Below are 57,671 nucleotides of genomic sequence, written 5' to 3'. Positions count from 1 at the left end.
CACCTCAGTCAACACATCCGGTACGCCAGCCTCCGTCTGAAGGAGACGACATGAACAGCATGAAGGACACCGGGATCGTCGCCGGCCCGACATCGGGCCCACCCCGCTACACCCACCGATTCCGTGGGCTCGCCGGCACCGGCGTGATCGCCACGCTCGCGGCGATGGTGATCACCACCCTCGCCGCCGCGCTGGCCCGGGCCGCCGGCGTCGACTTCGAGATCCCAGACGGTGGCGAGACGATTCCGTTGTCCGGGATCGCCGTGGTGACCGGCTTCTTCTCGGTGGTGGGTGTGGTCATCGCCGTGGCGCTGCTGCGGTGGAGTGCTCGACCCGCCGACCGGTTCGTGTGGACGGCGGTGGCCCTGACCGTGATCTCGCTGGTCCCGCCCCTCATCTCCGGGGCGAACGCGGCCACCGTCACCGCCCTTGCCGGGCTGCACGTCGTCGCTGCGGCGGTGATGATCCCGGTCCTGACCCGGAGCCTTCGCTCCCGGACCGACTGAACGTTGCTGCCTCCGATGAGCGGAGAGCTGGCCCGGTAGGCCGGCTCTCCGTTCATCGGGCCGGTCGCCGGCCGCGCCGATCGCCTTTGTCAGCCTAGAATCCACCCCCGGTTCTGAAAGACGAAAGGCACCCCGTGAAGATCGTCGCAGCAGACATCATCGTGACCAGCCCCGACCGGAACTTCGTCACCCTCAAGATCACCACCGATGAGGGCATCACCGGCCTGGGCGACGCCACGCTCAACGGCCGCGAGCTCTCCGTCGCCTCGTACCTGCGCGACCACGTCGCTCCTCTGCTGATGGGGCGGGACCCGCACCGGATCGAGGACACCTGGCAGTTCCTGTACCGCTCGGCGTACTGGCGGCGGGGCCCGGTCACCATGGCGGCCATCGCCGCGGTGGACGTCGCGCTGTGGGACATCAAGGCCAAGGCGGCCGGCATGCCGCTGTACCAACTGCTGGGCGGGGCGTCCCGCACCGGCATCATGGCGTACGGGCACGCGTCGGGGCGGGACATCCCCGAGCTGTTCGACTCGATCCGCCGCCACCTCGACGAGGGCTTCCGGTCGATCCGGGTGCAGACCGCGGTGCCGGGGATCAACGCCGTCTACGGCGTGGCCGCGCAACCCAGCGCCACCGGCCAGCGCTACGACTACGAGCCCGCGCAGCGCACCCCGCTGCCCGCCGAGGAGGACTGGGACACCCGGGCGTACCTGCGCCACCTACCGTCGGTCTTCGAGGCGGTGCGTGGCGAGTTCGGCCCGGAGTTGCCGCTGCTGCACGACGGTCACCACCGGATGACCCCGATCCAGGCCGCCAAGCTCGGCAAGGCCCTCGAACCGTACGACCTGTTCTGGCTGGAGGACTGCACCCCGGCCGAGAACCAGGAGGCGCTGCGGCTGGTCCGCCAGCACACCACCACCCCGCTGGCCATCGGTGAGGTCTTCAACACCGTCTGGGACTACCAGACCCTGATCCGGGAGCAGCTGATCGACTACGTCCGGTCCGCTGTCACCCACACCGGCGGCATCACCGCGATGCGCAAGCTGCTCGACTTCGCCGCCCAGTACCAGATCAAGTCGGGCATCCACGGCCCGACCGACATCTCCCCGGTGGGGATGGCCGCGGCCCTGCACCTGGACCTGGCCATCCACAACTTCGGGATCCAGGAGTACATGAAGCACACCCCGTTGGCCAACGAGGTGTTCCGGCAGTCGTTCACCTTCACCGACGGCTACCTGCATCCGGGCGACCAGCCCGGGCTCGGAGTGGAGCTCGACGAGGAGGCGGCGGCCCGGTTCCCGTACGAGCCGGCGTACCTGCCGTTCAACCGGCTCAAGGACGGCACGGTCCACGACTGGTGAGCCGGGTGGCCGGCAGGCACTCCAGCGGCTGCGGCTGGCCGAGGGCGTGTTAGGTTAGCCTGCCCTCACTACTGGAGTCTGCCGCCATGCCCCCATCGATCCGAGCATGACAGTCGCCGAGGTCAGTGGGAGCGTGGTGCTCCGCCGCGCCCTGCGTCGACAGCGCCGCCGGGTGGTGCTCGGCATCGTGCTGCTCTGCGCCCACCAGGCCACCGAGGCCCTCGTACCGGTCGCCATCGGCGTGATCATCGACCGGGCGGTGGCCACCGGGGACGTCGCCGCGCTGCTGCTCTCCCTCGCCGGCCTCGCCGCCCTGTTCACCGCCCTCGCCTTCGCCTACCGCACCGGTGCCCGGCTGGCCTACGCCGCCGTCGAACACGAGGCGCACGCGACCCGCGTCGAGATCGTCCGGAGCGCCCTCGACCCGCGCGGACACCGCTCGGGTCTGCGCGATGGCGAACTGCTGTCCGTCACGGCCTCCGACGCTGAGCTGTCCGCACTGGTCGTACGCGTCGCCGGGCTCACCGCCGCGGCGCTCACCGCGATCGTGGTCGCGGCCGTCGCGCTGCTCGTCGTCGACGTCCCCCTCGGGCTCGGGGTGCTCGTCGGCGTACCGCTGCTGGTCGTCGCCCTCCAGCGGATGGCGCCGTTGCTCACCAGGCGCAGCACGTCGCAGCAGGAGGCCCTCGCGGCAACGACGGCACTCGCCGTCGACCTCGTCAGCGGGCTGCGCGTGCTGCGCGGCATCGGCGCGCAGGACCACGCCGCCCGACGGTACGCGGGCGCCAGCCGGCACGCCCTCGACGTGACCCTTCGCGCCGCCACCACCAAGGGCCTGCACCTCGGCCTCACCACCATGGTCAACGGACTCTTCCTCGCGACGGTCGCCGGTGTCGCGGGCTGGCTCGCGCTCCAGGGTCGGCTCACCATCGGCGAACTCGTCGCCGTCGTCGGGCTGGCCCAGTTCATCGCCGAGCCGGTGCAGACGCTCGGGTACTGCGTACAACTGTTCGCCATGGCCCGGGCCTCGGCGGCGCGGGTCGCCCGGGTCCTCGGCGCGGCGCCGGTCCTCGCGCCGGGTGACGCCGGGCCGCCCACCCCGAGCCCTTCCCGGCTCGCCCTCGACGAGGTCTCGCACGCCGGCCTCGACGCCGTCAGCCTGCACGTCCGCGCCGGTGAGATCGTGGGCGTGCTCGCCTACGACCCGAGCGAGGCCGAAGCGCTCGTCGCGCTGCTGGCCGGCCGGGTGCACCACGCGGACCACCAGGGGACGCTGTACGTCGACGGCGTACCCGTCGAGGACCTGCACATCGACGCCGCGCGCGCCGTGGTCCTGGTGGAGCCCCACGACGTGGCGCTCTTCGAGGGCACCCTGCGGGCCAACCTCAGCGCCGATGCCCACGTCGACGACACGGTCCTGCGGGCCGCCGTGCGGGCCGCCGCCGCCGAGGACGTGCTCACCGCACACCCGGACGGCTTCGACCGCCGGCTCACCGAGCGGGGAGCGAACCTGTCCGGCGGTCAGCGGCAGCGGATCGGGCTCGCCCGTGCGCTCGTCGCCGACCCACCGGTACTGGTGCTGCACAACCCCACCACTGCCGTCGACGCGGTGACCGAGGCACTGCTCGCCGAAGGGCTGGCCTCGGTTCGCGCGGCGGACACCCGCGCCACGGTGCTGATCACCACCAGCCCGGCCCTGCTGCACGTCACGCACCGGGTCGTCGTGATCGACAAGGGTCGGGTCGTCGCCGAGGGGCCGCACGAGCGGTTGCTCGCCAGCGACGCCCGCTACCGGGAGGAGGTCCTACGATGACCGACCCGTCGACCGCGAGCGGCGTCGAGGCCCGGCAGTTGCTGCCAACGGCCACCGGCCGGCAGACCTGGGCCGCCCTCCGGACCGAGCTCGCCCGCCTGCCGGTACTCAGCGCCGTCGCCGGCACGTTGCTGGTCGCCGCGTCCGCGACCGGGCTCGTCGCGCCGTGGGTGCTCGGTCGCCTCGTCGACGACGTCATCGCCGGCACCGACACACCGCAGGTAGTGGCCTGGGCGGGCGTGATCGCGGGTGCGGCGGTGCTCGCGGGGCTCCTCACCGCGGCCGGAGCCGCGGTCGCCGCACGCCTCGGCGAGACAGTGCTGGCCCGGCTCCGGGAGCGGGTCCTCGACCGTGCGCTGCACCTGCCGTCGGCCACCCTGGAACGAGCCGGGACCGGCGACCTGGTGGCCCGGGCCGGCGACGACGTGGCAGTGGTGACGAACGTGATCGCCACCAGCGGCCCCGCCTTCCTCGGCGCGACGCTGTCCGTCGTGTTGACCGCGCTGGGGCTCTTCGCCCTCGACTGGCGGCTCGGCATCGCCGGGCTGGCCGCCGCACCGGCGTACGCGCTGGCGCTGCGCTGGTACCTCAAACGGTCGGTGCCGTACTACGCCCGCGAGCGGGTGGCGACGGGCGAGCGGACGCAGGCGACGGCCGAGGCGCTGCGCGGCTCGGCGACGGTACGTGCCTACCGGATGGAGGACACGCACGTCGCCCGGATCGCGGCTCGCTCGGGCGTCGCCCGCGACCTGTCGCTGGAGATCTTCGGCCTGTTCACCCGGTTCGGGCTGCGCATCAACAGGTCCGAGTTCGTGGGGCTGGCCGCCGTGCTGCTCGCCGGCTTCCTGCTGGTCCGCGAGGACCTGTCCACCGTCGGCGCGGCGACCACCGCCGCCCTCTACTTCCACCGCCTGTTCAACCCCATCGGCCTGCTGCTGTTCGAGTCGGACTCGGTGCTCCAGGCCGGCGCGAGCCTCGCCCGGCTCGTCGGGGTGACCACACTGCCGGACACCGCGTCGCCCGTCAGTCGCCACCCGGCCCGTCCGGAGCGGCCCGAGCCCGCAGCGCTGGAGGTGACCGTCGCGCAGCACCGCTACGACGACGGACCTGTCGTGCTGCGGGACATCGCCCTGCGTCTCGCGCCCGGGGAGCGCGTGGCGCTGGTGGGCGCGAGCGGCGCGGGCAAGAGCACCCTCGCCGGCATCATCGCCGGCATCGTCGAGCCCAGCCAGGGTTCGGTGCGCCTACGCGGCGTGCCGTTGGCCGACCTCGGCGAACACCAGCTCCGGCGCGAGATCGCCCTGATCAGCCAGGAGGTGCACGTGTTCGCCGGACCGCTCGCCGAGGACCTGCGCCTGGCCGACCCGGACGCCACCGACGCCGAGCTGACCCGCGCCCTCGACCTCGTCGGCGCCACCGGGTGGCTGCGTACCCTGCCGGACGGGCTGGCGACCGCGGTGGGGGAGGGCGGTCGGCAGCTCACCGCGGCGCAGTCCCAGCACCTCGCGCTGGCCCGCCTCGTTCTCGCCGACCCCGCCGTCGCGGTCCTCGACGAGGCCACCGCGGAGGCGGGCAGCGCGGGCGCGCGTGACCTCGACCGGGCCGCCGTGGCGGCCACCGAGGGCCGTACCACGTTGGTCGTCGCCCACCGGCTCAGCCAGGCGGCCACCGCGGACCGCATCGTCGTCCTGGACCAGGGTCGCGTCGCCGAGCACGGTACGCACGCCGAGCTGCTCGCGGCCGGTGGCGGCTACAGCAACCTGTGGCGATCCTGGCGTACGCCCGGCCCGGTGCCGCCACCAGCCCGGGAGAACACCGAGCGGATCCAGGACCAGAGTCACCCGAAAGTGGGAGCCCCGGGAACTTTTCCGGACCGGCCGGCGACAACCAGATTGCGCGGCTGACCGGCGGCGTCCCGACGACGGCCTCTCGGCCGAAAAGGAGCGCCCGTGGCACACAGGACGGTGGTCTGTGCGGACCGGCGGCGTTGACGACGCCCAGGTCACCCGGTGGGCGCAGGAGGCGGGCCAGGGCGACCGGCAGGCCGCGACGGCGTTCATCCGGGCCCTCCAGGACCAGGTCTGGCGATTCCTGTCGCATCTCGCCGGGCCGGGTGAGGCGGACGACCTGACCCAGGAGACGTTCCTGCGGGCATTCCGCAACCTCCCCGGCTTCGCCGGCCGTTCGTCGGCCCGCACGTGGGTGTTCACGATCGCCCGACGGGTCGCCGTCGACCACGTGCGCACGGCGGTGGCCCGGCCGAGGCTGGCGTCCGTGCCGGACTGGCAGGCGGCGGCCGAGGCCGCCGGGGCGATCACCGCCGGGGCCGACGAGAGCGTGACAGTGCACCAGCTGATCGCCGGCCTGGCCCGCGAGCGCCGCGAGGCGTTCGTCGCCACCCAGGTGCTAGGCCTGTCATACGCCGAGGCGGCGGAGATCTGCCAGTGCCCGGTCGGCACGATCCGGTCCCGGGTGGCCCGGGCGCGCGAGGATCTCGCCGTGGCCTGGCAGCTCGACAGCGGCCCGAGCCACGAGCGCCGAATCGGCTGAGGGCGGATTCCACAGGCACCGTGCGGCGTCGCCCTCCGCCTGCCTGCTGCGGCGACAGGACCGACCCGCATGATCAACGGGATGGACGAGGCGGACGGCGGTTCCTAAGATCACGCCGGTGAACACCGAACCTCTCAACGTCGCCGGCGTAGCTGGCCCGATCGTCATCGCCACCAAGGCGCTCTTCGGCCACCCTGCCGTCACCGTCGGCGGAGTGCCGGCCCCCAGGACGGGCAGGCGTTACGCGTTGCCGACAGTGGACGGTGGTGTCGTCCAGGCAACGGTACGCACCGTTCTCGCCGACCCTTACCCAACCGTGGAGATCAACGGTGTGCAGCACCGGACCGGGCCCTCCATGCCGATCTTCCTGCGCATCCTGGTGCTGCTGCCGATCCTGCTGTTCACCGTCGGCGGCATCCTGGGCGCGCTGATCGGGGCGTTGGGCGTCTGGGGAAACCTGACAGTTGCCCACACCCGGATGACACCCGCCGTCAAGGCGCTCGCCATGGTCGGCGTCGGCATCGGCGCGGTCATCGTCTGGCTCGCCATCGCCGTCGCACTGAACGTGGCGCTCAGCTAGACCGCCACGCACCTCACCCCCTTCCACACGTCAGCACCACCGGTCGACGACCGGTGGTGCTGACGTGGTTGCGGGCGTTCCGACCGCTCTACCCCAGGCGGGCCTCAATGGCCTCGATGATGCGCGGACGCAGCTCGGCGGCGCGGATGACGGCGTCCACCGAGCCGACCTCGACGGCGCGGTGGATGTTGTGCACCCGGTCGAACTCCGCCGCCACCTCGCTCAGTTTCTCCGCGCGCACCGAAGACCGCAGCTCGTCGAGCTCCGCGGTCAGCGCGGCGCGCTCGGTGCCGCTGGCCGCCGCGACGCTGGCCTCCAGGTCCCGCACCCGCGCGTCGGCAGCCGTACGAGCGTTGACGTCGGCGGAGAACACCACAGCGGCAGCGGGTGCGCCACCGAGCACCGAGGCGAACGAGCCCTCCAGCGCCAGCACCGTCATGTTCGGGTTCAGCGCCTTCGAGAACACCACGAACGCACCGCCGTGGTAGCGCGAGATCACGCAGAAGACGATGGGCCCCCGGAAGTTCACGATCGCCCGGCCGATCTCGGCGCCGTACTCCAGTTGCAGCTTGCGCATCGACTCCGGTGAGCCGTCGAAGCCGGACAGGTTCGCCAGCACGACGAGCGGCCGGTTGCCGCTGGCCGCGTTGATCGCCCGCGCGGCCTTCTTCGACGAGCGGGGGAACAGCGTGCCCGCCGTGTAGGTGTCCGGGCCGTCGGTGGGCGGGAAGCCGTGCCGGGGCACCGACCGGGACTCGATGCCGAGCAGGCAGACCGGGATGCCACCGAGGTGGACGTCCTGCACGACGGCGGTGTCCGCGTCCGCCATGCCGGCCCAGCGCTCCAGCACCGGGTGGTCCTGGTCGGAGAGGGCCCGCATCACCGTACGGATGTCGAACGGCTTCTTGCGGTCCGGGTTGGACTCGACGGAGAAGATCTCCCCGACGGTGGCGAAGGCGCTGCCCGCCACGTCGTGCGGGAAGCCGGAGATGTCGCGGTCGGCCGGGTCGGTGGTGACCGCCCGCCGGGGCGCGTCCTCGCCGGGCGCGACGTAGGAGTGGTCGTAGTGCGCCATCACCACGTCCCGTGCGGCCGTCAGGTTCGGCGCCCAGTACTGCGCCTGCCCGTTCGGCCCCATCACCCGGTCGTAGCCGCCGATGCCGAAGTTGTCCTCAGCCGACACACCACCGGAGAAGTCGAGCGACTGCTTGCCGGTGAGCACCATCGCCGAGTCGGGCGTCATCACCAGGATGCCCTTGGTGTGCATGAGCATCGTCGCCTCGGCGTTCCAGTACGGCTGCGCGCCGACGTTGATGCCCGCGACCACGATGTTGATCTCACCGCCGGCCTGGGTGAACTCGACGATCCGCTTGAGCGCCGCGGCAACCCAGTCCATGTTCTCCGTACCGGAGGTCATCGAGATCCGGGCACCGGCGGACAGCGCCCACCACTCCAGCGGCACCTGCATCCGCTCGGCCAGGTCCAGTGCGGCGATCACGCGCCGGCACTCCGGCTCCGACAGGGCGCCCAGCGACTTCGTCGGGTCGCCGAGCAGCACCACCCGGGTGACGCCCTGGGGGTAGCGCTCGGTCGGCGTCGTGACGACCCCGGCGACGATGGCGGCGCTGTTGCGCCCCTTCGGCCGATCCACCGGCACTAACGACGGAGCGCAGTCGGAGCCGGTCTTGGGCGGAGACGAGCACCGTCCATCCTGCACGGCGTGGTCGGCGTCGAGGTCGTGCTCGACGAAGTCGCCGAGCCGGCCGGTCAGCTCGTACGGGTACACGGTGTTGCGGCTGCTGGCCCGCAGCACCTTGAGCCGGTACTCGTCGAGCGGCTCGAGCGGCTCGACCGGCGGCTCCCCGACGGCCAGTTCGGCACCGCCCGCGGCGTCGAACGAGATCCGTACGGCGATCTTGGTCAGCTCGCCGGTCCGGCGGTCGCGCTGGCGCGCGATGAACAGGATCTCCTCCAGGCCGGCGCCCGCGGTCGTCGGGCGGACCCGCCCGGCGATCATCTCCATCTCTTCGCGGGTCAGCTCGCTCGGCGGCCACACGTAGACGACGATGCGGTTGGTGTTGAAGCGCGTCTTCGACGGCCGCCGCGACTGGGCGCGGCGGATCGAGTCGAGGCAGGCGGCGATGGTGTCCTCGGCCGTCGGCAGCGCGACCAGTCGGCCGTCCTGCTCGCGGAGCTCGGTCAGGTCACGCACCTGCGCGAACGCGACGAGGCGCTCGTCGGCGCGGTTTTCCCGGGCCACACACTGGAAGAGGTAGACCTCCTCGTCCGACGACGGCAGCCGGGTCAGGTCGAACTTGTGCAGCCGCTCCAGCTGCATCCGCTGCGCGATGTACGGGTGCAGCCCACGGATCAGCCGGTCCTCGGTCAGCTGGGCGCCCGACGGACGGAAGGTGAAGTGGTGGTGCATCACCGCTCCGCCGCGACCCGCGACGGTGGTGGTGACCCGACGGACCTGGGGCGGCAGCGGGTGCGCGGCGATGACCTCGGCCAGCGCGGCCGCCATCGCGTCGAAGTCCTCCGGCTGGTTCTCCCAGCCGAGGTAGATGTCGGCGTCCACGGCGTCCTCGCCGGTGGCCAGCTCGGCCAGCCCGCGCAGGGCGCTGCCCAGCGCGTCGAAGCTGACCGCGGCGGAGACCACGCTGGAGTCGACGCGCTCGGCGACCACGAACGTGCAGCCCGCGACCTCGCGGGTGAGCACGCTGGTGAGCGACCGGTTGCCGTAGTACCGCCGGGTCAGCACCTCCAACATGACGGCGTTGTCGAGGTGGTCGCGGACGAGCCGCTGGCCGAGCAGCCGGACCAGCGGCTCGGTGCTGCGGACCATCGCGGCGATGCGCTCGGCGCGGTCCGGGGCGTCCGGGTGCGCGTCGAGGTGCCGCAGGTGCCCACGGACCTCGGCGTAGACGCGCGCGCGGTTGCGGCGCAGCAGCGGCTGGGCGAACCAGGCGAACACCACGCCGCGGGCGAGGTCCGCGATCACGGGGAAGCGGACCTGCGTCGCGGCGATCAGCCGCTCCAGTGCGAGGCCGGCCGGCTCGCGCAGCGTCTCGTCCGGCGGGGTCTCCAGCAGCCAGGCGCGCAACAGCGCCGCGATGACCTGCGCGTCCGCGGAGGCGCGCTGCTGGGCGAGGAAGATCCGGAAGACGGCGGCTTCGAGGGCGGGGGTGCGGTCCAGGTCGGTGACGCCGTACCGGCCGAGGGCCTTGCCGAGCCTGGTCTGGAAGGCGTCCGGCAGCCCGGCCCGCTCGACGTCGAGGCTCTGCAGGTAGGTGTGGAAGTACTCCCGGGCGCTGTGTACGTGCGCGGCGCCGCCGTCCTCGCCCGTCGGCCGGTTGCGGCTCAGTTCGGCGAGATCGGCGAACACCTCGATGAGGTCGAGTTCGGCGGCCAGGGGCCGCTGACCGGCTTCGGTGGCTGTCCGCCGCGCGGTGAGGTAGTCGTCGAGCACCCGGCGGTCGTCGTGCGGATCGACGTCGAAGCCGAGCAGCAGACCCCGCAGGTCCTCCTGGCCGCGCCTGCTGCGCTCGTACGCCGGGATGTCCGTGGCGGCGGTGGGCAGGTCCAGTTCGACGGTCTCGGTGCTGGGGTCGTCAGCGGTCTCCTCGGCGTCGTCCGCGAGCGGCTCCAGGCGCAGCAGCGGCGCACCGGCCTCCACCTGGCTGCCCACCGAGACGGCGCACTCCTTGAGCCGTGCCTTGAACGGCGCCCGCAGCACCGTCTCCATCTTCATCGCTTCCAGCACCAGCACCGGCGCGCCCGCCTCGACCTCCGCGCCGACCTCGAGGGGCGTGGCGACGACCAGCGCGGGCATCGGGGAGCGCAGGACGCCACCCTCGTCCCGGCTGACCCGGTGCGTCACGCCGTCCACCTCGACCAGGTGGGTCGGCCCGTACGTGCCGGTGAGCAGGCGGTAGCGGATGCCGTTGACGACGATCTGACCGGTGTGCCGGTCGAAGCGGTCGAGCTCGACGTCGGCGGTGCGCACGACGGGGCCGGTCTCGATGCCGACCCGGAACCGGTGCGCGCCGACCCGCGCCACCCGGGTGCGGTAGTCGACGCCGCGCAGCTTGAGGTCCAACGGTCGGCCGCTGGCGTGCTGCACCTGCGGGCGCCCGCCGGCCGCCGTCGACAGCAGCCGCTGACGCTCGACGCGCTCATCCTCCTCGTACGCCTCGATGGCGGCGGCGGCCAGGGCGACGGCGGAGTGGCGGTGCGTGACGAGGCGGCCCTCGCCGCGGACGCGGTCGATCCATCCGGTGTCCGCGCTGGCGTCGATCACCTCGGGCTGGTCGAGCAGGTCGAGCACGAAGCTCTTGTTCGTGGCCCCACCTTCGATGATCACCGTGGTGTTCGCCATCGCCCGGCGCAGCCTGCCGAGCGCCTCGTCGCGGTCCCGGCCGTACGCGATGATCTTCGCGATCATCGAGTCGAAGTCGGCGGGGATGGTGTCACCCTCGCTGACGCCGGTGTCCACCCGGATGCCGGGGCCGCTGGGCAGGTCCAGCCGGGCGATGCGGCCGGGGGACGGTGCGAAGTCGCGGTCGGGGTCCTCGGCGTTGAGCCGGGCCTCGATGGCGTGGCCGCGCTCTGCCGGCGGCGCACCGTCGAGCCGCCCGCCGGAGGCGACGTGCAGCTGGGCCTTGACCAGGTCGAAACCGGTTGTCAGCTCGGTGATCGGGTGCTCGACCTGGAGGCGGGTGTTGACCTCCAGGAACGCGAACAACCGGTCACCGGGGTGGTAGAGGAACTCGACGGTCGCCGCGCCGCGGTAGCCGACCGCCACGGCCAGTCGCTCGGCCGACGTCTTCAGCTCGGCGGCCTGCGCCGGGTCGAGCACCGGCGACGCCGACTCCTCGATGACCTTCTGGTTGCGTCGCTGCACCGAGCAGTCGCGGACGCCGAGGGCCCACGCGGTGCCCTGCCCGTCGGCGATCACCTGGACTTCGACGTGCCGGGCCCCGGTGACCAGGCGCTCCAGGAACACGATGCCGCTGCCGAAGGCCCGTGCCGCCTCCTGGCTGGTGCGCTCGTACGCGTCGACCAGCTCGGCCTCGTTCCTGATCACGCGGATGCCGCGTCCGCCACCGCCGGCTGTCGCCTTCAGCATCAGCGGGTAGCCGACCTCGGCTGCCGAGGCCTGGGCGGCGGCGAGGGTTTCCACCGCGCCTCGGCTCCACGGCGCGACCGGCACGCCGACCTTCTCGGCGATCAGCTTCGAGCCGATCTTGTCGCCGAGTTGGCGCATGGCGTCGGGGCTCGGGCCGACGAAGGTGACGCCGATCTTCTCGCACAGCTCGGCGAACGCTGGATCCTCGGCGACGAAGCCCCAGCCGACCCACGCGGCGTCGGCCCCGGTCTCGATCAGGGCGCGCTCGAGCACCGCCAGGTTGAGGTATGGGCGGGCGGAGGCCGGGCCGAGGTCGTAGGCGATGTCCGCTTCGCGGACGAATGTGGCGTTGCGGTCGACATCGGTATAGAGGGCCACGGTTTCGAGCGGGATGCCGGTCTCCGCGGCCAGCTCGCGGACCGCGTGGATGAGCCGCATGGCGGCTTCACCACGGTTGACGATGGCGACACGGTTGAACACCCGAAGAACCCCTTAGCTAGACCTCGACCTGCGTGCGGAGAGACGGCGGCTCCCAGCAGTGATCACCTTTCCGGCTGACGGCGGCAAGCGCTATGGCGCAACCACCGAACCCACCGTCCCTCAGTTGTAGGAACTCCACAAAACTTTTTGGCACCCCCGAGTGATCGGCTGACCAGGAAGATCATCGCCGGTCCGGTCAACAACCGCCCGGCCCGACCATCCCGGCCCAGGCCAGGAACGCACCAGGAAAGGAGCGGCAAATGAGGTCACCGCACCTCGTACGCCCACGTCTGGCGCTGCTGCTCGCGGCGGGACTCACCGCGCTCGTCACGCCGGCAGGCGTCGCCCACGCCGCGACCGCCACGGTACCCGCGACCGGCACCCCGATCACCATCACCTCGACCGAGCAGCTCGCCCCGGGCGTCACGTACGGCTCGTTCGAGGTGACAACGCCCCGGGGCGTCACCGTCGGTTACCTGCTCACCGCCGACCTCTAGAAGAACAAGGTCTCCCTGGACCTGCTGCACCCCGGCGCGGTGGCGCAGCGCACTGTCGTCGCGGCGATGGCGAACGAGCACGGTCGCCGTCCGTGAGCCGGGCCAGGCCGCGGCCACCGCCCGCAACAGCCCGTCCGACGGTACGGAGCGAATGGTCGCCAACGGCATCGGGATCTTCGTCGGCAAGCACTGATCGGTCCACCCCGCTCGAATTCGCCCCGTCCGGCCTCGCCGGGCGGGGCGAGTCCGCGTACCCGAGACTGTCGGCCCCGGGTCGGATAATCAGGCCGGCCGAAGGGACCCGATGACCATTCTCGACACGCTGGCGCTCAACCGTGCGACGCTCGCCCGGCAGCTGCTGCTCGACCGCGCCGACCTGCCGGCGCTCGACGCCGTCGCCCACCTCGGCGGCCTGCAGGCCCAGGAGCCGCAGGAGCCGTTCGTCGGGCTGTGGTCGCGGCTGCGCGCGTTCGACCCGACGGTGCTCTCGACCCTGCTGACCCAGCGACACGTGGTGCGTACCCACCTCATGCGCCGCACCGTCCACCTGCTCGTCGCCGACGACGTCGTGGCCTGGCGCACCCGTCACGACGCCATGCTGCGCCAACGCGTGCTCGGGGTCTACCGCGGCGCGCTCGACGGGGTGGACCTCGACGAACTCGCCGCTGCCGCGCTTGCCGTGGTGACCGACGGTGAGCCCCGCTCGATGCCCGACATCGGGCGGGCGCTCAGCGAGCGGTGGCCGACGCCGGGGCTGCGCGTGCTGGGCGAGATCGCTGTCGCGCTGCTCCCGATGACGCAGGTCCCGCCGCGCGGGGTGTGGCGGGCGAAGGGAGGCGCGCGTTACGTCCTGCTCTCCGCCTGGCTCGGCCGGGAGATCGACCCGCCGGCCGCGACCGGGGTCGACGAGGTCGGCCGGCTGCTCGTGCGCCGTTACCTGGCCGCGTTCGGCCCGGCGGCCACGGCCGACCTGCGCGCCTGGTGTGGTCTCGCCGGGCTGCCGGCAGTGGTGACCGCCATGCGGGACGAGTTGGTGACCTTTCGCGACGAGCGTGGCCGGAAGCTCATCGACCTTCCCGCCGCACCGCGCCCCGACCCGGACACACCCGCCCCGGTGCGGTTCCTGCCGGCGTTCGACAACGCGATCCTCGGCTACGACGACCGCAGCCGGATCATCGACGACGCGCACCGTAACCTCTCGGTGGCCGGTGAGCGCGTGGTGCTCGTCGACGGCCGGGTCGCGGCGACCTGGACCGTCGATTCGGGGACGGTTGTCGTGAGACCGCTCGGCGGACTCTCTCGGACGGACCGGGATGCCGTGGCCGAGCAGGGGCAGGCACTGGCGTCCTTCCTCTCCGACCGGGAGAGCGATCGGGTGCGGGTCGATCCGTCTCCCCGGTGACGGGCCGGCGGGATCGGGTTGTATCGATGCCTGTCGACTGCCATGCTGTGGTTCGGTCGTGCTCGGGGAGCCAGCGCGCACCAGATCTCCTCCGGTCCACGGGGCGCGCGGTGTGACCATGTCACCCGTGCCGGGCAGCCTCGTCGATGACCGGAAACCCGAGCGCGCGCCGGATACCACCTCGGTCATCGGTGCCCGCTGACCACGGAGGTTCCGATGCTTCGCATGTTCCTCGCTGTCACCACCATGGCGCTGGCCGCCTGGACCGGGACGACCAGCGGCACCGACGCGACGCCCACCCCCACCCTGTCGGCCACGCCGTCGCCGTCGCCGACCATCGCCTGCCCGCCGGCTCTGCCGATCACCGGGAGCGTCGCCGGGGTCACCACCACGAGCGTGACCATCTCGTACTCGATCTTCTTCCGACCGCCCTGCGGCTACGACCCGCCGATGACCGTCAGCCTCTTCGCCAGCCGCGAGGACGCCCAACAGTGGCGGACGCCGGTGGCCGAGGCCGTTTCCGGGCCGGAGCGCTTCGGCACGGTGACCATCGGGGGTCTGACCCCCGACACGGAGTACTGGTACCGGTTCAGCGACCCCGACGGCAAGCGCGACCCGTACATGATCGGGTCGGCGCGGACCGCCCCGCTGGCCTCGTGCCGGGCGACGGCCACGATCGACGCCCGCTGGGGCAACGGTTTCGTCGCCACGGTCACGGTCCGCAACACCGGGACGCAACCCTTGGACCGCTGGCACGTCTCCTGGCGGTGGTCCGGTGACGAGCGGATCCAGACGGTCTGGGGTGGGGTGGTCGAGACCACCGGCGCCGACGTGTCGGTCCGCAACGCGTCCTACAACGGGACGCTGGCGCTGGACGGGGCAACGACGTTCGGGATGCTCGTGACGGCCAGTGCGGTTCCCGACGGGCTGACCATGAGCTGCGCCCGGTGAACGACGCCCGGTGAACGACGTCCGCCCCGCTTCCGGCGCGACGGCGGGAGCGGGGCGGACGTCGTGTCGGTCAGGGCTTGCGGGCCACTGCCCCGTAGGCGTCGATCCCGACCGCGTCAGCGTCGTCCGGTCGCCACAGCGGGATCGGCACCAGGCCGGGCTCCACCTTGGTCAACCCGGCGAAGCAGGTGTCGAGCTCCTCCGGGCTGCGCAGGATGTACGGCACTCCACCGCTCTGTGCCAGCCGTTCGGCACCGGCGACCACGGCGGGGCTGGTGTCGGTGCCGTCCCAGAGCACGAGATAGCTGCCGGACGGCATCGCGGCCATCGTCCGCTCGACGATCGACCGCACCTCGGCCAGGTCGGGCTCGTAGCCCATCACGCCCATGTACATCACGGCGATGGGCTGGCTGAAGTCGAGCGTCTGCGCCGCCTCGGCGAGGATCTTCTCCGGGTCGTGGTAGTCGGCCGGTACGTAGGTGGTGACACCCTCCGACGTCGTGCTGGCCAGCAACGCCCGCGCGTGCACCAGCACCATCGGGTCGTTGTCCACGTAGACGATGCGGGAGTCGGGCGCGATGCCCTGGGCGACCGCGTGCGTGTTCTGCATGCTGGGTAGGCCGGTGCCGATGTCCAGGAACTGCCGGATGCCCGCCTCGGCCGCGAGGTAACGCACCGCCCGCACCAGGAACACACGGGACTGCTGTGCCATGAGGACGATCTCCGGGTAGACCTCGGCGACAGCGTCGCCGGCCGCCCGGTCGGACTGGAAGTTGTCCTTGCCGCCCATCCAGTAGTTCCAGATCCGTGCCGCGTGCGGCACGTCGGGCTGAAGCTTCGCGGCGAGTTCGGGGTCCGGGCCGGCCATGCCAGGCTCCTATCGAGGGGTCGTCAGCTGGAGGTCACCACAGCGGTACGACCCGGATCGTACTCCGACAATGTCCACTCTCGACGCCGGGTGCACGCGCCGCCGCCGGGCAGCGGACCACTGTCGCTGTCACCGGTGGACCACCCCGTTCTGGTACGCCCACACGACGGTCTGTAGCCGGTCCCGTGCGCCGATCTTGGTCATGGCGCGCCCGAGGTGCGACTTGACAGTGCTGGTCTCGATGAAGAGCCGCTCGGCGATCTCGACGTTCGACAGGCCCTGCGCGAGCAACTCCACGATCTCGGTCTCCCGCGCGGTCAGCTGGTGCGCCGCCGCCGCGTCCGAGCGGGGAGCGGGCGTACGCCTGGCGAACTCGGAGATCACCCGACGGGTGACGGCCTGGTCGACGAGCCCGTACCCGCTCGCCAGCCGACGGATCGCCTCGATCAGCTCCTCGGGCTCACAGTCCTTGAGGATGAACCCGCTGGCGCCGGACTCCAACGCGCCGAAGACGTACTCGTCGAGGTCGAAGGTCGTCACGACCAGCACCGCCGGTGGCGTCCCGCTCGCCTCGGCGACGATCTGCCGGGTCGCGGTGAGTCCGTCGCCGTGCGGCATCCGGACGTCCATGCAGATGACGTCCGGTTGCAGCCGGCGGGCCAGCTCGACGGCGGTGGACCCGTTCGACGCCTCGGCCACGACCTCGATCTCACCAGCCTGCTCGAGGATGACGCGAAAGCCGGCGCGGACCACTGCCTGGTCGTCCACGAGCATCACTCTGATCATGCTGGGGCCTCTTCCTTCGGGCGGGATGCGGCGGGACCGTTCGTCAGGAGCGTCGCGGCGACCGACCAGCCACCGGCCGCCGTCGGACCGGCGGAGAACGTCGCCCCGACCAGCTGGGCCCGCTCACGCATGCCCACCAGGCCGACGCCACCGGTGCGTGCCGCCGGTACGCGTCGCGGCGCGGCGGGTTCGTTCACCACCTCCAGCGACACCGAGCGGGGCTCGAAGCGGAGCACCACCCGCGCCGCAGCGCCCGGAGCGTGCTGGCGTGCGTTGCTGAGCGACTCCTGCGCGATCCGGTAGAGCGCGACGTCAGCGATCGGCGGCACCTCGCGCTGCTCGCCCTCCCGGACGAACTCCACCGGGCCGGCGAGGTCGCCCGCGGTGCGGACGAGGTCGTCGAGCATGCCCAGCCCTGGCACCGGAGCAGCACCGTCGCCGCCCTCGTGCCCCGGTCTGCCGCGCAGCACACCGACGACCAGCCGCAGGTTGTCCAGGGTCTCCTTGCCCTGGCTACGGATCCAGGCCACACCGGCCTTCGCGGCCGCCGGGTCCCGGTCGATCAGGCGCTCGACCGCCGCCGCCTGCACGACCATGCCGGAGAGGTGGTGCGCGGCCACGTCGTGCAACTCCCGGGCCATCCGGGAACGCTCCGCGCCGATCGCCGCCTGGACCTTCGTGCGCTGCTCCCGGATCGCCTCGTCCGCCCGTACCCCGACCAACTCCACGTAGCGTCGGTAGGTGGCCACGTAGCCGCCGACGAAGGTCGCGCCGGCGTATGTCAGGGCGCTCGCCGAGACGTACGCGATGGCCGTCAGCAGATCCGGGGTCACCACGACGGCCGCCCCGATCGACTCCACCACCACGACCGCGCTGCCGGCCAGCAGCGCACGGCGAACCGGCAGCAACGACCCGACCGTGTACGCCGCGACGAACGGTGCGAGGCCCCGGACGGTCGCCTCCGGCAGGGAGAAGCCGATGATGGGCAGTTGGAGGCCGACGACGAGCGCGAGGCAGAGCAGTGGCCGGACCCGACGCAGGCACAGCAGCATCGCCTGCGCGCAGCTGATGGTGACGAGCAGCCAGGCCCGCGCCGGGTCGAACGACACCCCATCTTCCGGTGCCACGAACCAGAACAGCGCGGTGAGCAGTACGAACGTCAGGACGGTCAGCGCCGCGGCCAGCAGGCAGTCCCGGCGGAACACGCCGTTCACCCCGAGCCGGGTGAGCCGTCCGTCGAGCCACTTCGTCAGTCGCGGTGTGCCGGGTTCGGTGTCGACGTGGTCCCTCATGCGGTGCGCATCCTTGCTCCGGATCGTCCCGGGTCGGGCGGGTCAGTAGGAGATGCTAGGCGCGAGCAGGTGGAACTCCACGGCGAACCAGCCCGCTCCGGCGAGAGCGAACAGGATCAGGCTGCTGCCGGTGATCCGCCGCCAGCCGACGTGGCGTCGCAGGTCGTCGACGAGCCGGACGGCGGCGGGCAGCACTCCGAGCAGACCGACCAGTTGCAGCACCTGGACGGTGCGCAGTGCGGGCCCGGGAACGTCCTGGAGGCTCATGATGCTGCCGATGGTCAGCACCCAACCGGCGAACGCGAGCAGCGTGCCGGCGACGGCGAGGCGGCTCAGGATCCGCGCGGTGCGCCCCGCCCGTTCCCGGGGAGCGCGCCCGAGCCGACGGCGGACGATCGCGCCGACCGGCCAGGACAGCACGGCGAGCAGCAGCACGACGGTGGACATGGCCAGCACCGGGACGGCCACGGCGGAGGCGCGGGCCGGCTCGACGGGCAGCAACGCGAACGCGGAGTCGAAACTGATCGCCTCGACCCGGTCGCCGGTTGCCCGCATGGCGATCGTGCGCTGCCCGTCGACCTCGCGCCAGACCCAGGGCGCCACCTCCTCGTAGAGGGCGGGAGAGTCCGACAGCGGGCCCGGGTCCACCAGCAACCGGTCGCCGTCGGCAACGCTGACAGTGGTCCGACCGACCAGGCCGATCGCCGTCAGGAAGTTGCTCCCGATCGCTCGCGATGACTCGTAGGTGCCGGCGGCCAGCGCGGCGTGCTCGGCGGTGGTCGCCGGGTCCACGCCGACGGTCTGCTGGTCGCCGCGGGCGGGGAAGTAGCGGTCGGCGAAGCCGTTCACTACCGAATCGCGAAGCTCGTGGCTGTCGAGGGCGCCGGAGCCGTTGCTGTTGAGGGACAGGAAGATTCCGGCGCGGTCGTCGGGGTAGATCTGCAGGTGCGAGTGGAAGTACTTGGTGTCGCCGCCGTGGCCGAGGATCCGGTGGCCGTTGCGGTCCTCGGCGAAGAATCCGAGGGTCATCCGGGGCCCGGCGGCCAGCGTGCCCAACGACGTCGCGTCGAGTGCCGGCCGCTGCATCAGCTCACGGGTCGGTTGGTCCAGCAGGGGCGCGAAGCCCACCGGCTCGCCGAGCTGGGCGAGCATGAATCGGGCCATGTCCGTCGCCGGGGCGCTCAGCGCACCGGGCGGGGGCGTGCCGACGATCTCGAACGGCACGGCGGGCCCGGCGGAGGTGTCGTACCCGTTGGACATCCGGTCGCGCAGCGCCGCCGGGAGGGGCTGCTCGAAGGTCGACGACGGCATGCCCGCGCGGTCCAGGACGTTGCGTTGGACGTACTCCTCGAAGCGCGTTCCGCTGACGCGTTCGACGATGTAGCCGGCGAGCGCGTTGCTGTAGTTGGAGTACGCGGGGACGGTGCCGGGCTGGTAGATCTGCTCCGGTGGGTCGGTCATCAGGGCCTTGCGCAGGTTGAGGTCGCTGCCGTCGGTGCCGATGAGGCCGGCGATCCGCTCCTCGAAGCCGGCGGTGTGCGTCAGCAGGTGCCGCAGGGTGACGGCCCGCTCGTGGCGCAGAGGCAGTTCGAAGTCGAGGTACGTCCTGACGTCGGTGTCGAGGTCGAGCTTCCCGTCCTGCACGAGTTGCAGCACCGCGGTGGCGGTGACGAGCTTCGACACCGATCCCATCCGGAACAGATGACGGTCCGGGTCGACCGGTACGCCTGCCTTTCCGCCTCCGCCGGTGTCGGCGTACCCGTACCCCCGGGTTGTGAGGATCTTGCCGTCGTTCACGACGGCGACAGTGGCTCCCGCGATGCCGGTACGGTCGAGTGCGGCCGGCAGCAGGCCGTCGAGCCAGGCGTTGACGTCGGCGCCCGTCAGGGTGGAACCCGCCCCGCTCGCGGCGGCCGGTGCCGCTGGAGCGTCGATGGGCGGTGCGGGGTCGTGCTGCGCCGCTCCGCAGCCAGCGGCGCTGACAGCGATGACGACAGTGGTCAGGAGCACCGCGCCGAGTCGGACGACCGGCCGGGGTGCAGCGGGGGCGAGAAGGGAAAGAGAGCGCATCGTCTGCCTGTGCCTTTCCTAAGCGAACGGGTGTCCGGAGCAGGTCCGTACGGCGTCACCCGATGCCGTGGAACAAGCCTGTTCGAGTGACCGCCCCGAGCCATCTGGCGCGAGACGGCAATGCGCTTACGACTTGAGGTGGAGGGCGGGTGCGCCGATGGTGGGCAGAAGTGCCGCCCCGGTCGCGTGAACCATCGCCCGTACCGGCGCATCAGACCCTGTGACAGACCCCGCGGAGGAAGGACCACCCATGCGCGGCAACCTGCTCGTCGGTGCGATGCTCACCCTCACGTTCGTCGCCGGTTGCACGTCGCCGGTGAATCGGGTCGGCGGCGACGCCGGGCCCGCCGGCTCTCCGTCCACCAGCGCGAGCCCGTCGAGCCCGTCGGTGTCGAGCGCTGCGGCGACCGGCAGCGCCACCCCGGGTGCTCCGACCACCCGTAGTACCACCCCGGGTGCTCCGGCCACCCGCACCTCAGGGCCGGCCACGCCGGTAAGCGAGATCAGGCGGACCGACTGGCCCAACGCGGTCATCCGCGATCTGAAGTTCTGCGGCGAGTCCGACGACTCCGTGACGTTCCGGAACGGGTCGAACGGCTTCGACATCCCCTGCCGGATCCTGCCGAACGGCGCCCGGCCGGTGTACGCCGAGTTCATCACCGAGGAGCCGGCGAACGCGCCGTCGACCGAGGACGCGCTCGTCCTCGTCGAACTGGGCAACTCCGGCGCCGCGCGGCGGCAGGCCCTCGTGCCGGTCCAGCTCGACTACACCGGCCGGGTGCGGTGGGCGCGGCCGGTCATTCTGGGGGACGCTCCGAGTCCGAGCGGAGACCGGGTCATGACGTTCGTCTCGTATCGCGTCGTGCGTGACAACACCGTGCAGGCCACCGTCCGCAAGCTCGACGGCGGCACCGAGACGCGTCGATGGCGCACTGTCGATTTCGCCGGCAACTGGGAACGGTACTAGCGTTGCGTGGCCCGCGACGTGTCCACCCGCAGTGTGCCGAGGATCTCGTCGGTGCGGTCGACGTCGTCGATCTGTTTGACCTGGACGTACACCCCGAAGGTGCCGGCGGCAGCGACCAGGGTGACCTCGCTGAACGACGTCTGCGTGCCCCCGCAGCGCGCCCAGTGCCGGACGGTCCCACTGAACGCGGCGACGCTGACCGCCCGACCGGCGACGGGGGCGCATCCGCTGTGATCGGGCAGCGCCGGCTGCTCCGCTCCGCGCAGAGCACGGCTCACTCCCACGAAGACCCCCGGTGTCACGCTGTCGACATCGGACCAGTCGCTGAGGTCCGCCCCGATGAGCAGGCCGGGGCGGCGCTCGTCGGAGAGACCGATCACCGCCGGGTCCCAGCCTCCGTCGCGCAGTTGCCGCGCCCAGCCGTCCGGAACGGCCACCGAGACAGCGCCGGTCGCGTCACCCACCCGTGTCCAGCTGTGCGGCGCGGTGGAGGCGGTGGCGGATCCGGCCATGACCAGTGTCGCGGCCACGGTGCCGACGGCGGCGAGGAGCCGGCGGCTGCGCCGCAGCGGCGGTCGGGCCGCGAGCTGCCGGCTGGCCAGCAGACCCTCCAACGCCGAGGCGTACGCGGCAGCGGTGGGCCAGCGGCGGCCCGGATCGCGATGCAACGCCCGGCGGACCGCGCGTTCGACGGCGACGGGCACGCGGGGTGCCGCCACCACCGGCTGCCCGGGCGGCGAGCCGGTCACCATGTGGTGCGTCAGCGCGCCGATCGCGTACACGTCGGCGCGCACGTCGATCCCACCGCCGGGGACGAGCTGCTCCGGCGCCATGTAGGCGGGCGTGCCGGCGACCACTGTGAACCCGGACGCGTGCGCGAGCGTCTTGGCCAGCCCCAGGTCGGCCACCAACACCCGGTCGCCGGTCGGGGTGGGGTCGAACAGCACGTTGGACGGCTTGAGGTCACGGTGCAGCACGCCGTTGTCGTGCAGCACCGCCACCGCTCTGGCGATGGCGGCGGCTATCCGCAGCGCCTCGCGCACCGGCATCGGCCCGCCGGTCAGCCGGTCGGCGAGCGTGCCGCCGGCGGCGTACGTCATCACCAGGTACGGCCGGCCGTCGGGCAGCTCACCCACGTCCAACACCCGGACCAGGTGATCGGAGTCGACCTGCCGCATGAACCGGGCCTCCTGGCGGAAGCGCCCCCGGATGTCGGCCCGCTGCGCCCAGTTGTCGGCGAGCACCTTCACGGCCACCGACGAGTGCAGCTCGTCGTCGTACGCCAGCCACACGGTGGCGAACGCACCGGCGCCGACGGGGCGTGCGATGCGGTACCGGCCAACCTGCGGCGGGATGGACACGGTCGTATTATCCGGCGGCCGGGGCTCCGGTGACGCCCACGAGCGGGGGAGCGCGGGTGGTGAAGGAATCTGACACCGAGGAGCTGGCGAGGCGGGCGGCGGCCGGTGACAGCGCCGCACTCGACGCGCTGCTGGCCGCGATCGGTCCACGGGTGCTGGAGCAGTGCGGGCGGTTCCTGCCCTGTCGGCAGGACGCGGAGGAGGCGGCGCAGGACGCGTTGTTGCAGGTGGCCCGGCACATTCAACGCTTCGAGGGGCGGTCGCTCTTCTCCACCTGGTTGCACACCGTGGTCGCCAACTGCGCCCGCCAGACCTACCGCTCGTTGCGGCGACGAGCAGCCGAGCGGCCCAGCGCGCTGCTGCCCGTCGACGTGGCCGACCCCCGTACGACGAGCGTCATCGCCGGGTCGCGCCTCGACCTGCTGGACGCGCTGGACCGGCTGGAGGCGCACCGGCCGGAGTTGGCGACGGCCCTCGTGCTCCGCGACCTGTGTCAGCTCGACTATCAGGAGATCGCCGGGCAGCTGGGCATCCCGATCGGCACGCTGAAGTCGCGGATCCATCACGCCCGTCGCCACGTCCGGGAGACGATGCGGGACAGCTGAGCGATGCGTACGCCGTTCTGCAGGTTTGCCCCCGATCGAGGGACATCGTTTGACTTGTGCGACCAATGCATCTTTGATGGTCGATGTGCATGTTCGGCGTGGTCGGGCGATTCGTCGTCTGGGTGGGCCGGTCGATGCCCTGAGCCTGGAGGACTGATGCGAGTCGTCGCACGGAGGAACTCACTACGCCCACGACGACGGCTGTTGCCGGTGGCGATGGCGGCGGTGACGCTGCTGAGCCTGGCCGTCGGTGTGCCGGCGTCCGCCGCGGCGCCCTCGACAGTCGTCGGCGTGGCCAGCGGTCGTTGCCTGGACGTGGTCGGCAACGTCAGGACCGCCGGTGCCGGCATCAACATCTACGACTGCACTGGCCAGGCCAATCAGGCGTGGACCTTCACCTCGAGTGGTGAGCTGCGGGTCTACGACGACACGATGTGCCTGGACGTGGTCGGTCAGGACACCACCGCGCCGGCGGCGCTACAGATCAACAACTGCACCGGTGGGGCGAACCAACGCTGGCGGACCACCACCTCGGGGACGATCGTCGGCGTCCAGTCCGGCCTGTGCCTGGACGTGAACGGCGCCGGCACCGCCAACAGCACCACAGTCGGTCTCTGGACCTGCAACGGGCAGTCCAACCAACGGTGGACGACGTCCTTCGGCAGCGCCGACAGCCAGCCGCCGACGGCGCCGGGCAGCCCTCGGGTCAGCGGTCTGACCTGCAACTCGGTGACGTTCGCGTGGAACGCCTCGACGGACAACGTCGCGGTGGCCTTCTACGACATCTACCACGACGGCCAGCTGATGACGTCGGTGAGCGGTACGACGCTCTCCACCAACCTGACCGTGGTTGCCGGGGCGACCTGGGGTCTGTACGTCAACGCCCGCGACGCCGCCGGCAACGTGTCGCAGGCGAGCGCCACCGTCTCGATCACACCGCCGCCCTGTCAGGCCGACAGTCAGCCGCCCACCGCGCCGCAACAGCTCACCGGCACCGCGTCGGGCACCACTGTGACGCTGCGCTGGACCGCGTCGACCGACAACATCGGGGTGCGGGCGTACGACATCTACCGGGCCGGCGCGAAGGTGGGCACGGTCACCGGCGCGCCGCCGGCGACCACGTTCACCGACAGCGGCCTGACGGCGAACACCTCCTACCAGTACTACGTGGTGGCTCGGGACGCGCAGGACAACGCCTCGTCGCGCAGCGGCACCGCGACGGTGACCACCGGCGCGGCGTGCGCCAACCCGGTGTGCGGGGTGCGGCAGGTCACCACCGACACCGACATCCCGTGGGGTCTGGTGACGTTGCCCGACGGCAGCGTGCTCTACAACCGGCGCGACGCGCACGACATCATCCAGCTCAACCCGAGCACCGGGGCCAAGACCAACCTGGGCACCGTGCCGAACGTGCAGAGCACCGACGGTGAGGGTGGCCTGTTGGGGCTCGCCATCTCGGCCAGCTACTCCAGCGACCGTTGGCTCTACGTCATGCACACCTCGCCGAGCGACAACCGCATCGTCCGGATCCGGCTGGAGAACGGGCGACTCAACACCGCCAGCGAGCAGGTCCTGCTCAGCGGCATCCGGCGTAACAAGTACCACGACGGTGGTCGCCTGCGGTTCGGCCCGGACGGCAAGCTGTACGCCAGCACCGGCGACGCCCAGAACGGCAACTACGCCCAGGACCGGTCCAGCCTCGAAGGCAAGATCCTGCGACTCAACCCGGACGGCACCGTCCCCTCGGACAACCCGTTCGGCAACTACGTGTGGAGCTACGGCCACCGCAACCCGCAGGGGCTGGCGTTCGACTCGCAGGGCCGGCTGTGGGAGCAGGAGTTCGGCAACTCGGTGATGGATGAGACCAACCTGATCACCAAGGGTGGAAACTACGGCTGGCCGGCCTGTGAGGGCACCAGCGGCGCTTGCGGTACGGCCGGCTTCATCGCGCCGGCGCGCACGTACCCGACTGCCGAAGGGTCCTGCTCCGGCATCACGATCGTCCGCGACGCGCTCTACGTGGCCTGCGCCCGAGGCGCTCGGATGTACCGCGCGGTGATCAGCGGCAGCAGCCTGACGAACGTGCAGACGTACTTCAGTGGCACCTACGGCCGGCTGCGGACGGTCGAGCCGGCTCCGGACGGCGGGCTGTGGCTGACCACCACCAACGTCGGTGACAAGGACAGCACCCCGAACAACAGCAACGAGAAAATTCTCCACGTCACGTTGGGTAACTAGTTCCGCATCCCACCAGGGCCGCCTCGGGGCAGCCCTGGTGGGATGAGCGGTGGGACGGCCCGGTCAGAGGCCGAGGTCCGGCCAATGCGGGTCGTCCCAGCGGGCCGGTCCGGCGAGGCCGAGCAGTCTGATCCGGTGCAGCCGCTTCGGGTCGGCGCCGATCATCCGCAGCCGGGCCGGGGCGTGCTGGAGCAGCCAGGCGGTCAGCTCCACGCGGAGCCTCTCCTCCTCGTCGCCCGTGAGTTCCCAGGTGCTCCACGGCAGATCTTCGCAGAGCAGGTCGTACTCCCACTCTCCGAAAGCCTCGGCGAGCCGCTGATTCGCCAGGGGGCTGGTTGCCGTCGCCCAGGCGTCGAGCCAACGGCCGAGCACGCCAGAGGCTTCCACGAGCATGGCCAGCACCGCGTGCGGCGGCACCTCGGCGTCTGGGTCGGTGAGCGTGACGACCCACCAGGCGTCCAGGAACTCGCGGATCGCCGTCGACTGCTCGGTGGGCCACTCCTGCCAGCGGCCGAGCGCGAACGCACGGCCCGCATGGTCCATGCTGGCCAGACGCTCTACCTCGCCGCTGACCAGGGCCGCGGCGAGTTGGGGCAGGATCCGGCGCAGCATGGCGGCGGGGAAGCCCCAGTCGCCGGCCCAGTACGTGCGACGCAGGAGGTCCGGGTCCAGCTCGACGTCCGGGGTCTTGAGCAACGCAAGTTCTTCCGCGCTGCCCCAGTGGCACTCGCAGTTGCCGTCGTCGGGGTGGGCGGTCATCCCACGGAAGGTAATGGCGAGATGGGCCAGTGCGGCGTCGAGTCGACGCCGTGGGGGCGTGGGTTGCGTCATGGGGATGCGCCTTCGCGGACTCCGGCGGCGCGGCAGCCGAAGAGCGCGACGTTACACCCTCAGCTGCTGGTCAGAAGCACGAGTTGCTGGGTCGCCCTGGTCATCGCGACGTAGCGGTCGACCGCCCCCTCGATGCCGGTGCCGAACGCCTCCGGGTCGACGAGGACGACCAGGTCGAATTCGAGGCCCTTGGCCTGCTCCGGGCTCAGAGAACGGACCCGGGACGTCGGCGCGAAGGTCGGGTCGCCGATCACGCAGGCGATTCCTTCGGCGTGGTCGGCGAGCCAGGTGTCGAGGATCGACAGCAGGTCGGCGGCCGAGCCGTGGACGACGGGGAGCCCGTTGCCGCGAATGGAGGTGGGCACGTTGGCGTCGGGGAGCACGCCCCGGATGACCGGTTCGGCCTCCGCCATGACCTCCGCCGGCGTCCGGTAGTTGATGGTCAACGAGGCCACTGTGACCCGGTCGAGCCCGACCCGCTTGAGCCGTTCCTGCCACGACTCGGTGAACCCGTGCCGGGCCTGGGCGCGGTCCCCCACGATGGTGAAGCTGCGCGACGGGCAGCGGGCCAGCAGCATCTGCCACTGGGCGTCGGTCAGCTCCTGCGCCTCGTCGACGACGATGTGTGCGAACGGGCCGGCCAGCAGGTCCGGGTCGGCGTCCGGCAGCGCGGAGTCGTCGACCAGGACGTCGCGCAGGTCGGGTTGGCGCAGCATCGCCAGCAGACCCTCGCCGTCGTCGTAGGTGTCGGCCGCCAGCAGCTCGTCGACGACCCGGGCCATGTGCTCGCGTTCCACGGCGGCGGCGGGGTCGCGCCGCCGGGTGCGCCCCGCCCTCTCCGCGTCGCCGAGCCGCTGCCGGGCCGTGTCGAGCAGCGGCAGGTCGGACACGGTCCAGGCCCGGGGCTCGTCGCGTTGCAGCTTGCGGACCTCCTCCGGGCTGAGCCACGGCGCGCACCTGCGCAGGTACGCGGGCACCGACCACAGGTCACCCACGAGATCGGCCGCGTCGAGCAACGGCCAGGCGCTGTTGACGGTCGCCCGCAGCTCCCGGTTCCGCAGCAGCGAGTCGCGGAGCACGGCGTCCGGCTCCTCGCCGTCGTACCGGTCGATGAGGATGGTCAGCAACTCCTCCCAGATGTCCTCGCGCGCCTCGTTGTGCGGGGTGCCCGGACCCGGCGCCTGGAACGCGTCGGCCCAGTCGTCGGCGCTCAGGCGGACGTCGGAGTCGCCAACCGTGATCGTCATCGGGGCGACGGGTGGGTCCTCGTAGAACCGGACGGCCGCGTCGATCGCCCGGACCAGCTCGGCCGAGGACTTCAGCCGGGCCACGTCCGGGTCGGCGTCGACGGTAGCCGTGGCCCCCTCTTCGACGAGGTCGCGCAGGGTGCAGGTCTGCACGTCCTCCTCTCCGAGGCTGGGCAGGACGTCGGCGACGTAGGCCAGGTAGGGCTGGTGCGGCCCCACGAAGAGAACTCCACCCCGGCGTTGACCGAGGCGCGGGTCGGAGTAGAGCAGGTACGCGGTGCGGTGCAGGGCGACGACGGTCTTGCCGGTGCCCGGACCGCCGTCGACCACGAGGGTGCCGGCCGACCCCGCCCGGATGATGGCGTCCTGGTCGGCCTGGATCGTGCTGAGCACGTCGCGCATCCGGGCCGACCGGGCGCCGCCCAGACTGGCGATGAACGCGGACTGGTCGTCGAGCGCGACGGCGTGCCCCACGAACCCGTCCGGGGTGAACACCTCGTCCCAGTAGTCGCTGATCCGGCCGCGGGTCCAGCGGTACCGGCGGCGGCTCGCCAGGCCCATCGGGTTGGCATGGGTCGCGCCGAAGAACGGCTCGGCGGCGGGTGAGCGCCAGTCGAGCAGCAGCCGCTGGCCCGCGCTGTCGGTGAGGCCGCGACGTCCGACGTACACCGGCTCGGAGGTGTCCGCCCCGACGACGTGGCCGAGGCACAGGTCCAGCCCGTAGCGGCTCAGCGAGCGCAGGCGGGCGGTCAGCCGGCGGACCTCCTCGTCCCGGTCGACGGCCTGCCGGCCCTTGCCGCCGGGCGCCCGGCGGGCGGTGTCCAGACGGTCGGACAGCTCGGCGTTCAGCTGCGCGAGGCCCTGCGCCATGGCCGCGAAGTGCCGCTCGTCGTGGGCGATGAGCGCCGGGTCGGCCTTGGGGGCGAGGTGATCGGGAAGGTCGAACACGGAGGTGGGCAAGGAATCCAATTCATGACTTCCATTTCGGCAGAATCTGGCCTCGGCCGACGATTCTGCGTCATAAACGGGGTCTTGCCGCAAGCCCCCCAGTGCGCTATAAATTAGAAGTGGCGGGAGACCAGAGGTCTCCCGTTTTCCCTGTTCAGGGCGCGTCGACGACCTCACGGCCGAGCGGCCAGAACGCCGCCGGTACGAGCTTGAAGTTGGCGATGCCGAACGGGATCCCGATGATCGTCACGCAGAGGGCGATGCCCGCGAGGATGTGCGAGAGCGCTAGCCACCAGCCGGCCAGCACCACCCAGAGGATGTTCGCCAGGCCGGAGCCGACGCCCACGCCCGGCTTGGGCACCAGGGTGCGGCCGAAGGGCCACAGCGAGTAGACCGCGAGGCGCAGCGAGGCGACGCCGAACGGGATGGTGACGACCAGGACGAAGCAGATCAGCGCGGCGATGCCGTAGCCGACCGCCAGCACGAGGCCACCGCCGAAGACGAGCCACAGCACATTCAGTACGAAACGAATCATTACTCCAGCATGAAACATGCTCGCCACCTGGTCGCCTCGCCCCCGTTCCCTCAACGGGAAACGGCCACCGCGTGGCCCTCGGGGAGGGGCCTCCCGCCACCTTCGGAGAGCTCGGCGAGGGCGTGGTCGCGGCTGTCGAAGATCGGGAAGGCCCCGTCCAGACGCATGGTGTGCAGCACGGTGCGGATGAATCGCGACGGCGCGGCGAGGCAGAGCGTGACACCCCGTTCCCGGGCGTCACGGTGGGCGCGCACGAGCAGACCGAGGCCGGTCGAGTCGATGATGTGCACCCGGCTCAGGTCGACCACGACATGCCCGCCCACCTCGGCCACGTGCCGCAGCGCCGTGCGCAGGTTGTCGCCGGTGTCGAGGTCGATGTCACCAGTGGCGGCGATGACTGTCGTGCCGTCGAGGTGGTCGATGCCGAGGATGCCACCGGGGCCATGCTCGTCGCACGACGCCTGGCCACCGGTCGAGGCGGGCAGGAGGCTGCAGTGCGGGCAGCGGTGCGGCCCGGTGGCGAAGGGGGAGCCGCTCCAGCCGTGTTCGGCCACCAGGGTCCAGACGACCTCGGCGTCGGGGAGCACGCACGCGGTGCCGCGGATGGTCTCGCCGCAGGTGTCGCAGATCAGGGTCATCAGATACTCGTCCGGGACGACGGTCATGCTGCTGGTCCTTCCTAGTTGACGATCGGGAGCACCTGATCCAGGCGGGTGATCTGCAGGATGCGCCGGACCCGGGGGTTCGGATCGCGGACGGTGAGGGCCGCGTCGGCGCGAGTCAGCCGCCGGTGCACGTCGAGCAGCAGGCCGATGGCGGCGGCGTCGAGGTGTTGGCAGTCGGACAGGTCGAGCACGACCTGCGCGGGGCGCAGCGCCAGCAGTCGGTCGAACACTGCGCCGACCTCCGGCAGACAGGCCAGATCGAGTTCGGTGACGCGAACCTCGACCAGCGGCAGCGTGTACCTCGCGGGCAGCACCGGCGTCGCCATTGCCGTACCCCTCTCCGTCGACCTTGCCTCCTCCCCACCGTGCTGCGCGGGGTTGGCGGTCACTGCAAGGCTCTGTGACAGTTGTGTGACAAAACCGCCGGCCGGCGGGCACGGTTGGCCGCCCGGCGGTCGGCCGAGGATGATTCCGGGATGACGGCCGTACTGGTGATCGAGGACGACGACCGCATCCGGCTCGCGCTGCTGCTGGCACTTGAGGACGAGGGCTACGACGCCCTCGGCGCGGCCACGGCCGAGGAGGGCCTGCGCGCCCAACGCCACCACCCGGCCGACTACGTGCTCGTCGACCTGATGCTGCCCGGCCTCGACGGCTTCGAGTGCATCCGACAGTTGCGCCGAGACGACGACGTGCCGATCGTGGTGGTCAGCGCCCGTGACGGCACCGACGACATCGTGGCCGCCCTCGAAGCCGGCGCCGACGACTACGTGGTCAAACCCGTGGCCATCCGGGAGCTGACCGCCCGCCTGCGGGCTCTGCGCCGCCGTGCCCGGCCGGTGGTCACGACCTCTGCGCCGGAGCCCGTGCCGGCGGTCGCCTTCGGCGAGTTGGAGATCAGTCCGGAGGCGGGTGAGGTGCGCCGCGCCGGCCAGCAGGTCACTGTCACCCGCACCGAGTTCCGGCTGCTCTGTGAGCTGGCCGAGCACGCTGGTCGGGTGCTGTCGCGTCAGCAGTTGCTGCAACGGGTCTGGGGGTACGACAGCGGCGACGAACGGCTCGTCGACGTGCACGTCGGTCGGCTGCGGCAGAAGATCGAGCTGGACCCGGCGAACCCCCGGCACCTGGTCACCCTGCGGGGCCTTGGCTACAAGTTGCAACGATGAGACGCCTCGGACTGCGTACCCGGGTGACCGCCGCGTTCGCCGTCGGCGCGCTCCTGCTCTCGGCGTCGATGGCCCTGATCTCCTACGAGTTGACCCGCCGCTCCCTGCTCGACGACCGCGAACGCATCGCCCTGCGGGCGGCCTACTTCGACGCCGCCGTGGTGCATGCCGGCCTCGACACCGACACCCCGGACGTGGTGGAGGTGCTCCGGTCGTTGGACACCGGCGGAAGCCGTCGACCGGTGCTGCACCTCAACGGCGAGTGGTACGCGAGGGCCGCCGATCCCGGCACCACGGCCGCCATCCCCGACGAGCTGCTCCGGGTCGTCTCCGCCGGGAAGCCGGCCGTGCAGCGTGTCCGCGTGGACGGGCAACCGGCCCTGGTGGTCGGTGTGCCGTTGTCCGCGTCCGCGACGTACTTCGAGGTCAACTCTCTGCGCGAGCTGGAGCAGACCTTCCGGGTGCTGGCCCTCGCGCTGACCAGCGTCGCGGTGCTGGTCGCCGGATCCGGCGCAGCCCTCGCCTGGTACGCCACCCGACACGGGCTGCGGCCGCTGACAGCGGTCGCCGACGCGGCCGAGAAGATCGCTGCCGGTGACTTCACCGCCCGGCTCGACCCGGCCACCGACCCTGACCTCACCCGCCTCTCCTCGTCGTTCAACCAGATGGTCGACCGCCTCGCCCTCCGCATCGAACGGGACCGCCGGTTCGCCGCCGACGTCAGCCACGAACTGCGGTCCCCGTTGCAGACCCTCGCCGCGGCGGCCAGCGTCCTGGCCCGCCGTCGGGAGCACCAGGACCAACGGACCGCCACCGCCGCCGGGCTCGTCGCCGACGAGATCGATCGTTTCCAACGGCTCGTCAACGACCTGATCGACCTGGCCCGCAGCGACCAGCCGGCCCACCGTGCCCCGGTGGACGTGGTGGAGCTGGCCCGGGAGACCTGCGACGCGTACGACCTGCCGGGCACCCTCGTCAGCCTGGCACCGGACGTGCCCACGACGTGGCAGGTCGAGCGGCGGCGGGTCGCCCAGATCCTGGCGAACCTGCTCGACAACGCCGCCACCTACGGCGGTGGCCCGGTGGCTGTTCGCCTGGACCGGGACGGGGACAGCGGCGTCATCGAGGTCGACGACGACGGTCCGGGCGTTCCCGTCGAGGACCGCGAGGCGATCTTCGACCGGTTCGTCCGGGGGCGAGCCGCCCACACCCGTGGCGCCGGCGACGGCACCGGCCTGGGGCTGGCGCTGGTCGCGCAGCACGCCGCCGCGCACGCGGGGCAGGTGACGGTCGCCGACCGTCCGGGCGGGGGCGCCTGTTTCCGGGTCACCCTGCCGGGGAGCCTGTCGTGAGGCCCCGTCGTCTCGTCCCGTTGGCCCTCGTTGTGCTGTTGACCGGATGTGGCATCCCCACCGACGACACCCCACGCGCGGTGCCGGCCCCGCGAGGGCCGCTGAACAGCGCCGCTCCCGCCGACACCACCGCACCGGCCGGCAGCGCCGCCGAGACGCTCTGCCTGGTCCGGAACAACCGCATCGTCCCCGTGGTCCGGCGCGTCGACAGGGCACCCAGCATCGCGGACCAGTTGCGGCACCTGCTCGCCGGGCCCAGCGGGGCCGAACGGGACAGCGATCTGACCAGCGCGCTGCCGGGGGCGGTCAACGCCGCCCTCGCGACAGTTACCGGGACGCAGGCCGTCGTCGCTGTGGACGAACCCGCCGAGGTGGGGGGTCGCAGCGACGAGGTCCTCGCCTTCGGGCAGATCGTCTGCACTCTCACCAGCCGCGAGGACGTCTCCACAGTGGCCTTTCTGCGCGACGGCAGGGCTCTGGGCGTGCCCCGGGCCGACGGCTCCCTGTCGAGTGTGCCGCTCACCCGCGGCGACTACGCCCCCCTCATCAGCGAACGCTGAACGCGAGGTCTCGGGGTTGCTCGGTGGAAGACCTGAGACGAAAGCCAGGGCGAGGCGAGGGAAGCTCCCGGAGGTCGGCAGTCGCCGGCGGACACATGCTGACTGGCATGAAACGCGCTGCGCTCTACGTGATCGGCGGCCCGGTCGGCATCGTGGCCTACGGCCTGGTCCGGCTGTGGGGAAAGTCAGACGGGGTGTACGGCCCCGGGCTCGACTGGCAGGCCGCCCACCTGGCCGCCCTCGCCGGCATGGTCTGCTTCGTCCCGGGTGTGCTCGCGCTGTCCGGCCTGCTGCCCCGCAGTCCGTGGCGCACCGGGGTGGTGGCCGGCACGTTCGTCGGCCTCGCCGCGACGATGGTGCAGTTCGGCGCGGACATCGTCGAAGGTCTGCTGGCCGAGGACCGGGCGGAGATGTCGAGGCTCGGCGCGGAATTCAAGGACATCCCCGGCGTGGAGGTGGCCTTCTACAGCGTCGTACCCCAGTTCTTCTTCCTCGGCCTGCTCGTGCTCACGGGCATGCTCGCCGCCCGACGGCGGTTGCCGTGGTGGAGCGTGCCGCTGCTCCTCGTCGGCATCGTCCTGCCGGCGGTCACCCTCGACCTGCTTCCCATCGGCGGCCTGTGCATGGCGCTGGCGTTGGCCCCGGCGCTGCCACTGGTACGACAGCGAGGCGAACGTGCCGGGTCACCGGTCGGCATCCACTGAGGACCGGGGTGGCGCTGGCCCCATCGGACCAGCGCCACCCGTCGGGTCGTTACTTCAGGGCGAGGGTGCGGGCGTCGGCGGCGATGACGCTGGCGACCTCCGCCGGCACCAGCTTGCCGGCCTGCCGGTCGGCGTAGGTGGCCAGCTCGGCGTACTGGGCGTGGGCCAGCCTGATGGTCATCGCAGTGACGGCGGCCGGGTCCGCGCCCGAGGTGAGGATCAGGTAGCCGAGGCCAGACTGGCTAACCGTCACGGTGAAGGTGCTGGTCGCCGTGGCGGTGCCCTCGGGCCCGGTCGCCTCGGTGGTGATGGTGTGCCGGCCGGCGGTCAGCTTGGCCAGGTCGAGCTTGCGCCCGGCGGCCGACTTCTTACCGTCCAGTGTCACGGTGACGGTGTCGGCGTTGGTCGCGGCGACCGCGATCACCGGTGACTGCGCCCGGTCCAGCCGAGCCCCGTCGGTCGGCGAGGTGATCTGCACGGTCGGGTCGGCGGGGGCCCGCTGGACGAACGCCGAGTTCCAACCGACCAGCTCCGCCGCCCGGTTGGTGATGATCGCGTCGGTGCCGATCCGCTCCAGCCGCTGCCACAGGCCGGCGGAGTCCATCGTCCACGCCATCACTGCGACACCGGCTGCGTGCAGCGGGGCGACGACCTCGGGCTTGGCCAACAGCACGTTGCCGTCCGGGTTGTACGCGGTCAGGTGCAGCTCCTTCGCGATCGCCACCGGGTCGGCGTCCAGGGTGCTGCGGAGCAGGCCGAGCGGCAGCTCGGGGGCGATCTCGTAGGTGTACTTCAGAGCGTCGACCTCGAAGCTCTGGATGAAGACCCGGCCCATCATCTGCTCGTCCCGGATCACTTGGATGATCGTGGCGACCTCGTCGCGGGTGTGCTTGCCCTTGATCTCCACGAGCAGGTTTCCACCCCGCATCCGCAGGTCGGCGAGCTGCTCCGCGAGGGTGGGCACCCGCTCGCCGACGTACTGCGGGCCGAACCAGGAGCCGGCGTCGAGCGCCTTGATCTGCGCGGCGGTCAGGTCCCGGATGTTGCCGGTGCCGTCGGTGGTCCGGTCGACGGTGCCGTCGTGCAGGATGAACGGGACGCCGTCCCTGCTCGGCTGGACGTCGTTCTCGATCCAGTCGGCGCCGCCCCTGCGGGCGATCTCCTGGGCGACGAGGGTGTTCTCCGGTGCGGCGGCGGACGCGCCCCGGTGGGCGATCACGGTGAGCGGGCTGCCCTCGGGGCGGAGGTAGCCGTTCGGCGCCAGCTCGGTGACGGTGACGTCGTCGTACGACACGGTCGCGCCGTTGACGAAGAGCCCTTGGACGCCGTCGGCGGAACGCTGGAGGCTGCTGGTCCGCATCGCCTCCCGCCCGTCGAAGATCCAACGGGCCTGGTTGCCGTGCACCTCGACGGCGACGCGCACGTCCCGGCCGGTGCCGGCGGCGGACGGGGCGGAGGCGGTGTTCGTCACGACCCAGGCGTTGGCAGCGGTCCGCTGGGCGAATTCGAGCCCGTTGGCGGCGGTGGTGCCGCTGCGCATGGTGGCGATCCACCAGGGGGTCGCGCCGCTGGCGGGGACGTCGATGCCGAGCGAGGCCCAGCGGGTGGCGGCCGAGACCGCCTCGAAGCGCATGGTCGCCTCGAGGCGGAAGTCGTTCAGGTGCCGACCAAAGGTGATCTTGTTGTTCTCGCTGGAGCTGGCGGAGGTTCCGTACAGTCGGCCGTTCTCGACCTTCCAGGTGCCGTCGACCGCGTGCCAACCGGCGGGCAGCGACCCGGCCGAGAAGTTCTCCGAGACGACGACGTTGCCCGGCTCGGCGGTGGCGGGCGACGAGGTCGCAACCGCGACCGCGACGACGGCGCCGGTGACGGCGAGGACGGAGATGGAGGCAGCGGCCCGGGTACGCAGGGCGCCGAGGCGCGACCCGGCGCGACGAAGCGACGGTGATGCGGCGAGGACAGTCATGGTCGGAACGCTACGAAGCACGCCCGAACTGATGATCAATCAAGCATGGCTGCCGCCGGAACGCCGGGTGTACGCGCTCGATCTACGCGTCCCGGCATCGCTAGTGATTGAGGTAGGCGAGGACCGCGCGGACACGTCGGTTGGCGTCCTCGGCAGGCGGCAGGTCGAGCTTGGCGAAGATGTTGGTGATGTGCTTCTCCACCGACACCGGCGCCAGGACGAGCGCCGCGCAGATGGCCGCGTTGGACAGGCCCTGAGCCATGAGGCCGAGTACCTCCCGTTCCCGTGCGGTGAGCCCGTCGATGCCGTGGTTACGGCTGTTGCGGGTGAACAGCTGGCGCACCACCTCGGGGTCGAGGGCGGTACCCCCGTTGGCCACTCGCGTCACCGCGTCGAGGAAGTCGTCGAGTGCGGTGACCCGGTCCTTGAGGAGGTAACCGACACCGCCCCGGCCGTCGGCGAGCAGTTCCACGGCGTAGGCCCGTTCGACGTACTGGGAGACGATGAGCACCTTCGTGTCCGGGTCCGTGTCAGCAGCCGCACCAGGCCGTCTCGAAGCAGTAGCAGGTCCTCTGCGATCACGATGCGCATCAGTAGGGCAGCCTCGCGGACAGGACGGTGGGACCGCCGAGTGGACTGGTGATGGTGAGCCGGCCGTCTAGTGCCTCGACACGGCGGCGCAGGCCGTCGAGCCCGGACCCGGCCGGGTCGGCGCCGCCCTGGCCGTCGTCGGTGAGCGTGACGGTGACCGTACCGGCGCCTCGGACGAGGGTGACGACGCAGGTCCGGGCCTCGGCGTGCTTGCCCGCGTTGGCGAGACCCTCCGCGATGACGAAGTAGGCCGCCGACTCGACCGCTGGTGGGTACCGCTCCTCCGGGTCGCCCCGGACCTCGACGGCGAGAGGACTGTCGCCGGCCAGGGCGGCGACAGCGGCGTGCAGCCCCCGATCGGTGAGGATCGGCGGGTGGATGCCACGCACCAGTCGGCGTAGCTCGGTGAGGGCGTCATCGAGTTGCCGGCGGGCAAGATCCACATCGGACGCGGCGGTCGCGCCGCTCGGCAGCTTGCGGGAGGCCAACGCCAGCGTCATGCCGGCGGCCACGATCCGGGCCTGGGCACCGTCGTGCAGATCCCGCTCGATCCGACGTAGCTCCGCGGCCTGGGCGTCGACGACCCGACGGCGGCTCTGCGCGAGGCGCGCGGCCTCCTCGACCAACTGCCCGTGTGCGCCGGGCGCCAGCAAGCCTCGGGCGGCGCGGGCCTGGGCCCGCCCGGCGGTCCGCAGCAACCACGCGGTCACCGGTAACAACAGCACGCCGAGCAGGGTCAGGCCGAACCGACCCGGCACCGTCGTCATGAGCGGACGCATCGGGAACGGCGCGTGCGGGTTCGGCACCGCCCACGCCCACAGCGGCGCCACGACGGCGGCGAGATCGACGACGGTGACCACGATGGCGGCGATCCCGCCCGCCAGGCCCAGCGGGAAGACCGTGATCAGCCAGGCCAGGTCGCGCCAGGTGGCGGGCTGCACGGCGACCGCACGGACCCGCTGCCGGACGGTGGCACCCTCGATTGGCAGGTACGGTGCCGCGATGGCGCCGCCGAGCACCCAACCCGCCCGGCGGCGCTCCAGGTCCGCAAGGCGTCGGGTCACCCAGGTCGCGCCGAGGAAGGCCGGGCCGCCGAGCTGCGTGATCGCCAGCAGGCCGACCCCGATGGTGGACGCCAGGCTCCAGCCGAGACCGACGACGCCCGCGACGAGGCTGCTGAGCAGGTATGCCAGCGCCGAAGCCGTGGTACGGATCATCGCGGCGATCCTACCGGCGGCACCGTCCCGGACCGCCGGCCGGACCCGGCCCCGGATGATCCCGAGGACGAGCCCGAGTGGCGTTCCGGCCGGCACCACCGTCAGCGCCCGTCGCTCAGGGCCGGCAGGCCGCGTCGGCGCAACAGAGCCCGGGCCGGTACGACGCCCGCGACCAGCCCGAGCGCCGCCACACCGCCGAGCATCCCCACGTACGTGCCGGCGTCGACGACAACCCGCAAGGTGCCGTCCTGCGCCGAGCTGAACGCGCCGACCACGATCGCGGTGACCAGTGCGCCCAGCACCAGCCCGACAGCAACCGTGATCATCGCCTCGCGGTCGACGAGCCGGTGCAGCTGCCCTGTCGTCGCACCGGCCAGCCGCAGATCGGCGAACTCGCGGCGGCGCGCCGCGGTGGCGATGGCGAAGGTGTTGACGACGGCGACCGCCGTGAAGCCGAGGGAGATGACCACCATGAGTTCCCAGGCGCCCTGCTGGTTCTGCGAGTCACCGGCTGGCGCCGCACCGAGCGCGGGAGTCAGCCGCAGTCCGGGCCACGACGCGGCGATCCGGTCCGGCACGTCGCCGGAGTAGCGCAGTCCAACCGTGTTGACCAGCCCGCGCGGGTCGTGTGCCGCCACCAGCTCCGCCGGCAGAACCAGGTCGCCGAAGCCACGGGCCCGGGCGTACACCCCGGCCAGGCGGAGGTCGACCTGGTGGCCGTCGGCAAGCCAGACCCGCACGTCGTCGCCCACCCGCCAGCCGTACTGGTCGGTCATGTACGCACTGGCGGCGAACGCGCCCGTGCCCGGTAGCGTCCCGGCACGCAGATCGAGGTCGAGCGCCGACTCGGTGCCGGCGGTCAGCAGACCCTGGCTGGCGAAGTCCTCGGGCTTGCCACCCTGCTCCACGATCGCTCGGGTCGGCAGCGTCGCCGCCGCACCGGTCACCCCGTCCAGTGCGACGAGCCGTTCGACGGTGTCGAGCGGAAGGCCACCGGGTGCCGTCACCTGTGCCGTCGCGGCCGCCGTCCGGTCCTCCTGCTCCTGCCCGGCCAGCTGACCCAGAAGGGCACTGTTGAGCAGCATGGTGGCGTTGAGCGCGAACATGAGCACGAGCGGGACGGCGACCGCCGCGACCCTTCGCCGCTCGGCCCTGGTGACCAGACCGGCCAGCCAGCCGGTCGGGCCGCCGACGCCGAACACGCGGGACACCGGTGTCGTCAGCGCCCGGACCAGCGACGGGCCGAGGGCCGCGACCGTGCACAGCAGCAGGGCGGACGACACGAAGCTCATGCCCATGCCGAGGGGCCCGTCGAGCGGCACGAAGACGAGCAGGGCGATCGCCCCGGCGGTGGTCACCACCGCGACGGCGATCCGGGCGACCAGCCCACCGGTGGGTGCGTTGGCGGTCTCGGCGAGTGCCTGCGTCGGGGCGATCCGCACCGCGCGGCGGCCGGCGACCCGGGCACCGACGAAGGTCACCACCATCCCGGCCGCCACGGCCGCGACGAGCACGATCACGTTGGTCCGTACGACGAACTGGGCCGGCACCGCGCCCAGCTCCCGGAATCGGGCGGCCACCACGTGGGCGAAGACCACACCCAGCGGCGCGCCGGGCAACGCGGCGGCCCCGGCGAGCAGGAGACTCTCCACGCCCAGGAGGCGGCGCAGCTGACCGGGGGTCGCGCCAGCGGTGCGCAGCAGAGCCAGCTCGCGCAGCCGTTGGCGGACGCCGAGCGTCACCGTGCCGGTGAGGACGAAGACGGCCGCGAACGCCGTGATGCCGATGACGAAACCGAAGATCGAGATCGGGCCGATGTAGTCCGGCAGCGCGCCGGGCAGGTCGGCCCGGACGCGGTCGGCACCGGTGAGCACTTCGTGGTCGCCCGCCACCTGCCCGACGGCGTCGCGGAGCGCGACCGGGTCGGTGCCCGGTCCGGCGAGAACGGCCACCGCGGTCGGACCGGGCAGCCCGGAAACCATCGCCACCTCGCCGTCGGCGACGAACAGCGCGCCCTGGGCGGGCAGCCCGTCCCGACCGGACGGCGCCGCGACACCGGACACGGCCATCGTGCGCACGCCCGTCTTGGTGGTGACCATGAGATGCCCGCCCACCGAGGTGCCCGACCGTCTGGCCAGGTCGGCGTCGATGACCACCTCACCCCGACCGGGTGCCGCACCGCTGCGCAACAGGTACGGCGTCAGTGCCGCGGAGGCCCACCCATGGCCGATCACCAGGGCCCCGTCGGCCCCGCGCAGCGGCCGTCCGTCCGGCGTGCTCGCCTGGACCGGAAAGGCGACGTCCGCGACCGCCGCCGCGACACCCGGAAGGTCGCCGAGTCGGCCGGCGAGGTCGACCGGCAGCGAGCCGGCCCCGGTCAGTCGCTCGGACTTGACCTTGCGCTTGACCTTGGACTTGTCCTTCTTCTGCGTGGTGGTGACCTTCTCGAGGGTGACGCCGCGGTCGCCCGAGACGACGATCGGCGCTGCCGTGAACCGGTTGGCCGGCGGCTTCGCCGTGAGCACGGAGGCGAGCAGCAGGCCACCGCCGACGAACAGGGCCACGGCCAGCAGCGCGGCGAAGAACGTGCCGGCGTAGGCGCCGCGGTGCTGGCGCAGGCTGCCGAGAGCGAGCCGGATCATCGGACGGTCACCGCCATCATCTGCGCAGCGACCTTCTCGGCCGTCGGGTCGGCGAGTTCCGCGACGATTCGTCCATCGGCCAGGAACACCGCGCGGTCCGCCCACGCCGCGGCGGCCGGATCGTGCGTCACCATGACGACAGTCGTGCCCATCTGGTCCACGGCCTCACGCAGCAACCCGAGCACCTCGCGGCCGGTCGACAGATCCAGCGCGCCGGTCGGCTCGTCGGCGAAGATGACCTCCGGCCGGCCGGCGAGCGCACGGGCGAGTGCGACCCGCTGTCGCTGACCGCCGGACAGCCGGCCGGGTCGGTCGTCTTCCCGCCCGGTGAGCCCGACGCGCCGGATCACCTCCCGCGCCCAACCCTGGTCCGCGCGCACCCCGGCCAGCCGTTGTGGGAGCAGGATGTTGTGCCAGACCGACAGCGAGTCCATCAGGTTGTACGACTGGAAGACGAATCCGACCCGCTGTCGCCGGGCCTCGGTGAGTCGGGGCTCACGCAGCCCGCCGATGTCCTGTCCGACGAGGAGCACCCGGCCGCTGTCCGGCCGATCCAGGCCCGCCGCGCAATGCAGGAGCGTTGACTTGCCCGAGCCCGACGGACCCATCACCGCGCAGAACGAACCGGCCTCGAACCCGACCGACACCCCGTCCAACGCCCGGACACCGCCCCCGCCGGCATATGCCTTCGTCACGTCGAGCACTTCGACGACCAGCCCGCGAGCGGGGGTCCCATCGCTGTTTCGCATGGGGAAAGCCTGGTCGAGGCGACGTTCCCGGACCACACGGTGACCCATGATCTGGAGGGTGGGGAAACCCCTACCGTGGAAGCGCGGGGAAGAACAAAGATCAGCTCGGCAGGCCCGAGCAGGCGGCCCCGTCGATGGTGCACGCCTTCGGGGCGGCACCGGTCAACGATCCATTGACCCGGAACGTCACCCGGACCGAGGCGCTGCCGGGCACCTGACCAGTGCTCGGGTCCGGCACGAACGTCCACACCGCACCGTCCCGGCTGGCCTGTGCCCCCTCGACCCCGCTGACCCCCAGCGACTCCCGGGGCAGGGTGACGACCAGCGTCCACGCCGGTGCCGGGACCGGGCCCGGATTGCTGATCGTCACTGTCGCGCCGTAGCTGAGCAGGGCGTTGTCAGTGATGGCGAAGTCCGCGACCAGAGCCGCCGGGGTGGGTTCGGCGGTGGCGCCGGTCGGCGTGGGCCGGGTCGACGACGCGACTGCCGGTGGGACCGACGAGGCCGAGGCGGACGGGGGCGCGGCCACCGCCGGGCTGGTGAGCGCCGGCTGCGCCTGCGCGCGGGGGGTGGCGGACGGCGACGCGCCCACCTGCTCGTTCGACGGCGGCGGGTCGAGGGTCACCGGCGTCAGCTTCTCCGGCGTACGCAGCACCCCGACGACGGACACGGCCGTCGCGATCAGCACCCCGAGCGCCGCGACGAGAGCCACCCAGGTGGCCCGCGAGACGTCCTCCCGACCGGTGAGCACCCGCCGTGCGGCCGTGACGAGGGCCACGACCCGATCCAGCAGGATGATCGCCACGGTACGGCGTGGTTGGGGTGGTGTTGCCGGCACTGCCAGTCTCTCTTTCAGTTCGTCGCCGGGTGCGTGCCCACGATCCGTCCGGGTCGCGGGTGGCGGCTGCCCGGTCACAACCCGCGAAGCCCGACGAGTATCGCCTCGAGCAGGTCCTCGGTCGGCAGCTCCGACAGCATCGGCGGTTCGTGCGTCTCGATCAGCCCGGCCGCGAGCAGGTCACCGAGCAGCACCCGGACCGTCCCCAGCGGAAGATCCAACTCGGCACCCACCTCGGCCACCGACACTGGATGGTGACACAGCTCGACGATCCGCGCCTGTTCGGGGAAGAGCGGCGTGGGAGGGGCGACCCCCCGCCGGGCGACGACCAGCGAGATCAGGTCGAACTGGCCGCGTGCGGGCGCGGTACGCCCCCCGGTCATCGTGTAGGGCCGGGCGATCGGGCCCGCGTCGTCGTCGTACCACGCCTCGTCAGTGGCGCCGCTGGAGTGCACCTGTGTCCCCGATCGTCACCGAGGAGGCCGGGCCCAGCGTGATCGGCAGGTGCTGCTCGGCCTGCCCCACGAAGAGCGCCACCTCGTACGCCATGTCACCGACTTCGACGTCGTCACCGGCGATCCGCACGGTGAGGATGGTCCCGTTCGGGATGGTGGCGATGAACAGGAACGCTCGCGACATCTGCACCACGACCTGACGCAGCTCACCCGCCTCACAGGTCCGGGTGGCGGCCAGTCCCAACGCGATCAGTCCGGCGACCACGCCGGAGATCTGCTCGGCCAGCTTCGCCCCCACCCGCCGCGAGCCACCGAGCGGCAGCCCGTCCGGTGAGAGCACCACTGCGAACTCCGCACCGTGCACCCGGTCGACCAGGTCGTTCAGGGCGTCGGTCAGGCCGCCCTCGGTGACCACTGCAGACGTCATTGTTGTCTCCTCGCTGTTCTGGCGACCGGCAACTCAACCGTGTCGAGGCTGGTCCGGACGTGTTCCGGGCCGTTCGGCCCGGAGTGGCGGACCCGCGTCGGCAGCGCGCCGTTGCCGACGGGGTCGGTCAGGTCGGCGCCGGTGTGGGCCGGTGGGTACGGGCTGTCGGGTGGTGCGTTGGCCGGGATACCGCCGGTGCCGGTGACCGTGATCAGCGGGGAGGGTAGGAGCACGACAGCGGCCGTCCCGCCGCGCCGGCTGGGGCGCAGCGAGACGTGGGCACCGCATCGGTCGGCCAGTACGGCGGCCGCGTACCAGCCGGCGCGGCCCGCGGGCGGGCCGTCCGGCGGCGGACTGCCGAGCAGGTGGTTCGCCTCGGCCAGCGCGGCGGCGTCAAGGCCCGGCCCGTCGTCGACGACGATCACGGCACATCCCTGCGGTCGCTGTTCGCCGCTGACCCGCACGGTGGTCTCCGCCCCGGAGAAGGCCAGCGCGTTCTCGATCAGCTCCGCCAGCAGGTGGATGACGTCCGTGACGGCCGGGCCCGCGAGCGACCATGGCCAGTGCGGCGCGATCAGGACCCGGTGGTAGTCCGGCACCTCGGCGACCGCGCCGCGCGCCACGTCGAGCAGTGGCACCGGGCGTCTCCAGCGGCGGGCGGGTGTCGCGCCGGCCAGGGTGATCAGCTTCTCCACGTTGCGGCGGACCCGGGTGGTGAGGTGGTCGAGTTGGAACAGCTCGCCGGTCTCCTCGGTGGACCGTTCCCGACGTTGCATCCCGTCCAGCAGGCTGAGCTGGTCGCGCAGCAGGACCTGGTTGCGTCGGGTCAGCCCGAGGAACAGCCCCCGCTCGGTGTCAACCTCCGGCGTCGGCGGGGCCGGGAGTGGGGCCGGCGTGCCCGGCAACGGAGTCGGAAGGTCGGTGCCGCTCCTGGCCAGTTCGTCGGTCAGGCGTCGGACGGTGCCCGCCCAGCTCAGCAGGAGCACGAGCACGACGATGAGGCCGAGCCCCACGACGGCCCCGGTACGCGCGATGAGCATGGCCGCACCGGGGGTGGCCCGCTCGACGCTGCTGCGGGCGGTGTTCGTCACCACTGTCTGCAGCGCACCGAGGGCGGCGTCCGCCGCGGCCCGCCACTCCTGGACGGTGAGACCGGCCAGGGCGTTGGCGGCGCCGCCCCGGAGCAGCAGCCGGTCCTCCAGGGCGAGCAGCGCCGCGAACTCGGGACCGGCCGCGAGGCGCTGATGCTCGGCCCGGCCGTCGGGCGGGAGCCCGGCCACGGCCGCGGTGTGCGCGTACCGCTGGATGCTGACCAGCGCGGTCAGCCGGCGCTGCTCGTCGGCGCTGAGCCGTGCGGTGGCCAGACCCGCGCTGACCGCTGTGTCCTCCCGGGCGAGCAACTCCCGGGCGCGGGCCAGCGCGATCACCGCGCGGGTGTCGGCGGCCAACCCGCTCTCGTACGCGCCCCACTCCGGGCCGTACACACCGAAGGCGATGTCGATGACCTCGTCGTACCCGTCGACTGCCGCGCCCTGGTCGAGCCGCCCGGTGTCGATCCGGGACCGGGTCGTGCCCAGGCCGTCGAGCCGGCGGACCAGCTCGCCGGCCCGGTCGCGGACGGTGCCGGCGCTGAGCAGCCGAAGGTCGCGGCCCCTGGTGAACTCGCGGATCTCGGCGGCGGCCCGGTCGGTGCCTTCGCGGGCCCCGACCAGCGCGGGCGTCGGCTGCCCCGCCCCGGCGATCGTCTCGGCGGTGATCCGGCGTTCCGTCTGAAGGCTCAGGATCAGGCGGTCGATGGGCTGGCCCAGCGTGTCCGCCAGCGTCCGGACGCGCAGCAGGTCGACGGCGTCCTGGCTGGACACGTAGGCCGCGTACGACCAGAGCGTGACCAGCACGGCGGCCAGCACGGCCAGCCTGGTCCGGATCAGCCGGACGTCGTCACGGGTCATCGGGTCGCCCGCTGCGGCCATGGTTGCCCGGCCGTGTCGCTGGCCCGGTCGGCGACGAGGGTGCGCAGCAGCGCCAGCAGTTCGGTGCGGTTGGCGCAGTTGAGCCGGTTACGCATCCGTGCCACGTGGTGTTCGACGGTCTTGGCGGAGATGAAGAGCCGATCGCCGATCTCCCGGTAGGTCAATCCGGCGAGCACCAGCTCGGCGACCTCGTACTCGCGGTCGCTCAGGCCGTGTTGGGTGGGGCCGGCGACCCGCGCCGTGCTCGCACCTGTCGTCGGTGTCTGCCCGCTCTGCCCGCTGGAGGGCCGCCCCTGCAACGCGCGGGCGCATTCCAGCAGGGTGGTCATCGCCCGTCGGTCCGCGGTGCGGATGGCGGCCTGCCCGGCGAGGCGGGCGCCGTCCCAGCACAACCCGGTGTCGTGCAGCCCCCGGGCGGCGGCCTCCACCCGGATCGGGTCGACGACACCCCGGAGCACCTCCACCCAGCTCTCCGCGGCGGCGGCGACCACTGCCGCGTACCGGCTGTGGCCAGCGGCGGCCAGCAACGCCGTGACGTGTCCGTCGGCGATCGTCGGCTCGCCGGTCAGGATGGCGGCGTGCAGCCCGCTCCAGTGCAGCGGAAGACTCCACAATGGTGGGTTGTCGAGGCGGTCGAGGAGCTCACGCCCCTGGTGCAGGTACGGCTCCAGCCGGGCCAGGTCACCCAGCCGTGCGCCCGCGATGGCCAGCTCACCCAACGGCAGCAGGGTGAACAGGTCGACGGGATGCCGCACCACGGCCTCCTGCGCCTGCTCCCAACCACGCTTGAGCGCCCCGAGGTCACTGTTGCGCCGGCCGATGCCCATCCGGATCGCGGCGGCGAAGAGCTGGTCGCGGGACTCCAGTGGCCGCCCGTCGAGCGTCACAGTGGCGAGCCGCTCGCCGGCGGCGTGGATCTCGCCACGGACCATCAGGATCCAGGCCTGCAACAGCCGGTGGCGGCGGGCCATCAGCGGGCCGCCGACACCGGCGCCCAGGGCGCGGTGCAGCACCCGCTCGGCGATTTCCAGCTCACCGCAGTGCACCGCCGTCAACGCGGCGAGTGCCGCCGGGCTGTCCGGCAGCAGCGCCGCCCGGCCGTCCGGCTCCAGCAGCGCGGCGGCCTGCACGAGCGCGGAGAGCGCGGCAGTCGGCGGGCCGGTCACGCTCTCCCGTACACCGTTGGCCATCAGTCGGGCGGCGCTGGCGTGCAGGGTCGGGGGTTCGCCCGCCGGGTCGCCCGCCGGTGACTCGGTGCTGGCGGCGGGGTCACCGATGGCCAACCCGCCGACGATGGCGAACGCCGCCGCCGAGGCGGTGCCCGACCACCGGAACAGCTCGACGCTGCGACCGATGTGACCACGGTGGGCAAGGGCGGTGGCGGCGACCACGGCCGCCTCGGAGCGATCCGGGGGAGCGGCCGTGGCCAGGAGTCGGTCCGCCAGCCGAAGCGCGTCGTCGAGGTCACCGGCGAGCGCGGCGGCGAGCGCCTGCCGTGCGTTGGGCGGCCGGCCGACCGCCGTGGCCGCCGCGAACAGCTCGGCGGCGAACGCCGGCTCGTCGGCCAGCGCCTCGTCCGCCGCGGCGGCCAGGGTCGCGGCCGGGCAGTCGCCGAGCGCGCCGAGCGCGAGCAGGGAACGGACCAGCGGCAGCACCGCGCCGCCCCGGGCGAGTTGCAACTCGGTGAGCCCTCGCCAGACCGCTGTCCGCTCGGTGGTGGGGCTGAGTGTCGCGACGGCCCGCCGGACGATCGGTGCGAGCCGGCCGTCCGCGCCCAGCAGCCCGGCCGCCCTGGTCGTGGCGATCAGTTCGTCCACTCCGGCCGGGTCCCGGCCCAGCAGCGCGCCGAGCATGCTCACCGGCAGCGCCCCGCCGGCCGCGACAGCGAGCAGCAGTCGCCGTACCCCGGCGGGCTGGACGTCCAGGTCCGGCCCGAATTCGAGGATGACGGAGCGGGGTGGGTCCACCATGCCGGTCCGGGTCTCCGCGCCGGCCAGGCCGCGGGCCAGCCGTGCCACGTCCCGGGGTACGCCGGCAGTCTGCGTGTGGACGAAGTCGACCAGGTCGGCCGGGCGGCCCAGCTCCGGCGTGGTGGCGAGATGGGCGGCGGTCTGCTCCCGGGTGAACGGTGTGAGCAGCACGGCCTGCCCGTCGCGTCGCAGAGCGTCGACCAGCTCACTGAACGCCGCCGAACGGGGCCACGGGCGGTGGGCGACCACCAGCCGGTGTCGCCGGCCTGCGACCAGACGCAGCAGCGCTTCGGTCCGTGCGTCGTCGAGCAGGTGCGCGTCGTCGACCAGCACCACCGTGTCGGGGTCGACCGGCTCATCCGGCTCCGGGGCGGCCGTGCGGACGGCGATCCCGGCGCGCTGGTGAACCCGCTCCAGCTCGGTGAGGAACGCGGTCTTCCCGTGACCGGCCGGGCCGGCGACGCCGACGGCGAGTGGGCCGCTCGGGTCCTGCGCGACAGTGTCCAGTAGCGCCTGCAACCCGCTGTCCAGGATCAACCCTGGTGCGGCGAGGTCATTCATGATCATCGGGGTCATCCTTCGCGTCCGCGGCCGCGGGCCAGCGCCAGGCGGGACGGCTTCGGCAGTTCCAGTGGGAGGACCCGGACCGGGGGCCGCGGTGGCGGATCGCCCGGAACGGTGTGATGAGGGCGGCGTGGTGCCGGGAGGGTGGCCCGCCCGGCGCCGCTGACCGGTGCCGGAACTCGGGCCGGCGCTGTCTGGCGAGGGCGTGGTGACACCACCTGGCAGGCCGCCATCGCCGCCCCGGTGGCGGCTGTCAACTGTGCGTCCGGCTCCACCTCGACGGGTACCGCGAGAGCCGCGCCGATCAGTTCGGTCACCAGCGGGACCCGGGTGGAGCCGCCGGCCAGCAGGACGCCGTCGAGCTGCGCCGGGGTCAGGTCGGCACTGCGCACGGCCCGGAGCAGCAGGTCGACGGTGGCCTGCACCGTCGGGCGGATCATGGCCTCGAACTGCGCCCGGGTCACCGGCACCCGCGCCGGGCCGCTCGGCAGGGTCAGCACCACGTCGGCCGTGAGGTCGACGGTCAGCACCCGTTTGACCCGGTCACACTCCGCGCGCAGCCCGCGCAACGCGGCCTGGGCCCCGCGACGCCCGGTCGCGGCCAACTCCCGAGCCAGCACGGTACGGGCATGCTCGGCGAGCGCCTCGTCGAAGTCGGCGCCGCCGATCGAGTCGAGACCCTGCGGGGTGCCGAACGTCTCGTACGTGCCGCGCGCGGTGCGGCGCACCAGAGCCGCCTCGAAACTGTTGCCCCCGAGGGCGTAGACAACGGCAGTGCTTCCCGCGAACCCCCGAGCGGCGTGGCTCTCGGCGACGGTGACCGTGCGGGGCAGCAACGTCACGTGCCGTAGGCCGAGGTCCGACAGGGCCCGGTGCAGCACCTCCCGCCGGTAGGGGCGCCACCCTGCCGGGTGGCTGAGCACGATCGCCTCGGCCGCCCCGCCCTCCAGGGCTTGGACCCGCTCGACCACCCACGCCGCCAGTTCAGCGGCAAGCGTCTGCGGCGCGCACGGCTCGCCGCCGAGCAGCACCGGCACGTCGTCGCCGATCCGGTGGACGAAGTCCCGGGTGGTGCGGCTGCCGTCGTCGGTCACCGGCTCGCCGACGCGCAGCGAACCGTCCTCGACCAGGCACAACACCGAAGGCATGAGGGGTGAGCCGGCGCTCAGCGGGACGGCTTCGGGACGGGTCCAGGTCGCGCCGCGGCGCCGTGCGACGGCGGCGGCCGTGTTGCTGCTTCCGATGTCTATCCCCAGGACGTACGGCATCGTCTCTGTCTCTCCCCGTGAGTCAGCCGGTCGGTGGCGATGGCGTCGGCTGCCCGACGACCCACCCCCGGCGAACCCCGCGGGCTCCTACGTTCGTACCAGAGATCAGTCCCTGGTCGGGACCCTAATCTCGACGGGACGGTTTCCCCCTGTCCCCCTAACGTACGAGGTGGCGCAGCCCCTAGTTCAACCGGCCCGGATGCGGGCTCAGCCCCGATGCCCGGGGGTGAGCCCCGGCAATAGCGTCGTCACTGTCGACGTACGACACCCCGCCACTGCCACATCCGAGGAGAACCGGCACATGGACTCGCAGCAGACGCTCCACGACTTCGTGCTCGACCTACTGACGAACCCGGATGCGCGGTCGGCCTTCGACCTCGACCCCGAGGGTGCGTTGCGGAGCGCCGGGCTCACCGACATCACCGCTGCGGACGTGCAGGACGTCGTACCGCTGGTCGTCGACTACGCGCCGGGTGCCGGTCTCGCGCCGTTGGCCTCGCCGGTCGGGCAGCTCGGGCTGGACCCGCTGCTCACCGACACCACCGACGTGGTGGGTCAGTTGCAGAGCGTGGCGCAGCAGATCAGCGTCACCAGTTCGCCCAGTGGCGTGGACGTCAAGGCCGGCGTGCTCGGCGCCATCGCTGTCGACCCGTCGACCGCCGCCGCCGGGGTCACCGTGCTCCCGGGCATCGGTCTGGGTGTCGGCCCGTCCGGCCTCGACACCGACCTGGCCGGTGTCTCCGACGTGGCGCACACCCTCGACGCCGACGTGGTGCAGCCGGTGGATGCGATCGCGGACCCGGTGCTCGGGGACGTCACCGGCACCGTCGGCGACCCGAGCGGTCTGCTCGGCGTCGCTGACTCGAACCTGATCGGCGGCGACCTGACCGGCGGTGTCCTCTCCGGCACCCACGGTCAGCTCGGCGGGGTCGTCAGCTCCCTCGGTGTCGACGACACCCTTGGCGGGCTGGGCCTCGGGCACGGCGACGGCATCGTCGGCGGGGTCCCGCCGCTCGACGTGTCGTCGACGGTGGGCGGCGTGACGCACCAGGTGGACAGCCTCCTCCCCGGTGTCACCGACACGGTCGGTGACGTGACCGGTGGGGTCACCGATGGTGTGCTCGGCGGCGACTCGCACGCCTCGTCCGATCACGGGCTGCTGGGTATCACCGGCGGTCTGCTCTGATCCGGATCTCCGGTCGGAGCGGAGGGCCGGATCGTCTCGGGCGATCCGGCCCTTCCCGGTTCCACATCCGGTCCCTCTTGATAATTGAGCCGAAATCCGCACACTTGGTGCGGTGATGGCCGGGATCTGGTTGGACGTGCTGGACGAAATCGCCCGCACGTGCAGTGCACACGGTCGCGGTGACCTCCTTCAGACGGTGCGGCAGAAGCGCGCGCAACTGCTGGACCCGACGCTGCGTGTCCTGGTCATCGGCGAGCCGAACCAGGGCAAGAGTCAGCTGATCAACGCGATCATCAACGCTCCGGTCTGCCCGGTCGGCGACGGCCGGACGACAGTCCTGCCGACCGTGGTGCGGCACGCCGGGGCCCCCACCGCGGCGGTGGCGCAGGCGCCACCATCAGCTCCGGGGCACCCCACCGGCGCCGCCGACACGGTGGCCGTCGAGCGGACCCCGGTGGCGCTCAACCAGGTCGCGGCGGGCGTGGCCGGCCTGGTCGGTCGTCGGCCGGGCGGCGGCCCGGCGTACGTCGAGATCGGAGTGCCCCGTGCGCTGCTCGGTGCCGGATTGGTGCTGGTGGACACCCCCGGCACCGACGAGGTCGCCGGCATCGGCGCCGCCGCTTCGGTCGCCGCGCCGGCCCGCGCGGACACCGTGCTGCTGGTCTCCGACTCCACTCGGGAGTTGTCGGTCGCTGAGCTGAACATGCTGCTGCACATCACGCGTTCGCATCCGAACGTGGTGGTGGTGCAGAGCAAGACCGATCTGGTGGCGGACTGGCGGACTGTCGCCGAGCGCAACCGGCAGCACCTGGCCGAGGCGAGGGTTCCGGCGACGCTGATCCCGGTTTCGGCGGCGCTGCGACTGCGCGCGGCCGCCGCCGACGACCGTGGGCTCAACGCCGAGTCGGGCTTTCCCGCGTTGATCGCCCGACTGCAAGGTGACCTGGCCGGTAAGGCCGATCACCTGGCCCGGGCGGCGGTGCAGACGGTGGCCCGGACGGTGGTGGAGCAGTTGGCCGCGCCGCTGCGCGCCGAGTTGGCGACCCAGGAGGCCGAGGAGCAGTCCGGGCCGATCTCCCGGCTGCACGCGGCGCAGCGCGAGGTCGACGAGTTGCGCCGGTGCTCCACCCGGTGGCAGAACACGCTGACCGACGAGATCACCGACCTGCTCGCCGACCTTGAGTACGACCTGCGTGACCGGACCAGACAGATCCTGCGCGCGGTGGACGAGGCGTTCGACACGGCGGACCCGTTGGTCGCCTGGGACACCTTCCAGGACTGGTTGGAGCGGAGCCTGGTGGAGGCGGCGGAGGCGAACCACGAGTGGCTGATCCAGCGCTGTGACTGGATCGCCCGGCGGGTGGCCGCCAACTTCGACAGGTACGGCTACGACGTGCTGCCGCCCTGGTCGATGACGATGCCGGACGACATCGGCGAGCGACTGCCCGACCTGCAACGGCCGACGATCGACAGGTTCACCACCGGTCAGAAGCTGTTCACCGGCATGAAGGGCTCGTACGGCGGCATGCTGATGTTCGGTCTGGCGACCACCCTGGCCGGCATGCCGATGATCAATCCGGTTTCGGTCGGCATCGGGGCGCTCTTCGGCGGCAAGAGCATCCGTGACGAGAGCAAGCAGTTGCTCCGTCGGCGGCAGGCGACGGTCAAGACGGCCATCCAGCGGCATGTCGACGATTTCTTCGTCCGGATCATCCGAGACTGCCGCGACGCCGCCCGGCAGGTGCAGCGGATGCTGCGGGACCACTTCACGGGGCTGACCGAGGAGCTGCAGGAGGCCATCGTGCAGTCGTTCCGCAGCGCGAAGCAGGAGGCCGACACCGATGCCTCGGTGCGCGAGCAGCGGCAGCGCGAGATCCGGCTGAAGATGACCAGGTTGGCGGCGGTGTACGAGCAGGCTCAGCAGTTGACCGGCGCCCGTTCCGCCCCGCTGCTGTTGGAGCCGCAGGCATGACTGTGGGAGTGCGCCTGGACGAGGCGGCGTGGGGGTTGCTGCACCAGGCCATCGAGCTGTACCAGGACAATCCCCGGGCCGTCGCCGAGCTTCGGCAACAGGTGGCCCGGTTGGAGCAGCCGCTGCGGATCGCCATCGTCGGCCCGTGGCGATCGGGTAAGTCGACGGTGCTCAACGCGTTGATGGGCGAGGAGGTCGCGCCGGTCGAGCGGGCGGACGGGGCCTTCACCTGGTACGAGGACGGTGCCGCGCCACGTGCCACCGCCTACCCGGTCGGGCAGCCACCGCAGGAGTTGGCAGTGGTGAAGTCGGCGACCGGGCTGCGGGTGGATCTGGGCTGGGGCGCGGGGGAGGTGCGGGACATCGTCGTGCGGTGGCCGACGCGGGCGCTGCGGCAGATCACGCTGATCGACACTCCGGCGGTCGCCGGTGGCGCCGAGCAGGGCCGGACGCCGGTGTTGGAGCGGGTGTTGCACGACTCGGACGCGGTGCTGTACCTGACCCGCGACGGTCGCGACAGCGACCTGCGGGTGCTGGAGTCCGCACGGGACAGTGCCGTCGGGCAGTCCGCTCCGGTCAACGTGATCATGGTGCTGTCCCGCGCCGACGAGACCGGTGGCGGCCGGATCGACGGCCTGCTCACGGCCCGACAGCTCGCTCGCCGGCACTATCGCGACCCGAGGGTGAACGCGCTCAGCGTCAACGTCGTGGCGTGCAGCGGCATGATCGGCCTGGCCGGCCGGTTGCTCGGTGAGACCGATTTCGCCGCGCTCGCGACAGTGGCTCAGGTGCCCCGGGCAGAGCTGGACGCCCACCTCATCTCCGCCGACCGCTTCCTCCGCGGCGAGCTGCCGGTACGGCTGGACACCGAGGTGCGCGCCGCGCTGCTGGGCCGGTTCGGGATCTTCGGTGTCCGGCTGGCGGCCACGCTGGTGCGCAGCGGGTTCGACAGCCGGGTGAAGCTCTCCGCCGAGTTGATTCGGCGGAGTGGTCTCACCGAGCTGCGTGAGTCGGTGACGCGGTCCTTCATCGATCGCCGCGACGCCCTCAAGGCGCGGTCCGCGCTGGCCGCGGTGGAGGCGCTGCTGCGGGCCGAGCCGACTCGGGGCTCCGCCGAGCTGGTCGGCGCGGTGGAGCAGATCCTCGCCGGCGCGCACGAGTTCCGGGAGCTGCGCCTGCTGGTGGCGCTGCGGAACACCCGGCTGGGGTTCGACGCGGAGCTGGCCGCCGAGGCGCAACGGCTGGTCGGCGGCGACGGGGTGGGCCTCGCGGCTCGGCTCGGTGTCGAGCATGAGGCCGACGTGCGGCACCTCTGGGAGGTCGCGGCCGAGGCGCAGTGGCGGTGGCGGGACCGGGCGGAGGATTCTCTGCTGCCGCTGGCGCAGCGCCGCGGCGCTCAGGTCGTCGTCCGCAGTTGCGAGGGGATGATCGCCGAGCTGGCTGCGGGCGGGCGCTGAGCACTCGCCGTCCGGTGGCGGGGCGTCTTTCGAGGTGGGGGGCACCCCGGCATTAGCCAAAACAAAAAGTGTTGGTTAGCCTAACCTAACTTTCGGGCCGGCTGGCTCGCTTGTCTTCGAAAGATCGGGAACCTCACCATGCAATCCTGGCGTCCGATCCTGGCCGTCGCGGCGCTGAGCGCCGTGCTCGGCGGGCTCACCGCTTGTGGCAACGACACGGGCGCCGGTGACTCCGCCGCCGCTGCCACTCCCTCCGGCCCCTGGTCTTTCAACGACGGCTCGGGCACTGTCGTCAAGGCAGACAAGACGCCCACCCGGATCATCGCGCACGCCGGCGAGGCCGCGGCGCTCATGTCCTTCGGCATCAAACCGGTCGGCGTCTACGCCGACGAGTCGGTCAAGACCGACCCCAACCTGAAGAACCTCGACCTCACCGGCATCCAGATCCTCGGCGAGGAGTGGGGCAAGATCGACGTGGAGAAGGCCGCCGCCCTGCGCCCGGACCTGATCGTCGGCGACTGGTGGCCGGCCGAGAAGGCACACAGCGGCATGGAGGAGGGCGTCGACGAGAAGAGCAAGAAGCTCGCCGAACTGGCCCCCATCGTCGGTGTCGCGCAGGGCAAGTCGATCGTCGCGCTGGCCGAGGGGTACGAGGACCTCGCCGAGAGCCTCGGCGCGGACGTGGCCAGCCCGCAGATTGCGGCGAACAAGAAGCGCTTCGAGGACGCGGTGACCGCGTTCAAGGCGGCCACCTCGGCCAAGCCGGACCTGACGGTCGCGGCGATGTCGCCCTCGACCGAGAAGGTCTACGTCGCGAACCCCGAGTACGCGCCCGAACTGCTGGACCTGCAGACCTGGGGTCTGAAGGTGATCAACCCGGCCAGCCCGGACCCGGCCTTCCCGTACTGGGAGAACCTCAGCTGGGAGAACGCCGACAAGTACCAGCCGGACCTGATCCTCTGGGACGGCCGATCCTTCACGCCCACCGCCAACGCCGAGTGGAGCACGAAGCAGCCGACCTGGTCCAAGATCAAGGCGGCCAAGGTCGGTGCCACCGTCTCCTGGCCGGCGTTCTGGCTGCACACGTACGGGGACTTCGCGACCGAGCTGGACAAGCTGACCCAGGCGGTCAAGGCCGCTGATCAGAATGTCGGCAACTAACCAGATCGGGACGCGCACCTCGACGGGAGGCGTGCGGCGAGCCTCTGCCCTCGGGCCGGGGCTCGCCGTCCTCTGTGCGGTCCTCGCCCTCGTCGGCTTCCTCAGCGTGACCCTGGGCTCGCGTTCGATCGGGCTCGCCGAGGTGCTGCACGCCCTGTTCAGCCTCGACAGCGACGGGCCGATCAGCAGCACCGTCACGCTGGAGATGCGCGTACCCCGCACTCTGCTCGGCATCCTGGTCGGCGCGGCGCTCGGGGCGGCCGGGGCGATCCTTCAGGGCGTCACCCGCAACCCGCTGGCGGACGCGGGGATCCTGGGCATCAACTCCGGTGCCGCCGCGTTCGTGGTCCTGGCCATCACGGTGCTCGGGGTACGCGGCGTCGGTGTCTACGTCTGGTTCGCCTTCGCCGGCGCGATCGCGGCGCTGGCACTCGTGTACGCGGTCGCCTCGCTCGGCCGCGAGGGCGCCACCCCGGTGAAGCTGGCCCTGGCCGGCGCGGCGGTCACCGCCGGCTTGACCTCGGTGACCAGCGGGATCGTGATGACGAACGTGGACGCCCTCAACGAGCTGCGGTTCTGGCAGGTGGGATCCCTCGCCGGTCGGTACACCCCGATCCTGACCGGGGTCGCGCCGTTCCTGCTGATCGGCCTCGTCGCGTCGCTGGGCCTCGGGCGGGCCATCAACGGCCTCGCGCTCGGCGAGGACGTCGCGCGTGGCCTCGGCCAGAACGTGACCCGTACCCGCGCGGTCGCCTTCGCCGTGGTCGCGATCCTGGCCGGCGCAGCCACCGCGGCCTGCGGGCCGATCGTCTTCGTCGGGCTCGTCGTGCCGCACCTGGCGCGGTTCATCTGCGGCCCCGACTACCGCTGGATCCTGCCGTACTCGATGGTGCTGGCGCCCATCGTCCTGCTCCTCGCCGACGTGCTCGGCCGGGTGGCCGCCGCCCCTGACGAGGTTCAGGTCGGCGTGATCCTCGGGCTGATCGGCGCGCCAGCGTTCATCGCTATCGTGCGCTACGGCCGGCTGTCGGAGGTGTGAGCATGGTGACGACAACGACAGGCCTGCGCTCTGCCCCGTCCGGTACGGCGGCGGCACTGCGCGCCAACCGGAGGCGTCGAGCCGGCCGGTCCATCATGGTGACCTGCGCCCTGACCGTGACGGTCATCGCCCTCTTCGTGCTCACCATGATGGTGGGCAGCTTCCGCCTCGGCGCCGCGGAGGTCATCGCGTCGGTCCTGCACCTGTCCGACAACCCCAGCGTCGACTTCGTCGTGCGTGGCCTGCGACTGCCGACCGCGGCCGCCGCCCTGACCGTCGGACTCGCCCTCGGCGCGTCCGGGACGATCTTCCAACAGTTGCTGCGCAACCCCCTGGCGTCGCCGGACTTCGTGGGCATCACCTCGGGGGCGGGGCTGGCTGCCGTCACCGGGATCGTGCTCCTCCAGGCCGGTGGGCTCGTCGTCAGCGGGCTCGCCCTCGGTGGCGCTGTCGCCGCCGCAGTGGCGATGTACCTGCTGGCCTGGCGCGACGGCGTCAGCGGCTACCGCTTCATCCTCATCGGCATCGGGGTGGCGGTCTTCTTCGAGGGCGTTATCGGCTACGTGCTCAGCCGGGCACAGCTCTTCGAGGCCCGTCAGGCCATGCACTGGCTGGTCGGGTCGGTCGGTCAGGCCAGCACCACGGAGCTGTGGGTGCTCACCGGTGCCCTGATCGTCCTGCTGCCGGTGGCCACGCTGCTGCAACGGCCACTGAGCGCCCTCGCGCTCGGTGACGACGCCGCCCGGATGCTCGGTGTCCGGGCCGAGCTCAGCCGGGCCGGGCTGCTCGGCACCGCCGTCGTGCTGGTGGCCCTGGCGGTGGCGGTGGCCGGCCCGATCGCCTTCGTCGCCCTGGTGGCCGGGCCGATCGCCAACCGACTCCTCGGCCCGGCGGGCCAGGGCGTCCTGCCCGCCGCCCTGGTCGGTGCCGCGCTGCTGCTCAGCGCCGACCTCGTCGCCGTGCACCTGCTGCCCACACCGTTGCCCACCGGCGTGGTGACCGGTGCGGTCGGCGCGCCCTACCTGCTGTGGCTGCTGGCCACCACCAACCGACAAGGAGCGGGTGGATGACCCGACTACGCGCCGAGGGTCTCACTCTCGGCTACGACGACCGGACCATCGTCGACCACCTCGACGTCGCCGTGCTCGACGGCAAGGTCACCGCGATCGTCGGCGCCAACGCCTGCGGCAAGTCCACTCTGCTCCGCGGCCTGGCCCGACTGCTGGCACCGCGCGACGGTGCCGTCTTTCTCGACGACAAGCCCCTGGCCGACCTGCGCAACGTCGACGTGGCCAAGGTGCTCGGGCTGCTCCCGCAGACTCCCGTCGCGCCCGATGGCATCACCGTCGCCGACCTGGTGGCCCGTGGCCGCTACCCCCACCAGGGTTGGTTCCGACGGTTCAGTGGCGACGACCACGACGCCGTGGCCCGGGCCCTCGACGCCACCGGCACCGCGGATCTGATCGAGCGTCCGATCCGGGAGTTGTCCGGTGGCCAACGCCAGCGGGTCTGGGTCGCCATGGCCCTGGCGCAGGAGACCGACCTGCTGCTGCTCGACGAACCCACCACCTACCTGGACATCAACCACCAGGTCGAGCTGCTGCGGCTGCTGCGGAAGCTGAACGCGGAGTCCGGCAAGACCATCGTCATCGTCATGCACGACCTCAACCTCGCCTGCCGGTACTGCGACCATCTCATCGCGATGTCCGGCGGCGCGATCGTCGCCGAGGGAGCGCCGGTCGACGTGGTCACCGGTTACCTCGTCGAGCAGGTCTTCGGTCTCAGCTGCCTCGTCGTACCCGACCCGATCGCCGGCACGCCGATGGTCGTCCCCGCGTAGCCGGCATCGGACGCGGATGAGGGACGGCGGTCGCGGCCGTCCCTCACTCGCGTCGCGCCGGGATCAGCGCGGTTCGTACGTCTGACAGTCCGCGATGTCCTGACCCGGACCCACCCGGATGGACGGTGCGTGGCACTCCAGCTCGGCGTTGTGCTGGCAGTCGTCCCGCTTGCAGGCGCCGACCTGGGCGATGACGCGGTCCAGCCCGCCCTTCGCCGAGGTGTCGATGAACGTGGCGCAGCTGGCGTTCTGTTGCCCGATGGTGATGGCGAACGCGTGGCAGCCGTCGTGGTTGTAGCCGCAGTCGGTGACAGTGCACTCGTGTACCCGCGGCATCTCCAGCATGTCGGTCATGGCGATCTCGCTTCCGTCGGTGGTGCCGGGTCACCGTCATACCCGGCTTCGACGGGACAATTCCCTATCTTTTGGGATGTTTTGTGTAGGCCAGCCTTGCCTAACCGCTGACGAGGGCGGCGATCGTCAGCGGGCGTGCCGGGCGTGCCGGGCGCGGCAGCCGCGCGAGTGCCGAAGCAGTTCCTCGATCCGCGCGCCGAGTTCGGCCGGATGCCGCAGTGGCGCCCGGAAGTTCAGCCGGACGTCCCGGTCACCAGTGCTCAGCTCCAGCCGGAGTACGACACCGTGGCGGTCCAGGCGTACTGGCCGGACCCGGCGAACGCCCTGAAGGTGGCGGGCGGGTATCAGTCGGCTCAGTCCCTCGACGGTGTGTGGGTGGTGGTGGTCGAGGTGACACAACAGATCAGCCTCGACTGCGGCCAGCGGGTCGGGTTGGGCGATCGCGAACTCGTCCGCGTCGATGCATGTGGTGCGGCCGTCGACGGTCAGCTCGGCGGCGGCGAGGTCGAGGACCGTCACCAGCTCCTGATCGCTCCCGG

The 57,671-nt window shown here is 72.0% G+C and carries 46 protein-coding genes and 1 pseudogene (2 of these 47 cut by a window edge); 23 read left to right on the top strand and 24 right to left on the bottom strand.

Features of this window, described 5'->3' with window-relative positions:
* The 6 genes from ABZU43_RS10260 to ABZU43_RS10235 form a co-directional block, all read left to right on the top strand.
* Window positions 1–506: the 3' portion of a DUF6069 family protein gene (locus tag ABZU43_RS10260; protein WP_355006190.1), read on the top strand. 235 nt of this gene lie to the left of the window's left edge; only the last 506 of its 741 coding nucleotides appear in the window; the start codon falls outside the window, past its left edge; it ends in the stop codon at window positions 504–506.
* Window positions 507–640: 134 nt separating this feature from the next.
* A complete protein-coding gene (gene manD / locus ABZU43_RS10255) occupies window positions 641–1,870 on the top strand; it encodes a D-mannonate dehydratase ManD (protein ID WP_145795781.1) in 1,230 nt (409 codons plus the stop codon).
* A 106-nt stretch (window positions 1,871–1,976) separates the two neighbouring features.
* On the top strand, window positions 1,977–3,683 hold the full coding sequence (locus ABZU43_RS10250) for an ABC transporter ATP-binding protein (RefSeq protein WP_355006189.1): 1,707 nt from the start codon (window positions 1,977–1,979) through the stop codon (window positions 3,681–3,683).
* The gene (locus ABZU43_RS10245) at window positions 3,680–5,587 is read left to right on the top strand and encodes an ABC transporter ATP-binding protein (protein ID WP_355006188.1); all 1,908 of its coding nucleotides are present in this window, start codon (window positions 3,680–3,682) and stop codon (window positions 5,585–5,587) included. Before ABZU43_RS10250 ends, ABZU43_RS10245 begins: the two co-directional genes overlap by 4 nt.
* 67 nt (window positions 5,588–5,654) lie before the next feature.
* Window positions 5,655–6,233 (top strand): sigma-70 family RNA polymerase sigma factor, encoded by a 579-nt coding sequence (locus ABZU43_RS10240; protein ID WP_355006187.1) that lies wholly within the window; start codon window positions 5,655–5,657, stop codon window positions 6,231–6,233.
* A 118-nt stretch (window positions 6,234–6,351) separates the two neighbouring features.
* Window positions 6,352–6,813 carry a hypothetical protein gene (locus ABZU43_RS10235; protein WP_355006186.1) on the top strand — a complete coding sequence of 154 codons (462 nt, stop codon included), beginning with the start codon at window positions 6,352–6,354 and terminating at the stop codon, window positions 6,811–6,813.
* A gap of 88 nt (window positions 6,814–6,901) precedes the next feature.
* Here ABZU43_RS10235 and ABZU43_RS10230 read toward each other — a convergent pair whose 3' ends face one another.
* The gene (locus ABZU43_RS10230) at window positions 6,902–12,421 is read right to left on the bottom strand and encodes a carboxyl transferase domain-containing protein (RefSeq protein ID WP_355006185.1); all 5,520 of its coding nucleotides are present in this window, start codon (window positions 12,419–12,421) and stop codon (window positions 6,902–6,904) included.
* Window positions 12,422–12,681: 260 nt separating this feature from the next.
* Here ABZU43_RS10230 and ABZU43_RS10225 point away from each other — a divergent pair, with 260 nt between their 5' ends.
* The 3 genes from ABZU43_RS10225 to ABZU43_RS10215 all read left to right on the top strand — a co-directional run bounded on the left by ABZU43_RS10225 (window position 12,682) and on the right by ABZU43_RS10215 (window position 15,271).
* Window positions 12,682–12,918, top strand: coding sequence for a hypothetical protein (locus ABZU43_RS10225; RefSeq protein ID WP_355006184.1), 237 nt, complete (start codon window positions 12,682–12,684; stop codon window positions 12,916–12,918).
* 304 nt (window positions 12,919–13,222) lie between these two features.
* The gene (locus ABZU43_RS10220) at window positions 13,223–14,320 is read left to right on the top strand and encodes a winged helix DNA-binding domain-containing protein (RefSeq protein ID WP_355006183.1); all 1,098 of its coding nucleotides are present in this window, start codon (window positions 13,223–13,225) and stop codon (window positions 14,318–14,320) included.
* 216 nt (window positions 14,321–14,536) lie between these two features.
* The gene (locus ABZU43_RS10215; RefSeq protein ID WP_355006182.1) at window positions 14,537–15,271 is read left to right on the top strand and encodes a cellulose binding domain-containing protein; all 735 of its coding nucleotides are present in this window, start codon (window positions 14,537–14,539) and stop codon (window positions 15,269–15,271) included.
* Window positions 15,272–15,341: 70 nt separating this feature from the next.
* Here ABZU43_RS10215 and ABZU43_RS10210 read toward each other — a convergent pair whose 3' ends face one another.
* The 4 genes from ABZU43_RS10210 to ABZU43_RS10195 all read right to left on the bottom strand — a co-directional run bounded on the left by ABZU43_RS10210 (window position 15,342) and on the right by ABZU43_RS10195 (window position 20,287).
* On the bottom strand, window positions 15,342–16,139 hold the full coding sequence (locus tag ABZU43_RS10210; RefSeq protein WP_355006181.1) for an SAM-dependent methyltransferase: 798 nt from the start codon (window positions 16,137–16,139) through the stop codon (window positions 15,342–15,344).
* A gap of 129 nt (window positions 16,140–16,268) precedes the next feature.
* Window positions 16,269–16,925: a response regulator transcription factor gene (locus tag ABZU43_RS10205; protein ID WP_355006180.1), complete on the bottom strand. Its 657-nt coding sequence runs from the start codon at window positions 16,923–16,925 to the stop codon at window positions 16,269–16,271.
* Window positions 16,922–18,217, bottom strand: a complete 1,296-nt coding sequence (locus ABZU43_RS10200; RefSeq protein ID WP_355006179.1) for a histidine kinase — start codon at window positions 18,215–18,217, stop codon at window positions 16,922–16,924. The genes ABZU43_RS10205 and ABZU43_RS10200 overlap by 4 nt, the downstream gene beginning before the upstream one ends.
* A gap of 42 nt (window positions 18,218–18,259) precedes the next feature.
* Window positions 18,260–20,287, bottom strand: a complete 2,028-nt coding sequence (locus tag ABZU43_RS10195) for a serine hydrolase domain-containing protein (RefSeq protein WP_355006178.1) — start codon at window positions 20,285–20,287, stop codon at window positions 18,260–18,262.
* A 250-nt stretch (window positions 20,288–20,537) separates the two neighbouring features.
* Here ABZU43_RS10195 and ABZU43_RS10190 point away from each other — a divergent pair, with 250 nt between their 5' ends.
* Window positions 20,538–21,254 carry a hypothetical protein gene (locus ABZU43_RS10190; RefSeq protein WP_355006177.1) on the top strand — a complete coding sequence of 239 codons (717 nt, stop codon included), beginning with the start codon at window positions 20,538–20,540 and terminating at the stop codon, window positions 21,252–21,254.
* On the opposite strand, the gene ABZU43_RS10185 is transcribed toward ABZU43_RS10190, so the two are convergent.
* Window positions 21,251–22,615, bottom strand: coding sequence for a serine/threonine-protein kinase (locus tag ABZU43_RS10185; protein WP_355006176.1), 1,365 nt, complete (start codon window positions 22,613–22,615; stop codon window positions 21,251–21,253). The two genes, ABZU43_RS10190 and ABZU43_RS10185, sit on opposite strands and share 4 nt — an antisense overlap.
* Before the next feature lie 56 nt (window positions 22,616–22,671).
* On the opposite strand from ABZU43_RS10185, the gene ABZU43_RS10180 reads away from it, so the two are divergent.
* Together ABZU43_RS10180 and ABZU43_RS10175 are read left to right on the top strand one after the other, a co-directional pair.
* A complete protein-coding gene (locus tag ABZU43_RS10180; RefSeq protein WP_355006175.1) occupies window positions 22,672–23,220 on the top strand; it encodes an RNA polymerase sigma factor in 549 nt (182 codons plus the stop codon).
* 156 nt (window positions 23,221–23,376) lie between these two features.
* Entirely contained in the window at window positions 23,377–25,458 is a 2,082-nt protein-coding gene (locus ABZU43_RS10175) for a PQQ-dependent sugar dehydrogenase (RefSeq protein ID WP_355006174.1), read from the top strand.
* Window positions 25,459–25,521: 63 nt separating this feature from the next.
* Here the strand turns inward: ABZU43_RS10175 and ABZU43_RS10170 are convergent, their stop codons facing one another.
* The 5 genes from ABZU43_RS10170 to ABZU43_RS10150 form a co-directional block, all read right to left on the bottom strand.
* The gene (locus ABZU43_RS10170) at window positions 25,522–26,289 is read right to left on the bottom strand and encodes a hypothetical protein (RefSeq protein WP_355006173.1); all 768 of its coding nucleotides are present in this window, start codon (window positions 26,287–26,289) and stop codon (window positions 25,522–25,524) included.
* A 59-nt stretch (window positions 26,290–26,348) separates the two neighbouring features.
* Complete coding sequence (gene helR, locus ABZU43_RS10165) at window positions 26,349–28,496, bottom strand: RNA polymerase recycling motor ATPase HelR (RefSeq protein ID WP_355006172.1); 2,148 nt, start codon at window positions 28,494–28,496, stop codon at window positions 26,349–26,351.
* A 142-nt stretch (window positions 28,497–28,638) separates the two neighbouring features.
* Entirely contained in the window at window positions 28,639–29,019 is a 381-nt protein-coding gene (locus tag ABZU43_RS10160; protein ID WP_355006171.1) for a YccF domain-containing protein, read from the bottom strand.
* 50 nt (window positions 29,020–29,069) lie between these two features.
* Window positions 29,070–29,684 (bottom strand): STAS domain-containing protein, encoded by a 615-nt coding sequence (locus ABZU43_RS10155; RefSeq protein ID WP_355006170.1) that lies wholly within the window; start codon window positions 29,682–29,684, stop codon window positions 29,070–29,072.
* 14 nt (window positions 29,685–29,698) lie between these two features.
* Complete coding sequence (locus tag ABZU43_RS10150; protein WP_355006169.1) at window positions 29,699–30,010, bottom strand: STAS domain-containing protein; 312 nt, start codon at window positions 30,008–30,010, stop codon at window positions 29,699–29,701.
* A 150-nt stretch (window positions 30,011–30,160) separates the two neighbouring features.
* Between ABZU43_RS10150 and ABZU43_RS10145 the strand changes: the two genes are divergently transcribed.
* The 4 genes from ABZU43_RS10145 (at window position 30,161) to ABZU43_RS10130 (ending at window position 33,466) form a co-directional block, all read left to right on the top strand.
* Window positions 30,161–30,850, top strand: coding sequence for a response regulator transcription factor (locus ABZU43_RS10145; RefSeq protein WP_355006168.1), 690 nt, complete (start codon window positions 30,161–30,163; stop codon window positions 30,848–30,850).
* Window positions 30,847–32,202: a HAMP domain-containing sensor histidine kinase gene (locus tag ABZU43_RS10140; protein WP_355006167.1), complete on the top strand. Its 1,356-nt coding sequence runs from the start codon at window positions 30,847–30,849 to the stop codon at window positions 32,200–32,202. The genes ABZU43_RS10145 and ABZU43_RS10140 overlap by 4 nt, the downstream gene beginning before the upstream one ends.
* Complete coding sequence (locus tag ABZU43_RS10135) at window positions 32,199–32,762, top strand: GerMN domain-containing protein (protein WP_355006166.1); 564 nt, start codon at window positions 32,199–32,201, stop codon at window positions 32,760–32,762. The genes ABZU43_RS10140 and ABZU43_RS10135 overlap by 4 nt, the downstream gene beginning before the upstream one ends.
* Window positions 32,763–32,869: 107 nt before the next feature.
* Window positions 32,870–33,466, top strand: a complete 597-nt coding sequence (locus tag ABZU43_RS10130) for a hypothetical protein (protein WP_355006165.1) — start codon at window positions 32,870–32,872, stop codon at window positions 33,464–33,466.
* A gap of 49 nt (window positions 33,467–33,515) precedes the next feature.
* Here the strand turns inward: ABZU43_RS10130 and ABZU43_RS10125 are convergent, their stop codons facing one another.
* From ABZU43_RS10125 to ABZU43_RS10075, 11 genes and pseudogenes are all read right to left on the bottom strand, one after another.
* Window positions 33,516–35,432 carry a glycerophosphodiester phosphodiesterase family protein gene (locus ABZU43_RS10125; RefSeq protein WP_355006164.1) on the bottom strand — a complete coding sequence of 639 codons (1,917 nt, stop codon included), beginning with the start codon at window positions 35,430–35,432 and terminating at the stop codon, window positions 33,516–33,518.
* Between the two features lie 100 nt (window positions 35,433–35,532).
* Window positions 35,533–36,023 (bottom strand): annotated as a pseudogene (locus ABZU43_RS10120) (response regulator transcription factor).
* Window positions 36,023–37,240, bottom strand: a complete 1,218-nt coding sequence (locus ABZU43_RS10115; RefSeq protein ID WP_355006163.1) for a sensor domain-containing protein — start codon at window positions 37,238–37,240, stop codon at window positions 36,023–36,025. The pseudogene ABZU43_RS10120 and the gene ABZU43_RS10115 overlap by 1 nt, the downstream one beginning before the upstream one ends.
* A gap of 101 nt (window positions 37,241–37,341) precedes the next feature.
* Window positions 37,342–39,882 (bottom strand): ABC transporter permease, encoded by a 2,541-nt coding sequence (locus ABZU43_RS10110; RefSeq protein WP_355006162.1) that lies wholly within the window; start codon window positions 39,880–39,882, stop codon window positions 37,342–37,344.
* Window positions 39,879–40,631 (bottom strand): ABC transporter ATP-binding protein, encoded by a 753-nt coding sequence (locus ABZU43_RS10105; protein WP_355006161.1) that lies wholly within the window; start codon window positions 40,629–40,631, stop codon window positions 39,879–39,881. The genes ABZU43_RS10110 and ABZU43_RS10105 overlap by 4 nt, the downstream gene beginning before the upstream one ends.
* Before the next feature lie 100 nt (window positions 40,632–40,731).
* A complete protein-coding gene (locus ABZU43_RS10100; protein WP_355006160.1) occupies window positions 40,732–41,436 on the bottom strand; it encodes a hypothetical protein in 705 nt (234 codons plus the stop codon).
* A 107-nt stretch (window positions 41,437–41,543) separates the two neighbouring features.
* Window positions 41,544–41,924 (bottom strand): DUF742 domain-containing protein, encoded by a 381-nt coding sequence (locus ABZU43_RS10095; RefSeq protein ID WP_355006159.1) that lies wholly within the window; start codon window positions 41,922–41,924, stop codon window positions 41,544–41,546.
* Window positions 41,902–42,351, bottom strand: a complete 450-nt coding sequence (locus tag ABZU43_RS10090; protein ID WP_355006158.1) for a roadblock/LC7 domain-containing protein — start codon at window positions 42,349–42,351, stop codon at window positions 41,902–41,904. The genes ABZU43_RS10095 and ABZU43_RS10090 overlap by 23 nt, the downstream gene beginning before the upstream one ends.
* On the bottom strand, window positions 42,348–44,300 hold the full coding sequence (locus ABZU43_RS10085) for a nitrate- and nitrite sensing domain-containing protein (protein WP_355006157.1): 1,953 nt from the start codon (window positions 44,298–44,300) through the stop codon (window positions 42,348–42,350). Before ABZU43_RS10085 ends, ABZU43_RS10090 begins: the two co-directional genes overlap by 4 nt.
* Complete coding sequence (locus ABZU43_RS10080; protein ID WP_355006156.1) at window positions 44,297–46,858, bottom strand: LuxR C-terminal-related transcriptional regulator; 2,562 nt, start codon at window positions 46,856–46,858, stop codon at window positions 44,297–44,299. Before ABZU43_RS10080 ends, ABZU43_RS10085 begins: the two co-directional genes overlap by 4 nt.
* A 5-nt stretch (window positions 46,859–46,863) precedes the next feature.
* Complete coding sequence (locus tag ABZU43_RS10075) at window positions 46,864–48,003, bottom strand: Hsp70 family protein (protein ID WP_355006155.1); 1,140 nt, start codon at window positions 48,001–48,003, stop codon at window positions 46,864–46,866.
* A gap of 421 nt (window positions 48,004–48,424) precedes the next feature.
* On the opposite strand from ABZU43_RS10075, the gene ABZU43_RS10070 reads away from it, so the two are divergent.
* The 7 genes from ABZU43_RS10070 (at window position 48,425) to ABZU43_RS10040 (ending at window position 56,778) form a co-directional block, all read left to right on the top strand.
* Window positions 48,425–49,309, top strand: a complete 885-nt coding sequence (locus ABZU43_RS10070; RefSeq protein WP_355006154.1) for an IniB N-terminal domain-containing protein — start codon at window positions 48,425–48,427, stop codon at window positions 49,307–49,309.
* A gap of 115 nt (window positions 49,310–49,424) precedes the next feature.
* Entirely contained in the window at window positions 49,425–51,281 is a 1,857-nt protein-coding gene (locus ABZU43_RS10065; protein ID WP_355006462.1) for a dynamin family protein, read from the top strand.
* The gene (locus tag ABZU43_RS10060) at window positions 51,278–52,738 is read left to right on the top strand and encodes a hypothetical protein (RefSeq protein ID WP_355006153.1); all 1,461 of its coding nucleotides are present in this window, start codon (window positions 51,278–51,280) and stop codon (window positions 52,736–52,738) included. The genes ABZU43_RS10065 and ABZU43_RS10060 overlap by 4 nt, the downstream gene beginning before the upstream one ends.
* Before the next feature lie 138 nt (window positions 52,739–52,876).
* The gene (locus ABZU43_RS10055; protein ID WP_355006152.1) at window positions 52,877–53,899 is read left to right on the top strand and encodes an ABC transporter substrate-binding protein; all 1,023 of its coding nucleotides are present in this window, start codon (window positions 52,877–52,879) and stop codon (window positions 53,897–53,899) included.
* Between the two features lie 31 nt (window positions 53,900–53,930).
* The gene (locus ABZU43_RS10050) at window positions 53,931–54,938 is read left to right on the top strand and encodes an iron chelate uptake ABC transporter family permease subunit (protein WP_355006151.1); all 1,008 of its coding nucleotides are present in this window, start codon (window positions 53,931–53,933) and stop codon (window positions 54,936–54,938) included.
* A 5-nt stretch (window positions 54,939–54,943) separates the two neighbouring features.
* The gene (locus tag ABZU43_RS10045; protein WP_355006150.1) at window positions 54,944–56,008 is read left to right on the top strand and encodes an iron chelate uptake ABC transporter family permease subunit; all 1,065 of its coding nucleotides are present in this window, start codon (window positions 54,944–54,946) and stop codon (window positions 56,006–56,008) included.
* Window positions 56,005–56,778 carry an ABC transporter ATP-binding protein gene (locus ABZU43_RS10040; protein ID WP_355006149.1) on the top strand — a complete coding sequence of 258 codons (774 nt, stop codon included), beginning with the start codon at window positions 56,005–56,007 and terminating at the stop codon, window positions 56,776–56,778. The genes ABZU43_RS10045 and ABZU43_RS10040 overlap by 4 nt, the downstream gene beginning before the upstream one ends.
* 63 nt (window positions 56,779–56,841) lie before the next feature.
* On the opposite strand, the gene ABZU43_RS10035 is transcribed toward ABZU43_RS10040, so the two are convergent.
* Together ABZU43_RS10035 and ABZU43_RS10030 are read right to left on the bottom strand one after the other, a co-directional pair.
* Window positions 56,842–57,132 carry a DUF1540 domain-containing protein gene (locus ABZU43_RS10035; RefSeq protein ID WP_112678265.1) on the bottom strand — a complete coding sequence of 97 codons (291 nt, stop codon included), beginning with the start codon at window positions 57,130–57,132 and terminating at the stop codon, window positions 56,842–56,844.
* Window positions 57,133–57,258: 126 nt separating this feature from the next.
* Window positions 57,259–57,671: the 3' portion of a DUF2470 domain-containing protein gene (locus tag ABZU43_RS10030; RefSeq protein WP_355006148.1), read on the bottom strand. 328 nt of this gene lie beyond the right edge of the window; 413 of the gene's 741 nt are visible here — the last part of the coding sequence; its start codon lies off the right edge, out of view; the stop codon is at window positions 57,259–57,261.

The sequence above is a fragment of the Micromonospora sp. NPDC005205 genome (assembly GCF_040608275.1).
Taxonomy (GTDB): Bacteria; Actinomycetota; Actinomycetes; order Mycobacteriales; family Micromonosporaceae; genus Micromonospora.
Note: the sequence above shows the minus strand (reverse complement) of the source record. Positions and strands in the feature narration are given on the sequence as shown.

Bases quoted from the DNA above. Each gene is read 5' to 3' on its own strand.
- ABZU43_RS10250 (WP_355006189.1), top strand. From the start codon at position 1,977: ATGACAGTCGCCGAGGTCAGTGGGAGCGTGGTGCTCCGCCGCGCCCTG.
- ABZU43_RS10035 (WP_112678265.1), bottom strand. From the start codon at position 57,132: ATGACCGACATGCTGGAGATGCCGCGGGTACACGAGTGCACTGTCACC.
- ABZU43_RS10200 (WP_355006179.1), bottom strand. From the start codon at position 18,217: ATGAGGGACCACGTCGACACCGAACCCGGCACACCGCGACTGACGAAG.
- ABZU43_RS10140 (WP_355006167.1), top strand. From the start codon at position 30,847: ATGAGACGCCTCGGACTGCGTACCCGGGTGACCGCCGCGTTCGCCGTC.
- ABZU43_RS10215 (WP_355006182.1), top strand. From the start codon at position 14,537: ATGCTTCGCATGTTCCTCGCTGTCACCACCATGGCGCTGGCCGCCTGG.
- ABZU43_RS10130 (WP_355006165.1), top strand. From the start codon at position 32,870: ATGAAACGCGCTGCGCTCTACGTGATCGGCGGCCCGGTCGGCATCGTG.
- ABZU43_RS10125 (WP_355006164.1), bottom strand. From the start codon at position 35,432: ATGACTGTCCTCGCCGCATCACCGTCGCTTCGTCGCGCCGGGTCGCGC.
- ABZU43_RS10175 (WP_355006174.1), top strand. From the start codon at position 23,377: ATGCGAGTCGTCGCACGGAGGAACTCACTACGCCCACGACGACGGCTG.
- ABZU43_RS10155 (WP_355006170.1), bottom strand. From the start codon at position 29,684: ATGACCGTCGTCCCGGACGAGTATCTGATGACCCTGATCTGCGACACC.
- ABZU43_RS10220 (WP_355006183.1), top strand. From the start codon at position 13,223: ATGACCATTCTCGACACGCTGGCGCTCAACCGTGCGACGCTCGCCCGG.
- ABZU43_RS10160 (WP_355006171.1), bottom strand. From the start codon at position 29,019: ATGATTCGTTTCGTACTGAATGTGCTGTGGCTCGTCTTCGGCGGTGGC.
- ABZU43_RS10040 (WP_355006149.1), top strand. From the start codon at position 56,005: ATGACCCGACTACGCGCCGAGGGTCTCACTCTCGGCTACGACGACCGG.
- ABZU43_RS10150 (WP_355006169.1), bottom strand. From the start codon at position 30,010: ATGGCGACGCCGGTGCTGCCCGCGAGGTACACGCTGCCGCTGGTCGAG.
- ABZU43_RS10145 (WP_355006168.1), top strand. From the start codon at position 30,161: ATGACGGCCGTACTGGTGATCGAGGACGACGACCGCATCCGGCTCGCG.
- ABZU43_RS10245 (WP_355006188.1), top strand. From the start codon at position 3,680: ATGACCGACCCGTCGACCGCGAGCGGCGTCGAGGCCCGGCAGTTGCTG.
- ABZU43_RS10085 (WP_355006157.1), bottom strand. From the start codon at position 44,300: ATGACCCGTGACGACGTCCGGCTGATCCGGACCAGGCTGGCCGTGCTG.
- ABZU43_RS10115 (WP_355006163.1), bottom strand. From the start codon at position 37,240: ATGATCCGTACCACGGCTTCGGCGCTGGCATACCTGCTCAGCAGCCTC.
- ABZU43_RS10195 (WP_355006178.1), bottom strand. From the start codon at position 20,287: ATGCGCTCTCTTTCCCTTCTCGCCCCCGCTGCACCCCGGCCGGTCGTC.
- ABZU43_RS10210 (WP_355006181.1), bottom strand. From the start codon at position 16,139: ATGGCCGGCCCGGACCCCGAACTCGCCGCGAAGCTTCAGCCCGACGTG.
- ABZU43_RS10075 (WP_355006155.1), bottom strand. From the start codon at position 48,003: ATGCCTTCGGTGTTGTGCCTGGTCGAGGACGGTTCGCTGCGCGTCGGC.
- ABZU43_RS10070 (WP_355006154.1), top strand. From the start codon at position 48,425: ATGGACTCGCAGCAGACGCTCCACGACTTCGTGCTCGACCTACTGACG.
- ABZU43_RS10065 (WP_355006462.1), top strand. From the start codon at position 49,425: ATGGCCGGGATCTGGTTGGACGTGCTGGACGAAATCGCCCGCACGTGC.
- ABZU43_RS10190 (WP_355006177.1), top strand. From the start codon at position 20,538: ATGCGCGGCAACCTGCTCGTCGGTGCGATGCTCACCCTCACGTTCGTC.
- ABZU43_RS10060 (WP_355006153.1), top strand. From the start codon at position 51,278: ATGACTGTGGGAGTGCGCCTGGACGAGGCGGCGTGGGGGTTGCTGCAC.
- ABZU43_RS10225 (WP_355006184.1), top strand. From the start codon at position 12,682: ATGAGGTCACCGCACCTCGTACGCCCACGTCTGGCGCTGCTGCTCGCG.
- ABZU43_RS10110 (WP_355006162.1), bottom strand. From the start codon at position 39,882: ATGATCCGGCTCGCTCTCGGCAGCCTGCGCCAGCACCGCGGCGCCTAC.
- ABZU43_RS10055 (WP_355006152.1), top strand. From the start codon at position 52,877: ATGCAATCCTGGCGTCCGATCCTGGCCGTCGCGGCGCTGAGCGCCGTG.
- ABZU43_RS10080 (WP_355006156.1), bottom strand. From the start codon at position 46,858: ATGATCATGAATGACCTCGCCGCACCAGGGTTGATCCTGGACAGCGGG.
- ABZU43_RS10205 (WP_355006180.1), bottom strand. From the start codon at position 16,925: ATGATCAGAGTGATGCTCGTGGACGACCAGGCAGTGGTCCGCGCCGGC.
- ABZU43_RS10090 (WP_355006158.1), bottom strand. From the start codon at position 42,351: ATGACGTCTGCAGTGGTCACCGAGGGCGGCCTGACCGACGCCCTGAAC.
- ABZU43_RS10170 (WP_355006173.1), bottom strand. From the start codon at position 26,289: ATGACGCAACCCACGCCCCCACGGCGTCGACTCGACGCCGCACTGGCC.
- ABZU43_RS10105 (WP_355006161.1), bottom strand. From the start codon at position 40,631: ATGCGAAACAGCGATGGGACCCCCGCTCGCGGGCTGGTCGTCGAAGTG.